The following is a 57,671-nucleotide window of genomic DNA, read 5'->3' on the forward strand; positions in this document are numbered from 1 at the left end:
TCTGCTTTGCCGTCAAATCTAATTCTAATCTTTCTGTTTTAAAACATATGGCAAGTCTGGGTGCAGGGTGTGATTGTGTTTCGATCGGTGAAGTCAAACGCGCTTTGGTTGCAGGAATTCCAAAATACAAAATTATTTTTAGTGGCGTTGGTAAAAGAGACGATGAGATCGAAGAGGCACTAAAAAATGATATTTTGATGATTAATCTTGAGAGCGAAGAAGAGATGAATCGCGTAGAGATGATCGCTCAAAAATTAAGCGTGGTTGCTCGAATTAGCATTCGCGTTAATCCAAACATTGATCCTAAAACACATCCGTATATCTCAACAGGACTTCATGAAAATAAGTTTGGTGTTGATTTGGAGAGTGCAAAACGCATGTATATTCACGCTAAAAATGCACCTTCACTTGATCCAGTGGGCATTCATTTTCACATTGGAAGCCAGATTACCGAAGTCGAGCCCTTTAAAGAAGCGGCACTCGTACTTTCTAACCTACTTCGCAATCTTAAAGCACTCAATATCGAAATTAAGTTTTTTGACGTGGGTGGCGGCATTGGTATTCAGTACAAAGATGAAACGACAGTTGCTCTGTATGAGTATGCGCAGTCTATTTTTGCAGCGCTGAGCGGTCTTGATGTTACGCTTGTGTGTGAGCCAGGACGCTATTTGGTAGGAGACTCTGGTTTCTTTTTAACACGTGTATTGTATGAAAAACACAATGGCTTTAAACGCTTTGTTATTGTGGATGGTGCTATGAACGATCTTATTCGCCCAAGCCTTTATCAGGCGTATCACGCCATTGAGGTTGAAGGTAAAGAGCATGAAGAGACAAGCGTGTGCGATGTAGTTGGTCCTATTTGCGAAAGCGGTGATTTTTTTGCGAAAAATATTGAATTACCAGCATGTGAGCATGATGATCTTTTGGTTGTTAAAAGTGCTGGAGCCTATGGATTTACCATGAGTAGCAACTACAATACACGCAGTAGGGTGGCAGAAATTGCTTTACAAAATAGTGAAGATCGTCTGATTCGCAGACGCGAGAGCTTTGAAGATGTGATTGCTTTGGAGAAAGAGTACGTATGAGTTATGCAATTGTGCCAACCATTGGGCATATTAAAGGCGAATAATGCAAGATAATATAGAACACTATCGAAAAAAGATTGATCAGATTGATGATCAGATTTTAAAACTACTCAATGAACGTATGGAATTGGTCAAAGAGATTGGTCGAACAAAGCAAACCACTGGAACGGCCATTTACCGACCTGAGCGTGAAAAAGAGATTTTGGATCGTCTAAAAGGACTTAATAAAGGTGCTTTAAATAATCAAGCTATCGATGCAATCTTTTTAGAAGTCTTTGCGGTCAGTCGCAATTTAGAGTTTCCAGAGAAAATTGCCTTTATGGGACCAGAGGGAAGCTATACCCACCAAGCAGCGGAGAGTCGTTTTGGTGCAATGGGAAGTTATATTGAAGTGAGTTCCATTGAAGCTGTTTTTCACGTGCTTGAAAATGGTGAAGCTAAATACGGTGTGGTTCCTGTCGAAAACAATACCGCAGGAGCTGTGGGGACAACGCTTGATTGTCTTGGTAAGTTTAGCTCAAAGATTGTGGCAGAACTTTATATGGACATTCATCACTCTTTTGCAAGCGTATGTGAGGATATTAAAAAGATCAAACGTATCTATTCTCATCCTCAGGGCTACAATCAGTGTCGAAGATTTTTAGAGGAGCATATGCTTTTAGGCGTAGAGTTTATCCCAACGAAATCAACGGCGGAAGCCGCGAAAAAAGCAAGTGAAGACCATGATGCTGCAGCTATTTGTTCCCATATTGCTGCTAAATTGTCGAATTTACCCATTTTATTTGGAAAAATTGAAGACAATATGGCAAATCAAACGCGCTTTTTGATTTTAAGTGATTTTAAAAACAAAAAAGGGGTTCATAATAAAACCTCTATTTTGGCAAAAACGGATGATAAACCAGGGGGTCTTGTGGAGTTTCTACAGACTTTCCAAGATCAAAAAGTGAATCTTACGAAGATTGAGTCACGCCCAACCAAAGAGAAAGGGTTCCAATCAATCTTTTATATGGATTTTGAGGGACATATCGATGATGAAAATGTCCAAAAAGTAATTGAAGAGAATAAAGACAGATATGATATTAAATGGCTTGGAAGCTATATTTGTGGAGGATGAGAAATGCAATTTAACGGTGTTTTAGATCAATTAAAAATTTATGAAGCGGGTAAGCCAATCGAGCTTGTTGTTCGCGAATACGGCATTGAGTCAAAAGATGTCATCAAATTAGCAAGCAATGAAAATCCAAGAGGTTGTAGCCCTAAAGTCATTGAAGCGGTACGCAATGAAGCCGCAAAAATGAACCTTTACCCTGATGATAGTATGTATGAGCTCAAAGAAGCATTGGCAAAAAAATATGCTGTAAAAGAGGAAAATATTATTATTGGTGCAGGAAGTGACCAAGTGATCTCTTTTGCTGTACATGCTAAAGCAAACGCAAACACTAAAGTTTTGATGGCAGGAATTACGTTTGCTATGTACGAGATTTATGCACTACAAACAGGTGCAACCATTCTTAAAACACCAACAGCGGGACATAATCTAAAAGAGATGCTAGAGATTTATAAAGCAAACAAAGATATCTCCGTTATTTTCCTTTGTCTTCCCAATAATCCATTGGGTGAATGTTTGGATACAAAAGATGTTTATGCTTTTTTAGATCAAATCAGCCCTGAAACATTGGTTGTAATTGATGGTGCATACCAAGAGTATGCAAGTTTTAAAGATCCAGCCAAGAAAATTGTTCCAAGTGAAATCATTGCAAAATATCCTAATACTCTTTATTCAGGAACCTTCTCAAAAGCATATGGCTTAGGCGGTATGCGTTGTGGTTATGGCATAGCACAACCAGAAGTTATTAAAGCGCTTTTAAAACTTCGAGCGCCATTTAACATTACAAACCTTACGCTTAAAGCAGCGATTGTAGCGCTGAGCGATCAAGCTTTTGTGGATGCTTCTGTCAAAGAAAATTTTGAAGAGATGAAAGCTTATGAAGCATTTGCTAAAGAACTTGGATTTAAAGTGATTGAGAGTTATACTAACTTCATTGTTTTAGAATTTGATGCAAATAAAAACTCTGGCGCAATTGCACAAAAGTTGATGGAAAAGGGTATAATCGTTAGAAATTTAGGATCGTATGGTATGAATGCTATTCGTGTCACGATAGGTACACCTGAGCAAAACGCACGCTTTTTTGAACTCTTTAAAATAATTTACATGTAAGAGAAAGACATATGGAGCTTAGAACACTTTTAAATCAAATAGCAACACTTATACAAAATCTGACCTTGCGTCAAAAGATAGTGGCAGCAGTATCCATTGTTGTCCTTATCGGATTTTTAGTGTTTCTGACGCTCTACAAAAATGCAAACTCAAAAGGTAATGGCTACAGTGTTTTATTTGAAAACACAACGGCTGGTGATTCTGCGCTGATTATTCAGCAACTTGAAAAAGAGAAAGTTCCTTATAAAATACTCAATGAAGGTACGATTGCAGTGCCGAGTGATGTGGTGCATAAACAACGTATTTCTATTGCAGCGCTTGGAATTCCAAAAAATAGCAAAGTTGGTTTTGAAATTTTTGATAAGACCGAGTTTGGTGCTACCGATTTTGAACAAAAAATTAAATATATTAGAGCCTTAGAGGGCGAATTAGCCCGTACTGTTGAGAGTTTAGGACCGATCGCTAATGCGAGTGTGCATATTGCCATTCCAAAAGAGACTGTATTTGCGCAAAAACAAGTAGCTCCAACAGCTTCAATCGTTCTTAATATTCGCCCAAGTATGAATCTCTCTGTAAAGCAAATCATAGGTATCAAAAATCTTGTCGCCGCTTCTGTTTCCAACTTGACGGTTGAGAATGTCTCCGTTGTTAATCAAGATGGTGAACCTTTAGGTGATGAGCAGAGCAATATTTTTCAAGGTGAACTGGTTAAAAGCCAGATGCGTTATAAGAAAGAGTTTGAGCACAATGTTGAACAAAAGATTATCAATGTACTAGCACCTGTTATTGGTGGTGTCGACAAAGTCAATGCGAAAGTCACGATTGATTTTGATTTTTCTCAACAAGATTATGTCAGTGAAACGTATGATCCAAATTCCGTTCCTCGAAGTGAGCAGAGTGTTGAAGAGAAACGTGAAGGCAAAGAGCCTCAAGATGTTGGTGGCGTACCGGGTGCCATTAGCAATATAGGTCCTGTACAAGGTTTAGAGAGTAATAAAAAAGGTGAAACATACCAAAAAAGCTCAACGACAACAAATTATGAAATTTCTAAAAAAGTAGTTAACTCTAAAGATGAGTTTGCAAAAATTAAGCGTCTCACTGCAGCGGTTGTTGTTGATGGTGTTTACAAATATGGTGTAGACAGCGATGGTAAGAAAAAAAGCGAATTAGAGTATTTTTCGTTGAGCAAAGAGCAGATGGATGGCATTCGTGATGTCGTACGCCAAACGGTAGGCTATAATCAGACCAGAGGGGATGAAGTTACCGTCAGCAATTTTGAGTTCAAGCCACTTTCAAGTGACGGTACACGCGCCCCGACGAAAGATTTGATGGAAAAAGCTTCTAACTACCTTGGACCATTGGTTCCACTTTTGAAATATGTGATTGTGGGTATTTTACTCTTTATCTTTTATAAAAAAGTTATTATTCCTTTCAGCCAAAAAATGGTGGAAACCAAATTGGATGATTTTGAAGATGAAGTTGAGCCTATTCTTACAAATGAAGAAGATGGTGCTGAAGATACGTTAGAGAAGTTTAGACAAGCCCGTAAAAAAGTGGAAGACCAGTTGGGCATTGGTCAAGACTTTAATGAGGAAGCACTTAAATACGATGTATTGCTTGAGAAGCTCAAACATATAGCAGATCAAAAAAGTGAAGAATTTGCAGGACTTTTACAGTCTATGATTCGTAATGAAGGTGATTACGATAAAAATAGTCCTAAGGACCTTGGATAATGAAATTAACAGAAGATCAAAAAACCCTTTACAATGAACTTACTATGGCTGAAAAAGCTGCAATATTACTTATTCAGTTAGGTGAAGATGCAACAGCCAATCTTTTTTCTCATATGGAGATAGACGTTGTAACGGATATTTCCAAATTTATTGCGACGGCAAAAAATATTGATAAAGCTGTCGCCAACGCTGTTTTAGAAGAATTTTATGTCATTTTACAATCAAACCAGTACATCCGAAGCGGTGGTATGGAGTATGCCAAAGAGATCTTATACCGTACTTTTGGAGCAGAGGGTGCACAAAAGATCCTTGATAAACTCTCAAAATCGATGGAAAACTCGCAAAGTTTTGGTTATTTGTCCCAGATCAAGCCACAACAATTGGGCGACTTTATTATGAATGAACACCCACAAACAGTTGCTTTGATTTTAGCGCATATGGATCCAACCAGTGCTGCTGAAACGCTCTCTTTTTTCCCAGATCAGCTTAGAAGTGAAGTGACCATCAGAATGGCAAATCTTGGTGAGATTTCGCCTTCCGTTGTTAAGAGAGTCTCTGCTGTTTTAGAAAATAAACTTGAATCATTGACATCGTATAAAGTTGAGGTTGGTGGACCAAGAGCCGTTGCTGAAATTCTCAATCGTTTAGGTCAAAAAGCTTCTAAAACAACGATTGCCTATATTGAACAAGCCGATGAAAAACTCGCTTCTGTTATAAAAGATATGATGTTTACATTTGAAGATATTATGAAACTCGATGGTAATGCTGTACGTGAAATTCTCAAAGTGGCTGATAAAAGAGATCTCATGGTCGCCCTTAAAGGTTCAGCAGAAGATCTAAGACGAAAGTTCTTTGATAACATGTCTCAGCGTGCGCAAGAAGCATTTGTCGAAGAGATGAACTTCTTAGGTGCAGTACGTGTGAAAGATGTGGAAGAGTCTCAACGAAAGATTGTTGAAGAGGTTCAAAAACTTTCAGAACAAGGCATTCTCCAAATTGGCGAAGCGGAAGAGATGATAGGTTAACATGTCAGATAATATTATTGATAAAGATAGAGTGGAAGATCACTCCGTACAGAGCTATCGGTTTAAAGTATTGGGCTCCAATTTAGCAGAGATGCCTACAGCTTTACATGTAAATGATGCTTATGCATCTGAGAGCATGTATGAGACTGAAACAAAGCCTGTCAATGATGAAATTATCAATATCGCACGCATTGAAGAAGGCACACAAAATCAATTTATTGAAGAGTTGCTCAAAAAGACGGATGAACTTACTTCTAATGTGGTCAAGCTTCAAATTCAGATTGAAAAACAAGAACAAGATTTTAATAATAGACTCACTGAAGAGTTGACACGTGAGAGAGAAAATGCCTATTCTCAAGGGTATCAAAAAGCTAAAGAAGAATCTGAATCAGCTGTTACCGAGATGAAGTCGCGCTACTTAAAATCTATCGGGCATGTCGATACACTTTACAAAAGTATTGAAGAGCGCTTAGCCAAACTAGAGACAGATATGAGCGTAACAGCTTTTGAGATTGCCAAAGAGGTGATTAAGAAAGAAGTGAGCTTGTCAAGTTCAAAAATTGCAGGATCTCTTTCAAAAGCCTTATTGCAGGAAGTGAAAGATGCACTTAAAATTGAGCTAAAGGTTAATCCCAAAGATTTAGATGCACTCAAAGAGCTTTATGCCGAAGACGAAAAGATCAAAGTGACCTCAGATGATGCTATTACGCTAGGGGGTGTTGTCATTCTAAGTGATGTTGGGAATTTGGATGGCAATTTAGCAATGCGTTTAGAAAAAGTCAAATATCTATTACAAGAAAACTAAGAAGTACTGGAAGACATGAAAAAATTACGAGAATGTTCTATTGAAGAATTAAATGAATATTGTGATCAGATTAGGCAAAAAATCATTCAGACAGTTAGTCATAATGGAGGCCATCTAAGTAGCAATGTAGGCGCAGTAGAGCTTATCGTTGCAATGCATTATGTCTTTGATGTCCAAAATGATCCTTTTATCTTTGATGTGAGCCATCAAGCATATACGCATAAACTCATTACGGATCGTTGGGAAAAATTTGATACTTTACGTGAACTCGATGGTATCAGTGGATACACAAGACCTGATGAATCACCGTATGACTACTTTGTGGCAGGTCACAGCTCAACATCTATTTCTCTAGCCGTAGGTGCTGCAAAAGCTATAGCACTTAAAAATGAGCAGTCGAAACGCGTTCCTGTAGCGCTTATTGGTGATGGTTCTTTAAGTGCAGGTATGGTTTATGAGGCGCTAAATGAATTGGGCGACCGTAGATACCCTGTTGTTATTATCCTGAACGACAATAAAATGAGTATATCAAAACCTATTGGTGCAATCAGTAAATTTCTTTCCAGTGCCATGGCAGGTACCTTTTATCAAAAAATAAAAAAAATAACCGAGCAAATTTTGCAGTATTTGCCAGAGAGTGCCACGTATATGGCAAAGAAATTTGAAGAAAGTATCAAACTTATTACGCCAGGTATGCTATTTGAAGAGTTAGGCATTGATTATATTGGACCGATTGATGGACATGATTTAGAAAGCCTTATTCGGGCACTCCAATCAGCACGCAGTCTTAAAAAACCTGTCATTGTACACGCACAAACCCTTAAGGGTAAAGGGTATGAGATGGCAGAGGGATACTATGAAAAATGGCATGGCGTGGGCCCTTTTGACGTTGCTAGCGGCGAGGCAATTAAAAAAGGTGTTAGCAAAAATGCGACAACGATGTACTCAGAAGCTTTGATGACATTAGCCAAAACACATGATAATGTTGTGGGCGTCACTGCTGCCATGCCAAGCGGTACAGGACTTAGTCCACTCATTCAGGCGTATCCTAACCGTTTTTGGGATGTTGCGATTGCTGAGCAACACGCTGTTACATCTATGTGTGCAATGGCAAAAGAGGGCTTTAAACCTTATATAACCATCTATTCCACTTTTTTACAGAGAGCCTATGATCAAGTGATTCATGATGCTTGTATTATGAATCTGGATGTTGTTTTTGCAATTGATCGCGCAGGTATTGTGGGTGAAGATGGAGAAACACACCAAGGAGTTTTTGATATTTCGTATCTTAGTGCTGTTCCACACATGACACTCATGGCTCCTCGTGATGAAAGAGGGATGCATGCAGCGATTCACTATTCTTATACGCACAAAGGACCTTTAGCAATCCGTTATCCAAGAGGCGCTTTTTTAGAGTGTGAGCGTTTTGAATCGACACCTTTTGAATACGGAAAAGCCCAACTGCTCCAAGAAGGGCAAAGTAGTGTTTTACTCTTAGGTTATGGTAGTGGTGTGGGTAAAGCTATTGAAACAGCAAAATTATTGGCAGAACAAGGCATTGATGTTGCGATTGTAGATCTACGTTTTGTGAAGCCTTTGGATGAGCCTTTATTGATTTCGCTAGCACAAGAGTATGAACAATGGTATGTCTTTAGTGATAGCGCAAAAATAGGCGGTGTGGGTTCATTACTGATGACATTTAAAGAGAAATATACTTTACATGTAAAGATTAAAACGTTTGAATACGATGATGCGTTTATAACGCATGGAGCGACACATTTAATTGAAAAAAGACTGGGAATTAGTACTGAGCAATTAGCCGAAATCATTTTAAAAGAAGTCTATTAATTAGTAAAAAATATTAGTTAATTTATTTTCAGACAAATTGATGTGAAATATGGAATCATTCAGAAAATATTATATGAAAAGGGTTTATGATGAATGATTTTATTACTCTTCTTAAAACCAAAGAGCTTAAGGCCACACCTCAAAGAATTTCAGTTCTCAAAGAATTAGGTAAAAAGATGCATCCTACCATTGATGATCTTTACGAAGCACTCAGAAAAGAAAATCCATCGATGTCTTTGGCAACAGTTTATAAAAATTTGGCAACATTGAAAGAAAAGGGTGTGGTTATAGAAGTTAATACAACTGAAGGAAAGATGCGTTATGACATCTACTCAAAACCACATATCCATCTAATTTGTCGAAAATGTGGTACTCTTGAGGATGTTGATTATGATCAAAGTTTATTTGACTATCAAACAACATTAGAGCATGCAAAGAGCGTTAAAATTGATCGTATGGATATTATTGCAAGTGTTGAATCATGTGCAGTATGTCAAAAAAATAGCTAGTCTTTAGGAGGGAGGATAAGAGAGGTAACCTCTCTTATCTTACGCGTAGTGTATATTAAAGTTTATCTGAGTTATGCGCTAGATAGTCAGCAACACCCTCGGTGCTTGCCGTCATACCTTTATCGCCTTTTTGCCAGCCAGCTGGGCAGACTTCACCGTATTCATTGGTAAAGAGCATTGTATCAATCATTCTTAGCATTTCATCAATGTTTCTTCCAAGTGGTAAATCATTGATAACTGCATGTCTTACCGTACCATCTTGATCAATCAAGAATGAGCCACGGAGTGCTACACCTTCTTTGAAAAGTACATCATAATCACGAGAGATTTGTTTAGTAATATCGGCAACTAATGGGAATCTTACTTGACCAATTCCACCTTGATTAACGGGAGTGTTCTTCCATGCAAAGTGTGAAAATTGTGAATCTATAGATACACCAATAACATTGATGCCACGATTTTTAAACTCTTCTAATCTTTTATCAAAAGCAATGATCTCAGATGGACATACAAATGTGAAATCTAATGGATAGAAGAATAAAACTGTGCCCTTCGTCCCGAAATTTTCGTATAGATTGAAATTATCGACAATTTGATTGTCACCGAGTACTGCAGTCGCTGTAAAATTTGGAGCCTTATTGGTTACTAACATAATTATCCTTTAATTGAGAATTTTTATTGATACGGAAATTATACAATTAAATATAAAAAACTCTTTTAATCAATAAGACTAGTTTAGTCCAATAAGGTTAAATCTAAGTTAAGTTCTAAATTCACCAAGCTTGTGGTTAAGGTTCTCAGTCATGCGGCTTAGATGCTCAGCAGCCCCTGCAATTTCTTCAACACTACGACTATTTTCAACTGATATTTTGTTGATTTCACTGATTTTTGTAATAATAATTTCAATTTCATCACCTGTTTGAAGATAACTATTAACAGTGCTTTCTGTGATTTTAGTCACTTCATTGATGATCCTAAAACTTTCTTGAAGGCTGTTCTCAACTTTTTGGGCAGTGTTTGCTAATTCTTCGACTTTTTGTGAATTATGGCTCATTTGTTCACTAGAATTAACAATCGACTGAACAATAACATTAATGGTAGCATTGATTTCAATAAGGCTTTTTTGGGTACGCTCAGCAAGTTTACGTACTTCATCTGCCACAACAGCAAATCCACGTCCATGTTCTCCTGCGCGTGCTGCTTCAATAGCGGCATTAAGGGCTAAAAGATTGGTTTGATCGGCGATATCACTAATGACCGTAAGAACACTTCTGACTTGTTCTGCATCCGTACTGAGCTGATTCAGTTTTTGTGCAAGTTCAATTTCTGTTGCAGAACTTTTTTGAATTTCTTCAGTCAACGAACCTACAGCATTGCTGGCTGATTGAAGTGCATTGTTAGCATTAATCATATCATTTTTACTATTTTTTGCTTGATCGATAGAGATACTCATATCTCCGCGTACACGGTTGGCTTGGTTAGTTGTATCCAGAACAATGGCAGATGATTTCTCAACCAGCTTACCAACTTGCAATGAAGTTGTAGAGAGCTCATGTGAAATAGAAGAGTTCTCACTTGAAAGTGATTTTGCATTACAGATTAAAATACGTACTTTTTCAATAAAGTTATTGATCTGCTCACTTGCCTGTGCAATTTCGTCATTTCCCTTGATTTCTAAATGGCGAGTAAGATCGCCATCACCACTGGAAAGATCTTTTGCTTTTTCGATAAGATTATTAAGTGGTTTTGTGATGATTTGATTAATGATAATCCAAATAATGACGACAATAATAAGCGTCATGATTAAAGAGGTAATGATCAGATTGTTTCTTAGTTTATCATTAGCCGCTTGAAAATCTTTCTCATTTGCTTTTGCAACCAATATCCAATTCCATTTATCAAAGGCTTTAAAACTTAAAATTTTAGCTTCACCTTCTTCGTTAACATGAAGCATGCCATTTTTTTGAGTGAGAATTTTTTTATCAAGTTCAGAAGAAATTTTAGCGCCATCTGTTTTAGGATGTACGTCATAGGATTCGCTTTTACTATTCATGGCATAAAAATAACCATTATCACCAAGCTTCATACTGTTAATTTGTGTTTCTAATGCTTGAAGACCTTGTGTAAAGTTGTAACCAATAAATAAAATACCTATTACTTTATTATCTTGAAGAATAGGTGAGTAAACCGTAATATAATCTTCACCAAAAAGTCTTGCATTGCCAATGTATTTTTGTTTTTTCATAATAGATTCATAGGCAGGGCTGTTCTTTCCTAAAAAAGTTCCCATCGCACGTGATTTGTCTTCTTTTTTAAGAGAAGTTGAAACGCGAATAAAATCATCACCACTTAGCACAAAAATGGTAGCGACGGCATTTGTTAGATTCGTAAAAGCATCCACTTTAAGGAAGTTATTATTAAGCGTATAATCATCTGTTGTAAGTAAAGGTGTATCCACACCGTTTACTTTGATTTTTTCATTAGAATTAATATGAAACTTACTAAATTCTGATTCAAAAACAGTAAAAAGTTTAATAGCGGTATCTTCGAGTGCACTGTTGTAAACTTTGACAGTTTGCTCTAACCCTGTTAGATTCCCCGTTATTTTTTGTTCTGTTTCTTCTTTGATATAGCCACTAAGATAAAAATTGATATAAAAAATAAAAGCAAAAATTGAAAAAGAAACAATTAAAACTTGTAAAATTGTTACTTTTTTCGCAATAGAATTCATGAAATGTCTCCAAACTAAAATATAATTTAATTATAACATGAAAATATACCTTTTAAGACGTTATACAAGAGAGATAAACGTCAAGAATTAAAGAGATGAAGAAAGATTAATATAACTGTTGGGTGGCGTATAGACATAAATAGCTCTTGTAAGCTACAGTCTTAATTTTAAGATATCTTGCTTCAAAAAGAAGGTTAGGGTTTGAATTAGCTAAATTAAACCATTTACTGCTTTTTAACTAGCAACTTGGGTTTAATATCAATTTTAATTTAGTTTCGATATAGTTTTTTGTTAGTAAAAAATACCGAGTAAGGAGAAATTATGGCAGTAAAAATTACTGATATTTGTATTGCATGTGGCGCCTGTATTGATGAGTGCCCAGTAGAAGCAATTGTAGATGATAGTGATAACCCAACAGGTGCAGATATTTATTATGTCTACGCTGACAAATGTGTTGAGTGTGTTGGTCATCATGATGCGCCTGCGTGTGCAGAAGCTTGCCCAACTGAGGGATGTATCGTATGGGATGCACCATATGCTGGACAACCAAGCCGTGATGAAATCAGTGCAGATATGAGAAAAGGCACAACGCCTTGTGCTGAATAGTTAATCATAAGAACAAAAGAGGGCTTGCTCTCTTTTGTTTCTAGAGTTTAAAACACAGTTTAATTGATATTAAAAAAAAATTCTGCTATACTCCCACGTTCTAATTCCCTACAAAGTTATGAAATTCAATTATATTATAGGAGAAGATTGTGGAAAGCACATTATCCATTATTAAACCAGATGCAGTAGCGAAAAATGTTATTGGTAAAATTGTTGACAGATTTGAATCAAATGGGTTAAAAATTGCGGCGATGAAGAAAGTACAACTCAGCCAAGCTGATGCTGAAGCTTTTTATGCAGTTCATGCAAGTAGACCATTCTTTGGCGATCTTGTTAAATTTATGATTAGTGGACCAGTTGTGGTTATGGTTTTAGAAGGCGAAAATGCAGTTCTTAAAAATCGTGACCTTATGGGTGCTACCAATCCTAAAGAAGCAGCAAAAGGTACTATCAGAGCAGATTTTGCTGACAGTATTGATGCTAATGCAGTACATGGTAGCGATAGCTTAGAGAATGCAAAAATTGAGATTGATTTCTTTTTTGCAAGAAGAGAAATTCTCTAATTCCAATGAATATAGAATTCAAAAAAATTCCCGCTAATGGGATTCATTTTGAAACATCTTTAGGCGATATTAGATTTTTCGGTGAAGCTATAAAGACAAGTAAGACAATGGTAAAATGCACAGGTGTTATGGAAGGGAATCTTCCTCATCTATGTGACAGGTGTGCTGAAAGTTTTAAGTTAATGGTTAACGAGCGTGTTGAAGTTTTTGCTAGTGAAGGTCTTTATGAAGATAACGAAGGCGAAGAACTTTTAAATGTAATAGAATTTTTTGATGGTTCGATTGATATTGATACAATGCTTCAAAGTGAAATCGAAGCTTTCAAAAGTGATTACCACTATTGTGGACAATGTGAACAACTAAAAGGAGAATAAAATGGCTGTACCTAAGAGACGCGTGAGCAAAACCAGAGGCGCAAAAAGAAGAACACATTATAAAGTAACTCTTCCTATGCCTGTTAAAGATAGTGATGGAACATGGAAAATGCCTCATAGAGTGAACAAAACAACAGGCGAATATAAAAACTAAATGCTAACCATAGCAATTGATGCGATGGGAGGGGACTTTGGTCCCTCTCCAATTGTTGAAGGAACCCTTCATGCGCTTAAAGAGCGCCAATTTAAAGCACTTCTTGTAGGGGACGTTAGCGTTCTCAAACCTCTTATCCCTAATGAATATTTAAACAGAGTCTCATTTGTTGAAGCAACCGATGTTTTAGACATGCACGAAGCAGCAACTAACGCTCTTAAACGCAAAGAGACATCAATCTATAAAGCGGTTGATCTTGTTAAAGATAAGACGGCAGATGCTGTAGTTTCTATGGGACATAGTGGTGCTACAATGAGTTTAGCAACACTACGTATTGGAAGACTTAAGGGTGTTTTACGCCCTGCAATTGCCACTATTATGCCAACTGCTGTGCAAGGTAAACTGAGTCTTGTATTAGATGTAGGTGCCAATGTGGACTGCAAAGCAGAACATTTAGCACAATTTGCTATTATGGGCGAAGCGTATGCGAAAGATGTTTTGAAGATTGCCAAGCCTAAAGTTGGATTACTTTCAAATGGCGAAGAAGAGAGTAAAGGTAACGAGACAACCAAAGAGGCATTTGAAACACTTAAAAAACTTGAGAGTTTTGTGGGAAATGTTGAAGGCAACAATGTGTTTGATGGTTCCGTCGATGTTATTGTGTGTGATGGTTTTGTAGGAAATATTTTACTCAAAGCCAGTGAAGGCGTTGCAGATTCTATTACGAAAATTATCAAACAAAACGTACGACGCTCACCTTTAGCTATTGCTGGAGCGGTTTTGATGCGTAAAGTATTTACGGTGCTTAAAAAACAAGTTGACTATGCAGAATACGGTGGTGCACCGTTGATTGGTATTAATGGCTGTGCGATTATAGGCCATGGTAAAAGTAATGCAAAAGCAGTTAAAAATGCTATTTTTCAAGCAATTAATTTTTCAAGTTCTAGTATCAATGCTGATATTGAGCAAAAATTAGTGCTCTTAGAGCAATAAAGGACGAACGTGTACGCATCTTTAAAATCTATTGGAGGTTATGCTCCTTCTCGTATTCTCAGCAATACTGATCTTGAAAAAATGGTTGAGACTACGGATGAGTGGATTGAAAAGCGTACAGGTATTAAAGAGCGACGTATTGCATCTGATGAAGAAGCAACAAGTGATCTAGGTGTGAAAGCAGCGCTTCTGGCAATTGAGCGAGCAGGCATTGATAAAGAAGAAGTTGATTTAATCATCTGTGCAACACTCTCTCCAGATTATCTTTGTATGCCCTCTACCGCGTGTGTTATTGCTGGGAAACTAGGTATTAGTGATGTGATGGCCTTTGATATTAGTGCAGCATGTAGTGGATTTGTTTATATGCTCTCTATAGCAAAAGCATTTATTGAATCAGGTGCTAAAAAAAATATCCTTTTAATTGGTGCTGAAAAAATTAGTAGTCTCGTCGATTATACCGATAGAGGTACATGTATTCTTTTTGGTGATGGTGCAGGTGCCGCGATTATTGGTGCAACAGAAGATAAAAATGAAGCTATTATAGATATTCATGCATCTGCCGATGGTCGTTATGGCGATCTTCTCATTACCCCAGGCTGTGGCTCAAAATACCCATGTTCACAAGAAACGCTTGATAATAAACTCAATTACATTAAAATGCAAGGCAATGAAGTTTATAAAGTGGCTGTTAAAACTTTAACAAACGATGTAATTGATATTTTAGAAAACAATAACATAACAGCTGCACAGATTGATCATTTTATACCGCATCAAGCAAACCTTAGAATTATTGAAGCAGTACGCGCAAAGCTTGATTTTCCTATTGAAAAGACCATTTTAACGGTTGCAAAATATGGCAATACATCAGCAGCTTCAATCCCAATGGCTATCAATGATGCTTATGAAGAAGGTCGCATTAAAAAAGGTGATCTAATGCTCTTAGATGCTTTTGGTGGTGGTTTTACTTGGGCAAGTGGGCTTGTCAGATTTGGCGGCAATTAATCTTTACATGTAAACTTAGAAAAGCTTACATGTAAATTACTTTTAGAGAATTTTGTGTAAGGTTGTGGCTTTACTCATCCACGCTTCAAGGCCTTTCCAGTCTTCTTCTTCAATCATCCTCTTTGATTTTGCTAGCTCTTGTTCAAAAACATCAATGGAACTTAAAAGATTGTTTTTATTTTGTCTGAAAATATCTGACCACATTTGAGGCGAGCTTTTAGCAACGCGGCTCATATCTTTAAAACCACCTGCTGCAAGGGCTAAAATACTTTTTGGATCTTCTTGTCCCATAACGCTGTTTGCGAGTGCATAACTAATCACATGGGGAAGGTGTGAGATAAATGAAGCATGAGCATCATGCGAAATGGGATCCATAAAGACGATTTTCATACCAATGTGAGAGAACATCTGAATCGCTCGGTTTTTATGTAGGTCATTACTGTTATCGGTATCGCATAAAACAACCACTTTGTCATGATAGAGATTTTGAATAGCCGCACTTGGTCCAAATTTTTCAGTACCAGTCATAGGGTGGGCGGCAATAAAATTAGAACGAATCGATTCAGGTACGGAAGCCACAATTTCTGCTTTGGTACTTCCTAAATCAATGATTGTTGTTGTGTCACGTACATCTTTAAGATCTTGGAGTGCTTTGATAATGCCTCCAACAGGAATGGCAAGGAAAATAACATCACAGGTTTTAATTTCAGCAAAAGAGACAATATCATGGACAAGATTGAGCTTTAATGCTTCTTCGCAGTGACTTAAGTTGTGGTCAAAGCCAACAATTTTAGAGACCAATTTTGTATTTTGAAGCGCTAATCCTAATGAGCCTCCCATCAAACCTAAGCCAACAATACCAATAACCATTAAAACTCCTTTAATTACGCATCTTTAGAGTACCAAACAATAGCCATTTTATGGGTTTAATAGGCACTTAATTCTAGAGATGGTATTATATTCAAAATATCTAAAAAAATAAATTTTAGGGCTGATCAGTATGAAAAAAATAACTGCGTTGTCTCTTGTTGTCGCAACTACATTGTATGCGGCTCCGTTAAAAAGCCTTCAGTTTGATGGTTTAATCCATCTTTCACCAGAGATGGCTTCGGAGATGATCGATATGAGAGCTGGTGACTCTGTCGATATGGAAAAAATCGATAAAGCGGTTAAAACGCTTTACAAACAGAACTATTTTGAAGACGTTTGGATCGAAGAAGTCGGCGAGGGTGCTTTAGTAGTTCATGTAAAAGAGAAGCCTGTTATTGCTAAAGTTGATTTTTTAGGCATTAGCGACAATGATAAAGATGAAATGAATAAACTTGCAGGTGTAAAAAAAGGCGAAGTTTATGATGCTGAGAAAGCAGAACTCTCTAAGCTAAAAATCATCAAATTTTATGAAGATAAAGGTTATTTTGACACTATAGTAGAGATTAAAACTACACCTTTAAACGAAAAACTTTCCATGTCACTAGATTTTGTGATCAATCGTGGTGAGAACGTTGTTATTAAAAAGGTCACTTTGTGTGGCTCTAAAGCGCTTGACTATGATGATGTTGAGCCAAATATCGCTAATAAGTCTGAAGAGTGGTTGCCATGGATGTTTGGTTTTAATGATGGAAAGCTTAAAACAACTGATTTAGAGCATGACTCTGCACGTATTAAAGATACTTATATGCAAAAAGGTTATCTTGACTGTGAAGTCAGTCAGCCGTTTTTAAAAACCTACTTAGATAGTTATACTGCAGATCTTGTTTACAGCATTAGTGAAGGCGAACAGTATAAAGTGGGAACTGTTGCTATAGAAATTCCAGAGGGTTTTTTTGATACGAATGAAGTTATCAAAGAGATGAATCTTCAAAATGGGAAAGTCTTTAACGTAGCAAAATTACGTAAAGATATGACACTGATTGAGACAAAAGTTGCGGATCAAGGGTATGCATTTGTTAAGATTGTTCCTGATGTCAAAAATGATAAAAAAACGCATATTGCAAATATCACCTATCGTGTAATGCCTGGTGAAAAAGTTTATATTAACAATGTTCGAATTGCTGGAAATAGCCGAACAATTGATAGAGTTGTCAGACGTGAAATTTATCTAGCAAATAATGATCTTTACAGCAGAACAGATGTTACCGATACGAAAAGTGCACTCAAACGAACAGGTTATTTTGAAGATGTTGAAATTAAAGAAGAGCGTTTAAGTAAAAACTCAATGGATATTGTTGTCAATGTCAAAGAGGCTTCTACAGGTTCAATTGGTGGAGGTATTGGTTATGGTTCGTCCGATGGAGTTCTTTTAAGTGCTAGCGTTTCGGATGGTAATATCTTTGGTTCTGGACTAAGAGCTGGTATTGATATTGAGAGATCTGATAGTGAGCTTAATGGTGCAATTTCCTTAACTAATCCTCGTCTTTTTGACTCTGTGTATAGTTTAAGTGGTAGAATCTATGGTGCGGATAATAATTATTACTATTACGATGAAAAAAAATATGGTATCAATGTTGCATTAGGACGTAAAATTGCTCGAAATTGGAGTACTTCTTTAGGGTATATTATTCAACAATCCAAACTTTCAAATCTTACCAGTGAACTTCAGCCTTATAAAGGTACATTATGGACAGATGAAACAACGATAAAAAGCTCTATTGTTCCAGGACTTTCTTTTAACAATACAGATGATTACTATCTTCCACGAAGTGGCATTTCAGCTAGCACTAGCTTAGAGATTGCAGGATTGGGTGGTGATGAGAAATTTGTGAGCAGTGTCAATAAATTCGCAACATACTATGGCATGCAAGATCTTATTGATTATGATCTTATTTTACGTTATAAAGCACAATTTAAATATCTTTCCATGAATTCAGCCGATGAAAAATACTCTTATGGCGAAAAATATTATATGGGTGGTGTTAGAACAGTTCGTGGTTATGAATCAAACTCACTTTCTCCAAAACTCAATGGTACGAATATCTTAATCGGTGGTAATACTATGCTTGTTAACTCGGTAGAGGCAAGTTTTCCACTGGTCGAACGTATGAAGATGCGTGGAGCATTCTTCTTTGACTATGGTATGATTGGCGATGATAATCTTGATATTAAACGTGGTGGCACGGGTGTTGCACTCGAATGGATCTCACCACTGGGACCTATTGGATTAATTTTTTCTCAGCCAGTAATGACAGAAACAGGCGACAAAAAAGCTTCATTTGAATTTACCATCGGACAAAAATTCTAATATTCAAGAAGAGGAGTTTAACTCCTCTTCAATCTTCATTTCTCTTTAAGAATCTTCTCTATTTAATAATAATCGCAAAAGAAGCTGGTTTGATCAGCTGTTTAATTTGATCACGAGCTAAGAAGAGTTTCTTCTCTGCTTGAATGGTAAGTGTATGATTTTGATAGCTAAAAATTATTGGACTTCGACTCATATCACTATTAATCGCTTTTGCCAATGAGAGGATAAAGCTCAACCATTGCAAGGTTTGTATATCAGGCAAGAGTGCTTTGTAAAGGGTCATATCTTCTTCGCTAGGAAGTTTATTGACATGATATTTAATTAACATTGCAATGAGTATTTTTTGCTCGTGCGAAAAACCATAGTTAAGGTTATTGAGTATAAAGTAAAAACTATGCAAATGATTTTGATAAAAGCCTAGTTTGGTGCCAATATTATAAAGCTCAGCAGCAACACCAAGTTCGCACTTATATTTCTCGGGAATAGTATGTAAAGGAGAAAGCGTATCAAAAAGAAGAGATGCAACTCTTTTAATATAAAGATTGTCCTCTTCCATCATTGAAAAACGATCTTTAAAGCTTCTAAGACTCAATTTAAAATTAGGATTGAATTTATGGTGGTTTGAGCGCAAGAGATCACATAAATAAGCACCTTCTCTCACCCCTGCACCACTGGTAATGATCTTTTTCGTCAAGAGTTTTTGAAAGATAGATTGAAAGATAATACATCCTTCACGCATGGTATCATAACGATCTTTACGCACGCCTAGATTTTTAAGTCCAAGGACATCAGAGCTTACAATTGAATCAACAAAAGAGGAATGGAATGCTATCTCATATTCAAAGCCATGCACAGTTTTAAGGGGGTAGTTTGTACGCTCCATAATGATTTTAGAAAGTGATCGGAGTGTTCCACCAATGCCAATCATATCATTACATGTAAAACGCTCAGGGATTTTCTCTATCTCATGATTGATAAAAGAACGAATCTGCTCTAGTGGTATTTTTTTATCAAAAAAGAGCTCTTTGAGCCTCACTGTTCCAATATTGAGTGAGATGGTTTCTACTATCATACCATTCTCAATTTTAGCAAGCTCTGTTGAGCCTCCACCAATGTCAATGGTTACTGCTTCTTGAATCTCTTTGAGATAATTAAGAGCTCCTACAGCACCATAATAGGCTTCTTTCGTTCCTTCAATAATTTTGATGTTAATATTGAGATCATTATGAATTTTATTAATGAAAGTATTTGCATTGGGGGCATCTCTCAGTGCAGATGTTGCAATACAGAGCACTTTATTGCATTTCAGACCTTTAATAATATGTCCAAACTCTTCAAGTGTTGTAAATGCACGTTTCAGTGCAGGCTCTTGTAAAACACCACCAAAGTTATAGGCACCTTCACCAATTCGTACGCGACTTTTTGTTTCATTGATAAGATGAAATGCGAACCGACTACTCTTTTCAAAGATCGCCATTCTCGCAGAATTAGATCCTATATCAATAATGGCTGTTCGTTTTGACATTAATTTTCGTTGTTAAGTTGTTCGTATTTAAGCTTTAACTCTTCAACGCTTTCAATGTTGTCAGGATCTGGAACGATGCACTCTACTGGGCACACAGAGATACAAGCAGGCTCATCGTAGTGACCTACACATTCTGTACAGACATCAGGATCAATAATATAAATAGGATCGGATTCCTCAATTGCTCCATTTGGACACTCATCGCGACACGCATCACACGCAATACACTCATCCGTAATCATTAAAGACATGCTTGTTTTCCTTATTTAAAGTCGAATTTATTGACGAGTTTATACACTAAAAATACTTTAACGAAATTTAAAGAGAGCGTTTGCGAAGAGGAAGTAATAAAGTTGCTCTTGTTCCTTGTGCATCTTCTCTGTTTTTGAGTGTGATTTTAGCTCCAATAGCATCAGCTGCATTTTTAGCAAGAAAGAGGCCTAGTCCAGCACCTGTTTGATTGCCATAGCGCTTAAAAGGAGCAAAGAGGTCTTTACTTTCATCAATACCAATACCTTCATCAATGACGTGCACAAAAAAACCCTCTTTTGTAAGGTTTGCTTGAATAGTGATATTTCCTTCTTTGGGGGTAAACTTGATCGCATTTTGAACAAAGTTTTGTAAAATATGCATCAAAAGTGTAGGTTGAATCATTATTTTATAGCTTAAAGGTGCAATGTCTTCAATAATATTTTTTTCTTCCATCTTGGCTAAGATAGTATAGTTATTGACTTGTTCTTTTAAAAAAGCGACGAGATCAATTTCGACAGGTTTTTCAAATTGAGCTCCTTCTTGTCGCCCGATTTCTAAAATATTACTAATCATTTTATTCATATCGTTGATAGTTTGATTGTTGCTTTTGATGGTATCAATGTATTTTTCATTCTCTCTTGGTTTTAAAAGAGTTACTTCATTTTTGGTTTTCATGACAGCAAGTGGCGTTTTAAGTTCATGTGCAGCACCAATAAAAAGCTCTTTTTGAGAATTAACAAAGATTTGAATACGCTCAACCAATTTGTTGATACTCGCACCTAAAGGTTGGAATTCGCTTGGAAGCTTTTGAATATCAATAATCTGCAAAAAGTTTTCATTCATGTTGGCAAGTTTGTTTGTAAGAGAACGAACCGGGAGAACAAGCATACGAGAAAGGAAAAGTGCATAAAAAAGAATTAAAAAGATTGCAGTTAGATTAATCAATAAAATATTTTTGAGAATTTTAGTGAGCAATATATCAGTATTGGAAATATCTTTAGTAATAGAGACAAAGTGGTGTTTTCGTTTTTCCAAAGGATAATAGATGGTAAGAAATTTTTGGTCATCTTTTTCGCTGTGTTCAAAGGAAGGAGTATTGCCTTGATTGACACGAATAGCGATCGTTACTTGCACATCAGCAGGGTTATTGATAGAGCTTAGAGAAGGTTCAAAGATATTAATACCCATACGTTCAATAGAGCTGGTACGCGATGTGGCAATGATCTGGGCTTGTCTGGTAAGTTCTTGGGTAATATCTTCAAAAATAGAGATTTTAATGTAGTTGTAAAGAATGACGGAAAAAATTACAATCAGTGTCGCCGAAGCGGACACCAATTGTAATATAAAACTTTCTCTTATACTTTTTTGGGAAAGCAAAATCTATAACCTCTTCGTCTTACTGTCTCAATGGTTGAGATTTCTAATGGTTTGTCCATTTTTTGACGAATTTGGTTAATAGCAACTTCAATAACGTTTGGTGTAACAAGCTCTGGCTCTTCCCAAATTGCATCAAGAAGTTGCTCTTTAGAGACGATTTGATCGCTGTGGCGAGCAAGATGCGTTAGAACTTCGAATGGTTTACCTTTAAGCTCAATTTCTTGACCTTTATAGGTGATTTTTTCTTCATCTGGATCAATGGTAAGGTCATCAATTTTGATAACATTTGTGCCACCAAAACGAAGTCTTGCTTCAATACGAGCGACTAAAATATCAAAATCAAATGGTTTACGAATATAATCATCAGCACCCGCTTTAAGGGCTTTAATTTCGCTCTCTTTGTCATCTTTTGCAGAGATAATCACTGCAGCGGTACGAGGAGATTTTTGTTTAATGAGGTTGATAAGATCAACACCATCGCCATCAGGGAGCATCCAATCTGTTAAAACGAGGTCATAATTACGAATACCAATGTAGTATTCTGCATCTTTATAGTTTTCAGAGCTGTCGGTTTGATAACCAAACTCTTGTAAGCCTTCTGCAATTGTCTTATTGAGGGTTACTTCATCTTCAACGATTAAAATTCGCATTATAAATTCCTTAGTTGCTAAAATTTAAACGGGATTATAGCATAATTTTAGCTAGATTTAAAGTTTTTTTAATTAAATTTTAATTTTTGGAGTAGCAAATGCTATGAGAAACCCCAACCATCGCATTTGGTAAAATATTAGGTTTAAAGATTTTTAATTTCATTTTACGAATTTGAGGATAGGAAACTTTAAGTTTTTGACTTAAATCATCCAATGCATCTTCCAGTAAAAAGTAGCTCATTTGATTCATTTCTGCTTCAAGAAAAGTAGACACTTTTGCATAATCAATAAATTTTTCTGCTTCGTAGGTGTAATCAAGCTTTACATGTAAAATAACTTTTTGAGGCGTGTGGCGCTCTTCTTCAAGAATGCCAACAATCGTCTCAAAGGTTAAATCTTTAATGAGAATTTGCATCAAATAACTTTAGATTCTTTACCCTGAAAGAGCCGAATAATATTAGGAATGTGTTTGTAAACAATCACAAAAGCGATGATGAAAATCGGTGCATGTGTTTTGATGCCCTCAAGATCAGGGTGAACGATAAATGAAGAGACAATCAAAGCACAAAGCGCAAGGAGCGAGGATAGGGAAGAAATTTTAAGAACTTTTCCTGCGACAAACCACGTAACAAAAGCGATCAATGTTTCAAGAGGCAACATGACAAAAAGTACACCAGCACCTGTTGCAACGCCTTTTCCACCTTCAAATTTCAGGTAAGGACTATAGCAATGACCAATAACTGCAAAAATAGCAATTGCCCAAAGCGTTTCGATACCTAGATCAATCATGTGACCAATCAATAATAAAATGATGCCCTTCAGTGCATCCAAAACAACCGTTGCAATTGCTAATTTTTTCGCCAGTTTGGGGTTTGTTTCTTTAAGAACTCTCAGAACATTTGTTGCTCCAATACTCCCACTTCCTCCTTCACGGATATCTGTTCCTGTAAAGAGTTTTGCTAGCAGTAAACCAAAGGGAATACCACCAATTAAGTAGCTTAAAATGTAAAATTGAACGTTAATGCTAAAGAGAAAATCCACACGTAATCCTTCGTTAAAGTTGTCACAGTATAGCAATAATTTTGTTATTATTTCTTTAACGCTATAATGGCTTTTTTCGATAGATACGGAAGGAATTTAAATTGGATAATCAAACATTAAAGAAAGAAATTTTAAAACTCAAGCAAGAGTTACATGTAAGTATCGTGGCACATTTTTATCAAAAAGACGAAGTTTTTGAACTTGCAGATTATGCTGGAGATTCACTGCAATTAGCGCAGTGGGCAGCAAAAGATGTCAATCCTTATTTGGTTTTTTGTGGCGTTGGCTTTATGGGGCAAAGTGTCAAAATTTTAGCGCCCGAAAAACGTGTTCTAATGCCTAAAATTGCCTGTTGTGCAATGGCTCGAATGATCGATGTGGACTATTTTGATCAAAACGTTGCCATTTTAGAAAAAGCAGGTATTGCAAAAGAAGACATTTTGCCTGTGACGTACATCAACTCTTCTGCGGATGTCAAAGCGCGTGTTGGTATGATGGGGGGATATGTTTGCACCAGTTCTAACGCCAAAAAAATCATCACAAAAGCACATGAGAGCAACAAGAAAATTTTGTTTGTACCCGATCGTTGCTTGGGACAAAATATAGCCAAAGAGATGGGGCTTACATCGTGTGTGGTGGGGGATGGAAGTGATCCTAAAGTAGCAGATATTTTATGTTATAACGGATTTTGCTCTGTTCATCAGCTTTTTGATGTGGATGACATTGCTTTTTACCGTGCGAAGTATCCTGGTATTTTAATCGTCACGCATCCAGAGTGTAAGCCTGAAGTGTGTGATCTCTCTGATTTTGTGGGTTCTACCAGTCAGATTATTGAGTATGTGAAAAAACTTCCATTGGATCAAAAGGTAGCGATTGGTACAGAGTACAATATGATTAAGCGATTACGTGCAGAAAATACGTATGTACTCTCTTCATCTAAACCCGAATGTCCAACCATGAATGAAACCACACTGCAAGATGTTTACAACGTACTTTTAAGTATTAAAGAGGGACGTTTTGAAAATGAAATTACCATTTCTGAAGAGACTCGAAAATGGGCATATACGGCACTGAATAGGATGTTTGAGCTATGATTAAAAAATTTGTCAAGAAAGCGCTCGAAGAGGATGTTGGAAGAGGCGATCTTTTTTCATTAGTGGGAAAAGACAGTTTTGCAAGTGCCAATATCATCTGTAAAGATACAGGTGTTTTTGCAGGACGACCTTATGTTAAAGCGCTGTGTAAGATGAACAAGCTCGATGTTAAGTTCTATTTTGATGATGGTGATGCTCTTCAAAAAGGTGATATTGTCGCTTTAATTGAAGGAAAGTCTAAAAATATTTTGCGTTGTGAGCGAACTATTCTTAATTTGATGCAGCATGCCAGCGGTATTGCAACGAATGTTGCACGTTATAAAAAAGCCTTGGAAGGTTATGCCCTCAAACTTTTAGATACACGAAAAACCAGACCGCATTTGCGTATTTTTGAGAAGTATGCGATTCGTTGCGGTGGTGGAAGTAACCACCGTATGGGATTGGATGATTGTTTGATGATTAAGGATACCCATCTTAAAACCATCGATGATTTGAAAGTTTTTATTGTCGAAGCCAGAGAAAAACTCCCCTTTACATGTAAAATTGAAATTGAGTCTGAAGATGTGGAGTTTGCGAAGTTTGCGATGCAATGCGGGGCGGATATTGTCATGTGTGACAATATGTCGCATGCCGATATTCAAGCCGTCGTTGCCTACAAAAATAGTCATTTTCCTCATGTGCTTTTAGAAGCCAGTGGCAATATTACCAAAGAAAACATTGTGGAATATGCCAAAACAGGTGTCGATGCAATTAGCAGTGGAAGTTTGATTCATCAAGCAGTCTGGCTTGATTTTTCGATGAAAATCACTCATAAAACCGTGATCTAAGTAGGAATATTGCACTGTGGCGGATGATCAAGAAAAGACGGAAGAACCCAGTTCCAAGAAGATTGATGATGCCAGAGCAGATGGCAATGTCCCCAAAAGCCAAGATACCAGTGCTTTTATCACATTGGTGGTGGCGCTCGTTGCTTTTTTAGCACTTTTATCGTGGATTGAATCTCGCGTTGTCTATCTCTACTATTATTACCAATCACTTATTGGAACCGAAATAACCAAAGAGGCGACACTGCAAATCTCGATGATTACATTTCGGGAAATTATTTTTATGGTGATCCCTCTATCTTTAGCCGTTGCTATTGCCGGTATCTTAGCGAATGTCATGCAAACAGGATTTATTTTTACCACCAAACCACTCATGCCTGATTTCTCAAAATTAGATCCAATGAAAGGGCTAGCCAATCTTTTTTCGATGAAAAAAGCGGTTGAAGCGATTAAAATTATTTTAAAAGTGGGTGTTATTTTATGGGTGTGCTACTATTTTTTACTCTCGTTTACAAAAGAGCTTCCAACGGTGATCTATTTTCCTCTTTTTGATCAACTTTCATGGTTAAAGCATAAGATGCTTATTTTAGTAGCGGTTATTCTTATTTTATTTTTAGTGTTGGCCCTAGCAGACCTGTTATTTGTTCGCTTTACCTACTTTAAAAGTTTGCGAATGAGCAAGCAAGAACTGAAAGATGAATACAAGCAGATGGAAGGTGATCCTAAGATCAAAGCCAAAATCAGGCAAATTCAGATGCAAATGACCAAAAAACGCATGATGCAGGAGATTCCTCAAGCGGATGTGGTCATCACCAATCCAACGCACTATGCTGTCGCTATTCGTTACAATCAAGATAAAGAATCTGCACCAAAAGTCATCGCAAAAGGGACAGATTTTGTAGCCCTTCGGATTAAAGAACTTGCAATGAACTATAACATTCAAATTGTTGAAAATCCACCATTGGCGAGAGAGCTCTATAAAAAATGCAATCTAGGTGATATTATCCCTGAAAATCTCTATAAAGCGGTTGCAGAAGTTCTTGCATTCGTTTACAAAAGTTCTAAAAAACCGCACTAAAAGACATCAATAACTTTTCAGTCAAAATTAAGTATAATCTCCCTTTTATCACTAAGTGGAGTTATGATGTATCAACAAGCGTGGAAGCGTATGCTTGAAGCCAATCACATTGTTATTGTCTCACACGTACATCCCGATGGCGATACATTAGGTAGTGCATTAGCACTGTATGACGTACTCATTCGTGCTGGTAAAAAAGTAACGCATTACAATAAAAATAGTGAACTTCCATTGGTATATGACTTTTTGCCAGGCTATTCGAAGATTAAAAATAGTTTGCCAAAAAGCTTTGATTTAGTGGTAAGTTGTGACTGTTCAACACGCGATAGACTCAAAATTCCTGAAGGTGATTATGAGATTATCAACATTGATCATCACCTCACGAACCACTATTTTGGGGATATGAATCTTGTAGTCGATCATTTTTCAAGTGCTGGCATGGTTGTGTATGAGCTTTTGAAAGCGAATGCTATTGAGATGAGTAAAGAGTGTGCAATATGTCTTTATACCGCCATGGCAGATGATACAGGGTTTTTTCTCTACGGTGATATGGATGAGTTAACCTTTACGATTATTGCGCAGTTGGTTAAATGCGGTGCAAACCCGAAAGAGATTGCGTCTAAAGTTAAGCGAAGAGAGCCACTTTCAAAAATAAGACTCTATGGCTATATGTTGAACCATTTTGATCTTTATGAAAATGGACGAATTGCCACGATTATTTTTGATAAGGCAACGCTTGAAGCAACAGGAGCAAGGCGACACGATACTAAAAATATCGTCAATATGCTCAGAAGTATCGTTAATGTAACCATTGCGATAATGATTTTAGAGGAAAAAGAGGGAGGCTATAAAGTCTCATTGCGGAGTAAAGATATTAACGTTTCAAAGATTGCTTTGGAGTATCAAGGAGGTGGTCATAAGACTGCCGCAGGTTTTGAAGTGCCAGCATGTGATCCCAAAATACTTCGAGATGCAATTGTTGAAAAAATAAAAAGGATAGACAAAGAATGAAACAACAAAGAAAATCATCCATAGCAGGCATGGTGCTAGGGTTTATTTTTTTAGTCTTAGTAGGTGGAGTTGCATTTGTATTTAACTCTAGTTTGTTTGAAAGAGAAGCTCCTCAAATCGTTCTTTCTAAAGAGATAGATTGGAATTTAAAAGATCCTATTAAAGTTCAAGTAGCAGATGCAAGTGGGATTCGTTTTGCACGTGCGACGCTCTTTGATGGCGAAAAAAGTGTTGTCTTAGAGACGAAAGAGTTTAAAACAGCTGAAAAAACTGTTGAGTTAAATCTCTTATTTCCCAAAACAGGTTTCGGTGCCAATAAAAAAGTATTTGAATTAACCATTGAAGCTGTTGATAGTAGTAAGTGGAATTTTTTTGCAGGCAATAGTGTTAGTGCAAAATCGGTGATTAAAGTCGATACCAAAAGACCTGAAGTAAATATTATTGGAAGTTCGTATAAGATTATGAAGGGTGGCGTTGCAACCGTTATTTTTAAAGCACAAGATGAAGCGATGAAGTCACTTTATGTCGAAACAAATTTTGGCAAGAAATTTTACCCAACACCATTTTACAAGGAAGGGTATTATATTACTTTAGTTGCTTGGCCTACACATATTGAAAGTTTTACGGCTTCTGTTGTAGCCATAGATCGAGCAGGAAACTTAACAAAATCGCATGTCCCTTATTTTTTACAAGATAAAAAGTATAAAACATCGACGATTGCACTAGAAGATCGTTTTTTAGATGGTAAGATTTCTGATTTGATCGCTGAGGTAGCTCCTGAACGCTCTTCCCTCACAAAATTAGAAAAATTTAAATTTGTTAATGAAGATATGCGAAAAGGCAATGAAGCAAATATTTTAAAGGTAACTTCGAATGTTCCAACTGAGCAGATGAATGGTTTTTACCTAAAACCTTTTTATCCATTGCGTAATGGTAAAGTTGTCGCAAGTTTTGGAGATCATCGTTTTTATGAGTATGATAAAAAACCTACCAGTGAATCCTACCATTTAGGGCTTGATCTTGCGAGTAATGCGCAAGCAGCAATGCAATCTTCTAATGATGGCGTTGTTGTATTTGCACGAGAAAATGGTATTTATGGTAATAACATCATTATCTCTCATGGTTTGGGCGTCTATTCACTTTATGGACACTGCTCAAGTTATATGGTGAAAGAGGGCGATGTGGTAAAAGCAGGAGAGTCTATTGCCAAAACAGGTTTAACCGGTTTAGCCCTTGGAGATCACCTTCACTTTGGTATGTACGTTCAAGGCGTTGATGTCAGACCTGAAGAATGGATGGATGAAGTATGGCTTAAAGAAAGCGTCTTTAATGTAATAGAATCAGCAAAGAAGATTATGGATCGATGAAAGTAACGCAAAAAAATGTGAGAGTGTTTCACATCGAAATTGATGATGAAGCCTCTTTTTTAGACTATTTTAGAAAGAATAGCCTTCTTTTGAAGGAATTCTTTTTGCTTATTGAAGGTAATATAACCAAAAACATTGCTTTCGTTTTAGAGCAAAGTGGCGTCTGTTATAAAGAGATCAATCACTGTGCTATTCGCTTTGGTGGCATTAAAAAAGAAACACCTCTTCTTGAAGACGAACCCAAAAAAGAGGTTATTTCAGAAATAATTTCTGAAGAACCAAAACAGTTGCCAAAACTTAAACTGTATGATCGTCCAATTCGTTCAGGAGAAGAGATTGTTGAGAGTTTGCCAATTGTTATTTTTGGTCGTGTTAACAGTGGTGCCAAGGTCTTTTGTGAAGAGAGTATGAGTATTTATGGTATTATTGACGGATTAGTGCAGTGCGATGGGGAATATGTCGTACTCAGTGGCATCAGTCCAAGAGGACATCTCATTTTTAATGGTGAGATTGTAGATAGAGAAATGCTCAAACTTAATGTACTTCAAAAAATCGTTATGCGCGATAACGTTATTGAAATAAAGGAAGTTGTGTGAAACAGACCACATTAGCCAAAGCGGTTAGCGGTGTAGGAATTGGGCTTCACAAAGGAGAACCAATTCAAATACGCCTTGAACCTCTTGAAGCAAATAGCGGTATTCTTTTTTACCGAAGCGATGTAGGATTATTAGTTCAAGCATTGCCTCAAAATGTTGTTAATACTCAAATGGCTACAGTTATTGGGAACTCAAGTGCTTATATCTCTACGATTGAGCATCTTCTTTCTGCCGTTTATGCTTATGGCATTGATAATATTAGAGTGGTACTAGATGGGGCTGAAGTCCCTGTTATGGATGGAAGTAGTGCCAGCTTTTGCATGATGCTTGATGAAGCAGGAACACGTAAACTTGATGCAACAAAACAAGTGTTGATCATCAAAAAAGAGGTAGAAGTGCAAGATGGTAAAAAATTTGCACGTGTAACACCTAGTTTGAAACCTACTTATAGTTTTATGATTGATTTTGCGCATCCTTCCATTGGTAAACAGGAGTTTAGTTTTGAATTTAGCAAGAAAAATTTTATTGAAGAGATAGCAAGAGCTCGTACATTTGGTTTTTTAAAAGATGTTCAGATGCTACGTTCACGTGGACTTGCCCTTGGTGGATCGCTTGATAATGCAGTTGTTATGGATGATAATAAGATTTTAAATCCAGAAGGATTACGCTTCTCTAATGAGTTTGTGAGGCATAAAATCTTAGATGCAATTGGTGATCTATCGCTCTTAGGGGCACCTTTTTTAGGTGATTATACATCCTATGCAGGCAGTCACAATTTGAATCATGAACTCACCAAAGCAATTTTACGAGATCCAAGTAATTATGAGATTAGAACGCTCAGTGTGGAAAAAGCACAAGAGTTTGAAAAGGTTTACGCATAAAAACTGCTGTTGATATTGTTGTTATCACGCTTACTTCACCTTTACATGTAGGCATTTATGAAAATAACCAATTAATAAGAACCTTTGAAACAATGGATCAAACCAGTGAGGCATTGCCGTTGCTATTTGAATCAATTTTAAACGAGTATGATCCAAAACGACTTTTCTTTGCCCGAGGTCCTGGAAGTTTTATGGCGATTAAAATTACCTATATTTTTTTAAAAACGCTCAGTATTACACTTGGAATTCCACTTTTGGCGTGCGATGGATTTGTTTTTAATGAGAGACGACCTATTCGAGCAATGCGCAATCTTTATTTTATAAAAGAAAAAGAAGAAATTACAACCATACGTTTAGAAGATTCCGTAGAACAGCATTTTACATTACCACAGAGATTAAATGAAGATCTGTTTAACGATGAAATTGAACCACTTTATATGTTACCAGCAGTTTAGGAGCGATGTGTGAAGATAAAAATACCAGCGACCAGTGCTAATTTAGGGCCCGGATTTGATTGTCTAGGTCTTGCCATTGCACTTTATAATGAAGTGAGCATTAAGCCTTCAAGTTATCACAGTATCTCTGTGAAAGGCGAAGGCGAAGAGAATGCAAAGCTTAAAAAGAACAATATTTTTGTCTCTATTTTTTACGATATTTATCAAGAGTTAGTCGGTAAAAAAGATCCTTTCAGGTTTGAGTTTTATAACAATATTCCTTTCTCTCGCGGGTTGGGAAGTAGTTCTGCCGTTATTGTGGGTGCCATTGCAAGTGCCTATGAAATGGCTGGTGTGAAGGCAAGTAGAGAGAGTATTTTAAATAAAGCTATATTATATGAAACCCATCCAGACAATATCGCTCCTGCCGTTTATGGAGGATTTACAAGCTCTGTGGTTGAAAATGGTAAAGTAAGAACATTAAAAAAAGTCTTGAGTGAAAAGCTTAAAGTGGTGATGGTTATTCCTGATCGTCCCATGTCCACAGCACATTCAAGGACACTGCTTCCTAAAACGTACTTGATGAAAAATGTGGTCTATAATCTCTCTCGTGCTTCTTTACTGACGGCGGCTTTCTTTAGTGAGAATTGGGAGTTTTTGAGGGCTGCATCGAGGGATTGTATGCATGAACACCGTCGTATGAGGCAACTGAAGGAACTTTTTGAAGTGCGTGAGATTGCTTTAAAAAGTGGAGCACTCATGAGTACACTCTCGGGCAGTGGCTCATCGTTTTTTAATCTCGTTAAGGCGGAAGACGCTCCAAAGGTTGCAATAGCGCTTAAAAATGCGTTTGAAATGTTTAGAGTAGAAATCTTTGAATTAGATAATAACGGTTTTGAAATCGTAAAAAGCTGAAAGACAGCTAAAATTTGATATAATCAGGCGCAAAAATGAGTCAACCCATACGAATGTGCATTGTTTGTAGAGAAAGATCTTTACAACAAAGTTTACAAAGATTGCAGATTGTAGATGGAGAGCTCGTGCTCTTTTCCAAAGTAGGAAGAAGCTTTTATATCTGCAAGGCATGTATGACAAACAATGAAAAGAAAGTTGTAAAAATACTCAACAATAAATGCAAAACAAATCACAAAGCAATGATGGAATTTGGTAAAATATTTAAGGAGACAGGGTCGAATGGATAAAGTTCGTATAACCGAAATAGCAAAAGAACTAGGCATGAAGAACAAAGAAATCGTTGATAAGGCGATAGATCTTGGACTTGATGTCAAAGGGCATTCCAGTTCAATTAGTACAGAAGATGCCGAAAAACTCATGAACTATGTATTGAGTGGAGAGAATACGCAAGCAAGTAAGCCATCCCCTCAGCCTAAAGCTCCGGAAACTAAAAAAGCCGAAATTGTAGAAGCACCGCCTGTCGTTGAAAAACCAAAAGTACCTGAAGTTGCTGCTCCTAAAACGAAGACATTGAAAGAAAAAGAGCTTGAATCGGGTCATATCGCTCAAGCTGTCCCTCAAAAAGAGATTTCTGAGAACGTAGTATCAGATACAGTAGGCGAAGATAAAGTAGAAACAACAGATAAAGTTGATCCAACCAATGTACAAAAGCGTAGAGGTTTAGTGATCGTTAAAAAGAAAAGACCTGATGTTAAAGAGGTCGAAGTTGAAGAGAGACAAAGTAGTCCATCATCTTTCTATGGTTCTCGTGAGCATACTCCTTCTCGTAGTATGGAGTCTATGTTCTCTGCATCAAATAGTGCAAGCGAACTTCAAAAAAAGAAAAAGAAACTTAAAAAATTACCTGCTGAGAAAAAAACCACTACTGAGAAATTGGATATTGCTTTAAACATTGAAATGGCAGATACGAACATCGACACAGAAGAAGATGGAATGATCGTTCTCCCAGATCTTAATGTGGGTATTACGGTCACAGAAGAAGCGAAAAAGAAAAAACAGATCGATCCAAGCCAAATTAGAACGACTAAAAAAACCAATTTTGTTATGCAAGGAATTCAAAGAGTGGGACGTAAACGTAGACGTCGTCCTGCACAAGTTCAAGAAGCTGAAGCGATTAACGCGATTGAAATTCCTGAAGAGATTAGGGTTTATGAGTTTGCAGAGAAGATCAATAAACCTGTAAGTGAAGTGATTAAAGAACTTTTCTCACTCGGCGTTATGTTTACTAAAAATGACTTTTTAGATAAAGATTCTATCGAGATTTTAGCAGATACTTTTGACATTAACGTTACAACCGTTAATGATCAAGATGCATTTGACTATGTGAAAGCCTATGATGAAGAGGGTGAAGCAAGTGATCAAGTGCTTGTTGAACGCGCTCCTGTTATTACGATTATGGGTCACGTAGATCATGGTAAAACTTCATTACTGGATTATATTAGAAGTGCTAAAGTAGCTGCTGGCGAGGCGGGTGGAATTACCCAACACGTTGGCGCTTATATGGTTGAGAAAAATGGTAGAAACATTACCTTTATCGATACCCCAGGTCACGAAGCTTTTACAGAAATGCGTTCACGTGGTGCTAAAGTAACAGATATTGTTATCGTTGTTGTAGCAGCCGACGATGGTGTTAAACCTCAAACCAAAGAGGCTGTTGAGCATGCAAAAGCAGCGGGTGTGCCTATTATTATTGCTGTCAATAAAATGGATAAAGAAGCAGCGAATCCTGATCTTGTCAAAGCACAACTCGCAGAACTTGGCATTACACCTGTTGATTGGGGTGGAGAGCATGAATTTGTGCCAGTATCTGCAAAAACAGGTATGGGTATTGAAGACTTACTTGAAACCATTTTATTACAAGCAGACCTTTTAGAGCTCAAAGCAGATCCAAGTAGAGATGTTAAAGCAACCGTTATCGAAAGTTCTTTGGAAAAAGGACGTGGTCCTGTTGCAACTGTCGTCATTGAAGATGGTACGATGCGTGTAGGCGATATTGTCGTTGCGGGTGTTGCTTTTGGTAAAGTGAAAGCATTGCTTGATGATCTTGGTCGTTCGGTTAAAGAAGCCCTTCCTGGTGAGCCTGTCGTTGTTCTTGGCCTTAGTGAAGTTCCAGGTGCGGGTGATACGTTGATTAGCGTTAAGACGGATAAAATAGCACGTGAATACGCGAAGAAAAAAGCAGAATACCTCCGCCAAAAAGAGCTCTCTAAAACAACTAAAGTAAGTCTTGATGATCTAAGTGCGATGATTGCAGAGGGTGCTTTAAAAACATTGCCTGTTATTATTAAAGCAGACGTTCAAGGAAGTCTTGAAGCAATCAAAGGCAGCCTTGAGAAAATTAGAAACTCAGAAACCAAAGTTAACATTGTTAGTGCAGGTATCGGTGGAATTACCGAGAGCGATGTTGCACTTGCAAGTGCGAGCTCAGACTGTATTATTTTAGGTTTCCATGTACGCCCAACAGGTGTGGTCAAAGAAAAAGCAAAAAGTGCTGGCGTTGAGATTAAAACATACAATATCATTTATGATTTGATTGATGATGTAACCAACATTGTGACAGGTCTTATGGCACCAGTTATTCGTGAAGAGAATATCGGACAAGCAATGGTTAGAGAAGTCTTCCCAGTACCAAAATTGGGACATATTGCTGGCTGTATCGTAACAGATGGAACTATTAACCGTGGTGTTAAAATCAGGGTTATTCGTGATGGTGTTATCATTTATGAAGGCAGTGTTTCATCTCTTAAACGTTTCAAAGAGGACGTTAAAGAGGTGGGTAAAGGTTACGAGTGTGGTGTGGGCATTACAGGATACACTGATATTAAAGTAGGCGATTATATCGAGAGCTTTAAAGAGGTTGAAGAAAAAGCAAAACTATGATAAATAAAAGTATTAAGATTCAAAGAACACAGAGCGTTTTGAGGGAATTGATCCCTGAAGCACTTTCAACTTTAGAGGATGAAATGCTACGTGGTGTTTGTGTTATCGACGTTGAATGTAGCCGTGGAAAATATGATGCGATTGTTTATTTGGATGGTTCGGTTTATGATGAGGCTGAAAAGCGTTATATTCTCTCACACTTAGACCGAGTACAGCGTCACATTCAAACGCATTGTATGCAAGCAGAAGGTTGGTTTCGCTGTCCACGTTTCACGTTTCATTTCGATGATAGCCTAGAGCGTCAAAATAAAATGGATGCTCTGTTTGCAAAAGTCCAAGAAGAGCTCGAAAAAGGTAAAAAAAGCGATGATTGATCAAGAAAAAATTGTAAAAATTGTAGAAAGCTGTGGTGTCTCTTTATACGATACCGAAGTAGCAAACGAATTTGATAAAAAGATCTTTCGCCTTTACATTACATCAAAAGAGGGCATTAGTCTTGATAAATGTGCAGAAATCAGTCGTATTTTATCGCCTATTTTTGATTTAGAACCACCACTGGATGGTGAATATCTCTTTGAAGTGAGCTCTCCTGGAATTGAGCGAAAACTTACAAAGCCAGAACATTATAGTGCTTCTCTTGGCGAAAAAGTCAAAGTAAAATTAAATACTAAAGAGAAATTTATTGGTATTCTCGAAGCCTTTACTGGTAACGTAGCTTCTGTGCGCGTTGAAAATGAACTCAAACAGATTTCACTGGATGAGATTGAAAGTGCTCGAACTTATTTTGAATGGTAAGCGCATTTGACGCAGTCTTAATGCAAAAAGCACTTGATGCCGCTTGGGCGCATCAAGTGTTAACCTTTCCAAATCCTGCTGTAGGTGCGGTAGTCAGCAATGATCAAGGCAATATTTTAGGTGTTGGCGCACACCGAAAAGCAGGAACTGCTCATGCTGAAGTCCTTGCACTTAAAGCTGCATATGAAACACTCACTGAAGATACACGCATCCGTAACATTGAAGATGCAACCGCGTTACACACTTTTTTAAAAGAACATCACAATCATATTTTTCATAATCTCACGTTACATGTAACACTCGAGCCATGTCACCACTTTGGTAAAACGCCTCCTTGCTCATCACTCATTGATGCTTTAGGATTGAAGCGCGTGGTGATTGGCTCTTTCGATGAGAGTTCGCAAGCCAAAGGTGGTGGAGCTTTTTTGCGAGAAAGAGGTGTTGAGGTTGCATTTGGATGTCTGAAAGAGGCGTGTGATTTGCTGTTGACTCCTTTTACATGTAAAGAAAAAAAGCGACCTTTTGTCTTTTTCAAACTGGCAGTAAGTAGCAATGGTGTGGCAACGGGAGGGATTATAACTTCTTCGGATTCCCGTGCAATGGTACATCGTCTTCGCGATCGTTGTGATCTTTTGGTCATTGGTGGCAATACCGTACGAATAGATCGCCCCATTCTTGATGCACGATTGTGTAATGGCAAAGCCCCTGATGTGTTGATTTTTTCCAAACAAAATGATTTTGACCGAACAATTCCTCTTTTTGGGATTGTAGATCGTAACGTTTTTATTGAAGAGACAATGCAAAAAGTAAATGAGTATTCTATGGTGATGGTTGAAGGCGGACAAGGACTTCTTGATGCACTCTCAAGCGAGATTGAATGGTATTTGATTTTTGAATCGCCTCATGAAAAAGAGGGTAAAGCGATTATTTTACCAGCAGGACTGCAAAAGATTTTTTCTCAAAAAGTGGGTGAAGATACCATGAGCTGGTATTATAAACATGTTCGGTGAATTTTTTCTCTTTGAAGTCTTGATTGTTTTAGTTGCAGGATTTTTCCATGGTATTGTTGGATTTGGCTTTCCCATGATCGCAACACCGCTCTTTGTCCTTTTTTTAGATCTTAAACTGGCTGTTCTATACACACTATTTCCCACGCTTGTTACGAACATCATCAGCCTCAAAAAAGAAAACTCGTTTGGCGATATTTGGAAAGAGTTTTGGCCGCTCATTGTTTCAGTGATGGTAGGTAGCATCATTGGAACACATTTGCTCGTGGTCTATTACAATCATTATTATAAATTGATTGTAGCTGGCGTGATGCTTTTATACCTTAACAAAGAGAGATTGCGTTTTTCATTAACCCACGCTGTAGCTAAGCAAAAAAAAAGTGTTACCGTTATCATGGGTCTTATCAGTGGATTGGTTGGTGGTATGGCAAACATTATGTCACCAGTACTGATCATGCTGATTTTAGAGCTAAAGCTTGATAAAAAGCATGCGATTGGGGTTATGAGTTTTTGTTTTATTGCTAACAAAACGTTACAAATTCTGATCTTTGGGTATCACGGAAGTTTTACTGTAGAAAATAGTACATTGATTACGCTATTTGTGGCGATTTCTCTCATAGGTTTTTGGATCGGCAATAAAATTCATGAGCGAATTGATGAGAAACTTTATACGATGATTTTAAATCGTCTGCTTTGGGTGATTTCGTTTTATCTGATCTTCTCAACCTTTTACATGTAAAGTACGTATTTGCGTAGCAAAAGCGTTTGTGCTTCTTTGTACTTCGCTGTGTGGGAAGATGGTGTACACTCTATCAATGGAGCATATTTTTCATAGGTTTGCCATACACGTGCTGCTCCTTCTCTTTTTCCCTTACATGCCAATGCTAAAGCAGTGGATGCATTAATAAGACCTTTAAGGATTTTTGCTTCATCACTCTGTTCAGGAAGTTTTTTGAGGCGATGCCAATCTTCTTCTAGAACCTCATGACCTTCGACAAATTCATTGTTTTCAACAACTTTTAAAAACTGTTCAATTGCTAGCATGGGAACTCTTTATTTTAGGTTTAGGGGAAGGCTCATGCAAGTAGAAACCTTGTGCATAATCGATGCCAAGTTCTTGCACTTTTTCTAAAATTTCTTTTTTGTGAACAAATTCAGCAACAACTAAAATACCCAGATTTTTCGCAAAATGGGTAATGGTTTTAACGGTTGCATATGCATTGACATCGGTATCGAGATGCTTAATGAGCGAGCCATCTATCTTAATGAAGTCAACCTTTAAACGTAAAAGGTACTCAAAATTAGAGTAGCCTGTTCCAAAATCATCAATAGCCAGCAGACAACCATGCGCCCTTGCTTTTTGGATAAAGGTTTGCACATCCACTGAATCTTCAATACCTTCGGATTCTACGAGCTCTAAAGTGATGCGCCCTTTAAGTGTAGGGGACTGTTCCAGTAGATTCATAAGATAGGCTGTTGTTTCTTGATTTAAAATATCTTCTTTCGTAATATTGATTGAAATGTCACAATGAAGTTCTACAGCTGCTCGAAAACCTTCTTGAAGTACAAAGCGTGTAAGTTGGTCGTACAGATGCATGCGTTTAGCAAGGTCAATAAAATGAAAGGGAGAGATAATATGCCCATCGGTGTCGATCAAGCGAATTAAGACTTCATATTTTTTACGCTCTTCACCTTTTACATGTAAAGGAACAATCTCTTGTAAGAAAATGGTAAAACGGTTCTCTTTAAGAGCATTACGTATGGTTTCATTCCATTGAATATCTTTTTGAAGGCGTTCTTCAAAGCCTTTGTCATCGTCATAAATAACAAAAGCTTTATGCGCAATGCGCGCCTCTTTCATCGCAATTTCAGCACGATTGTAAAGATACTCTCTACCATTGGCAATACCAAAACGAAGAGAGAGCGGGTAGAATGCTTGTTGGATAAAGAGTCCTTCATGGCTTAAGACAGCAAGGAGATGTTGACATTCATCGTTGAAGGCTTGATCGGGAAGTGACGAGTCGCAAAAGAGGGCAAATTCATCACTTTGAAGGTGAAAGAGTTGCCAAGATTTTGACATAAGCTGTTTGATTTTGATGGCGAGATGGCGTAAGTAAAGATCGCCAAAGGCTTGCCCATGCAGCGTATTGATATCACGAAAACCACAAATATTTAAGATAGCCAGATGCGGCATAGTAGCATGTTCAATAACTTCAAAGAGTACCTTACGGCTTGGCAGTTCGATGAGTTTCTCTTTACGAAGGTGTTCGACTTGCTCAAAAAGCTCACTGACATCGTAGCGGATCGCAATATACTCTTGAATGTTTCCTTGTTCATCCAAAAGAGGCATAATAACCGATTTAACATAGTAACTGCTACCATCTTTACGTCTGTTTTTAACGACACCTTTCCATGTCTTTCCCTCTTTAAGGGTTACCCACATCTCTTTGAAAAAGCTTTGGAGGTTGTCAGGATGGCGAACGATATTATGTGGTTTTCCAACAAGTTCTTCTCTGGAATATCCCGAAATAGCAACAAATTGATCATTGGCATAGGTAATAATGCCTTTAGTATCTGTTTTCGAGACAATTGTATTTTCGTCAATGGCTTCTTTATAGTGCTCCAAAAGCTGTGTTTGTTTTTCATGTTCACAAATAAGATGCGCAATTTCTCCCAATTCATGCTCTTGACGTGAAAGCCCTACAATATAGCCTAATTGATGGGTTTTAAGTGCCATTGAAATACGCTTGATGGGGGTAAAAATAACAGTGTGCGTAAGTGCGTAAAAAAGCACAATGACACACAGGATAATGATAATGCCTGCAAAGGCAATAGAGTTTTGTAACTCTGTGATAAAAAGAAGAACTGAAGGCGTATGATAAAAATCAATGTAACCAATCACATCATCTGAGAGAGAGGAGAGTGGAAGATGGAAATGTTCTCCTAAAGAGGGATGATCTGTATTTCGAGAAAGAGAGGAATGACCAAGTGTAATCTGTTCCATTTTTTCCAAGAAAGCATCGTCAAAAATACGTCCTAAAACTAAAAATCCTTTCGTTTCGCCCGTGCGCTCTAAATCTGCTGAGTACTGAATAGGTGCTAGAAAAAATTGAATAAATTTTCCATTTTCAAAGTAGAAAAATTCTTTGAAGGAAGAAGAATGAGGGACAAATGTTGATAAATCAAGATTTATGCTATCGGCTTCTTTGTTTTTATGGCTATAAACTTGCTTTTTTGAAGTATCAAATACAAAAATATAAGAAAGATGAAATGTTGGAATCATTGGTTCTAAATTATCTTTGCTCCAGCTCAAATCTTGCTTGTGTACAAAGTCTACCATTTCATCCCAGCGAGAGTAGTCATGGGTTATTTGTCGTATGGCGGTACTTTCAAGATTTAAGACCGCTTTGTAGCGTTCAAATACACTAATTTGCTCTTGTTTTATTTGATACTGCTCTTGCGTTTTTTTACTAAACCATACACTCGCCGTTAGAATGAGTGCCAAGGAAAGAATGAGTGCGCTGTAAAGTGCGTATGTTTTTGCTATTTTCATGCATTCAGTATAGTTAAAAGCGATTTAAATTTGCTTTATTTTAAAAAATAAGATACACTATTTTCCTAGAAAGATGAGGTTCGAGTTCATCTTTGGTAGTTTTTTGATACGTGACCTTTAGTTAGCATCCTAAAATACTCCAAAAATACTCAATTTTCTACTTTTCGATCTTATAACAGGAGCATACGATGGCTTTATTAGAGGGAACCGTTAAATGGTTTAACAATGAAAAAGGTTTTGGTTTTATCCAACCAAATGATGGCGGAAAAGATGTATTCGTACACTTTCGTCAAGTAAACAGATCAGGTTATGGTCGTGTATCTTTGGCAGAAGGCCAAAAAGTTACTTATGAACTAGGCGAAGGTCCAAAAGGCCCACAAGCTGAGAACGTAACAGCACTATAATTTTTAGGAGGAGATTTTCTCCTCCTTTTCTTCTTTTTTAAACCAATAGTTAAATTCACTTCCTTTTTTCTCTTCAGACCTTACTTCAACCACAATACCATACTTATCACAAATACTTTTAACAATACTAAGACCTATTCCAAAACCACCTTTATAGATATCCCCTCTGTAGTGACGCTCAAAAATTTTATCGACCTCTTTAATTCCCACTCCTTGATCTTTAACACCAAAACAGAGTCCAGTCTCTTTTTCACTTAAATGCACTTCAATTGTGGTTTGAGGTGGAGAATACTTAATTGCATTGGTGAGATTGTTGTCAATAATACGCTGAAGCTCAATGCGGTTGATGCGAACAGAGTGTTCAGGCTCAATGTCTGAAAGGATGGTAATCTCCTTCGAAGAGCTAAGTGCTTCAAAATAAGCAATTCGATCTTCCAAAAATGTAGAAAAATCGAGTACTTCGACCGTGTATGTAATGGTTTTGTTTTTGATGAGGTATTCTAAATCATCATAGAGTGTTGAAAGTGTTGAGAGCGCTGCAAGGGTGCGACTGAGGCGTTTATCTTTGTATTTCTTTACTAACCCTTCAATGTTGAGTTGCATAATGCCCAGAGGCGTTTTAAGCTCATGCATGACATCGGTAAAAAAAAGGTTCATACGCGTGGAAGTCTCGATGTAAGGTTTGAGTAACAGTTTTAACAGTAGATATGAAAAGATCAGCATACCTATCAAAACGACGCCGATGATAACCAAAATATCGAAAATAACTTGGGAATGTGAAATCTCTTTTTGGACAACTAAAAACTTTACATGTAAAGCATTGGATGGCAGAGGGTATTTATAAAAAAGAGAAGTATCATTTTTGACAAATTCATCGCTGAACGTGGGAATGGGTTCTTCAATCAGGGAAAAAACAATGTGATTGTTCGCGTCTAAGAGGGCACTTTTAAAAATGATGGAGCGAGGAAATAAAAAGGTTTTTTGAAGTGGTGAAATTCCTTGAATTGCTGTTTCGATCTCTTTCGCATACGATCTTATCTGCACCTCTTGGTTCACTTGGCTAAGGCGCAATGAGACAGAGAGATAGTTGAGAATGGGAAATGAGACGAGTAAAAGGGTTAAGAGCGTGAGAATGATGGCGAAAATAAACGCATTTTTAGTCTCACTTTTCAATTTTGTATCCTATCCCTTTGGCGGTGATGATAAACTCTTTATCGGTCTTATCACGCAACTTTTTAATGAGCATGCGTATGTCGTTATCCCCAACCTCTTTGTCTTCCCAAACGTACTCATGGATAAGTTCCGTGGAGATAAAATTACCTCTATTTTTGACCAGTACAAAAAGCAGTTTGCGCTCAAAATTGCTTAGATTGACCTGCATGTTTTCAAACCAAAGGCTTTGGTCATCACTATGGTACGAAAATCCGCATGAGAGGGGAATAACATCTAGCGTTGAGTGCAAATGGTAACTTTTGAGTGTCTGCGAGACACGGTATTGAAGCTCTTTAAGCGAAAAAGGTTTACGTAAATAGTCGTTGCATCCTAACTCATACCCTAAGGAGAGATTGTTAATGTCTGTCAGTGAGGTAATAAAAATAATGGGAAGATCCAACTTAGCTTTGCGAATCTCTTTGAGGATTTCATAACCATCCATATGGGGTACACGAATGTCCAAAAGAGCCAGATGGTAGTGTTTTTCAAAAAGTGCATCCAGGGCTTGGAGTCCATCATCAAAGGCATCGACTTCGTAGCCCATCTCTTCAAGAGATTCTTTGATACTCTCATTATAAGTATAGTCATCTTCAAGGAGTAAAATCTTCATCGAATGAGTACCTCGCGTGTCGTGGAGCTTTCTCTTGCAGGCTCTAGCGTTTTTACATGTAAAGGTGCTGCGCGAGGAGCCAATGAAGCTCGAAGGAGCAAAGACTCTTTAAGCAATGACTCGCCAAACCAAATACCAATGTACCCAACCTGTTTTGCTTCAATATCAAAAAGTGGTGTAAAGCCAAAAAGAGCCCCATTGGAGCGTGCAAAGCCTTGTTGCATGATCGGTGTCGAGACAATCGAGATAAACGAATTAACACACCCTGTAGGACAACTGTTGCTTACGATGACGTAACCATCAACTTGTTCTAACTCTTTCATCCATTCCCCAATTTCCAATAACGCTTTGTCCATTAAAATAACAAAATTGATTTTCTTGGCGCTGAGTTTTTGTGCTACTTCATCAAAACTGATGATAATCTCTAAAGAGCCAATAAACTCATTTTTGTCAAAAATAGGGCAGAGCGCTTTGATGTTGAGGCGTTTTCCAAGCTCTATCGCGACTAAAGGTGTTTTGGTTTGCTGAAGAAGCGTAATGCCTTTGCGAAATGTGGAGAGATCGTCGCCGAAATCATCAAAATCCCAACTGCGAACGTATGCCTTAGCATCTTTGGTGTGAAGTTGGACTTCAAGGTTTTCGATTTGAAGATACTGTTTGATTTTAGGAATTTCACTTTGAAGGGTTGTGTAGAGCTGCTTTCGGTCATTTTTGAGGTAACCCTCTTTGAGGGCTTCATTTTGAGAAAGCATCAAAGCAATGCTAAGAGCCAGTTGTTTTTCATGGGAAATAAGCTCTTGGGTGAGTCCTAACACGCTCTCCACGCTATTTTTGGCATCTTCAATATAAAGGTTGTGATTAGCGCGATAAATCAAAAAGCTCAGAGTGAGTATCGCAATACCAAAGAGTCCAATAAAAAAAGCAAACGCGCGAAAATTTTTGATGAGAACTCCTTTGTGTGAGGAAACATTGGAAAATTATACCTTAAAAGTAAAAAGGAAAAATTGACGATAAATTGACGTAAAGAGCGTATGATGTTGTTAAGAATCATTTTAAGGAGGCATTATGAAGAGAGTTTCAATAGTACGATTTTTGCTCATCGTATCCTGTGCAAGCGGGCTTTTTGCATTGGATACAGCAGAACTCAGCAAGCGTTCAGACAAAGGCTTTAAACCCGTTGTGGTGAAGGATTGGAAAGCACCCGATGAGAGTACTATTCCTAAAAACCTTTTTGGCGATACGGTGCGTTATGGTAAAGCACTTGTCAATGAAACCTATAAATACATTGGCCCTGAAGTGGCTGACCCTAAAATGCGTTATGCGGGTAATAATCTTGCCTGTTCATCATGCCACCAAGATGCAGGTACTAAAAAATGGTCGGGTCCTTTTATGGGAACATTCCCTAACTTTCCACAATACCGTAATCGTGATGAGAGTATCGGGAGCATTGAAGGACGTGTGAACGGTTGTATGGAACGCAGTATGAACGGTCGTTCTTTACCCGAGGATGGCAAAGAAATGCGAGCTATTGTCACTTATATGTACTGGTTAGCGCAAGGTATTCCTGTTGGAGCCAAAGTGGAAGGGGCTGAGTTTCCTCAAGTCAATCGTAAAATGATTATGACGCAAGCCGCTGATCCGATCAAAGGTGAGAAGGTTTACAAAGAGTTCTGTGCTTCATGTCATGGTGAAAATGGCGAAGGTGTCAAACGTGAAGGCAAAGCCAATGGTTACGAGTTCCCGCCACTGTGGGGAAAAGACAGCTACAACACGGGAGCTGGTATGTACAGAGTTATTCGTGCAGCTGACTGGGTCGTTGCCAATATGCCTTTAGGTGCAGACAATAAAAATCGTATTTTAACCGATGAACAAGCCTATAATGTCGCAGCGTATATCAATAACTACGATAAACCACGTGATGTGAAAGCCAATCGTGAAAAAGATTTCCCTGATCTTAGTATGAAAGTGCCTGATAGCGACATTGGACCGTACGATGATGGTAAAAACCGTCACCAACATAAATTTGGTCCTTATCAAGGTATTATTATTCCTGCAAAATAGTTTTACATGTAAAGTGGCAAACCCCGATTTTGCCACTTTTTTACGGTACGATTTAAAAAAAATAGAGGTAGCATTTAGTGGCATTTAGTAAAACAAACCGTTCTCATACACTCAAAGGTCTTTTCATTGTAGCCTTATTTGCGTATGGTGCATACTTTCTTTCGGAGCTTTCATTTTTCAAACATCTTGCTATCTCTCCCTTGGTTATTGGCATTGCATTGGGGATGGTTTATGCCAATACGTTTCGTGCAACGTTTCCTAAAGAGTGGGAAGGTGGCATTTTATTTTCTGCGAAAACATTGCTTCGCCTAGGCATCGTGCTTTATGGATTTCGCATTACATTTATGCAGATTCAAAGTGTGGGACTTTCAGGTTTTGTATCGAGTCTGATGATTGTTGTTTTAACCTTTTTGATAGGGTATGCCATTGGGGTGAAAGTGTTGAAGCTTGATCCTGAAATTGCATTGCTTACGAGTGCGGGAAGTGCTATTTGTGGCGCGGCTGCGGTTTTAGCAACCGAGGGCGTGCTTAAAAATGAGTCGTATAAAAGTGCGGTAGCGGTGGGAACCGTCGTACTTTTTGGCACGCTTTCCATGTTTTTATACCCCATTGTTTATCAACTTGGCTGGATTCCGCTTGGACTTGGGGATGAAGGACTTTATGTCGGTGCAACGCTTCATGAAGTGGCGCAAGTCGTGGGTGCGGGAAGTGCTATAAGTGAGGAAGTAGCAAATAATGCGGTGATTGTTAAAATGATCCGTGTGATGTTGTTAGTGCCTTTTTTAGTGATTTTAGGCTATATCGTTACACGTTTTAAAAGTGGTAATGCGCATGAAAAACAGATGGTTATTCCATGGTTTGCGATCTTTTTTATTGGTGTTGCAGGTTTTAATTCGTTCCATTTTTTACCTTCTTCTGCGATTGATGGCATTAATATTGTTGATACTTTCATTCTTACAATGGCAATGACCGCACTGGGGATGGAGACTTCCTTCTCCAAATTTAAAGGTGTGGGCGGTAAAGCGATGCTCTTAGCACTCATTTTATTTGTTTGGTTAATCGTGGGTGGTTTTTTCATTGTGAAAGGATGTAGCTTTTACATGTAAAGGCACATTGTTTAAAAAAATTCTCTATAATAGAGGAAATTTTTTAAAGAGTTTACATGAACAAAGAAAAACTGATCTCCGATACCCAAACCTTGCACCGTTTCATTCAGCTTCATTGCGATAAAAAGCATCAGGATGTTCCTAAAAAAAAGGGAACTTTAGAGGTAAGCTTTCAGGAGGAGTCGTTATGCTCACTTCCTTACCATGTGTGTGAAGAGTGTGAGACACTTTTTCTTTATGCGTATGGTAAGCTAAAAAATTGTCCGCATGAGGATAAACCCAGTTGTCGTAAGTGTCCAAATCCTTGTTATGAAAAGTCAATGTGGAAAAAAATGGCACATGTGATGATGTTCAGCGGCATGCATTTTGGACTGACTAAAATACGTAAACTCTTCTTTAAATAATGCTCCCATACCTTAGCCACAAAGCCTACATGCAAAGCAGGTATGGCGAAGCACTTTTTAGCATTCCCGTCAATCTTGAATTTGGCTGTCCAAATCGTGACAAAGATGGCAGTGGAGGCTGCTCTTTTTGCCCCGAACACGGAGCCAGGGCTGCTCAAATAGCGGATGCGAAAAGCGTGGAAGAGCAGATTCAAAAAGGGATCGACTTTGCAAAAAGGCGTTATAAAGCCAAACGGTTTGCACTTTACATTCAAGCCTACACGGGAACGTTTGCATCGTTAGTCAAGCAAAAAGAGGCTTATGCGAAACTTCTGAGTCTTTATCCTTTTGATGCACTTCATATAGGCACCAGACCTGATTGCTTGAGTGAATCAACACTGGAATATTTGGCAGAATTAAGCCAAAAAATCGATGTTGTGGTAGAACTAGGTGTACAAAGTCTGCACGATGCGAGTTTACAGCACATGAACCGAGGGCATAATGCGGCATGTTCTTTAGAGGCGATTGAGCGTTTACATGGTAAAGGTTTGAAAGTGTACGGGCATCTCATCATCGGGTTGCCCCATGAAACACCTGATATGTGGAAACAAAGTGTGCAAGGCTTGGTGGATGCAGGCATTGATGGCATCAAATTTCACAACTTACATATCATCGAAAAGACGGATTTAGCACGTGAATATGAGGCAAACCCCTTTGCGCTTTTAAGCGAGTATGAATACGCTGAAGCGTTGATAGAACTGTTGCGTTATGTGCCCTCTCGTATTCCTATTTTACGTCTTGCTACCGACACTCCTGAACGTGAATTGATCGCTCCAAAATGGCACATGGCCAAAGGGCAGTTTGGGGAGTATGTGACACAAACCATGTGCTATCGAGGCATCACACAAGGGGATCAAGTAGAAGAACACCTGCTCATGCCATCAAAAATTTTGAAAACGTTCTTACTCGAAGATGGAAGTGTTAGTGCATGGAGTGAAACGTACCGTGACTATTACCACCCAAAAGCAGGAGCGTACCGCCAAGCCCAAGAGCAATTCATCGAAAAATCAGATCTCAGAGCACGTCTTGAAAAAAGCGATGTCTCTGTTTTGGAGATCGGGTTTGGGATGGGATACAATACGTTTTGCGCGGTTTCGTTAGCCCAAAAACTCGCTAAAAACAGGTTACATGTAAAGGCGATTGACCAAGATCGTATGCTTTTAAAAAGTGCTTCGGCAGTCGTTCCCAATGCTTTACATGTAAAGCTGTTGGAGACTCTTTTTACATGTAAACGATACGAAGATACTTTTGCCAAAGTAGAGTTTCTAAACGCCGAAGCACGCTACGCAATCACTCTTTTGCACGAACAGTTTGATGTGATTTTCTTAGACCCGTTTATCGAGAGTAACAACGCTTCGTTGGTGAGCTTTGAGTTTTTTCAACACTTACGAAAACTCTTAAAACCAGATGGCATTTTGGTTGCTTCGACTGCTTTACATGTAAGCCAAATAGGGCTTAGTTTAGCGGGGTTTGAAGTGCATGTCTCGAATGATGAAAACAGCGATATTAAGGGTGTCACCGCAATACTTTCTTCGTCACCCTCTTTACATGTAAAAATGCCTTACCAAGATCCTTATGGAATCTACAGCGATAAACAAATCGAAACACTGCACCAAAAATCGTCTATTTAAATCTAAAATAAACTTCATAATTTACATAAAATTTACATAGGAGGACTAAGATAGTCATACTTAAATCTTAGATAAAGGATAAAAGATGACTCAAATGCTTAGCCGAAGAAGTTTTCTAAAGCTCTCTTCTACCGCCGCAGCAGTTGCAGGACTCTCAAGTATCCCCGGGACTCTGGGGGCACTGGAAGAGAGCCAAAAGCAACTCAAAGGCAATGCCAAATACACACCAAGTATTTGCGAGATGTGTACGAGCGCTTGTACCATTGAAGCAAAAGTGGAAGACGGCAAAGGTGTGTTTATAAAAGGAAATCCAGCCGATAAAAGCAGAGGTGGTAAAATCTGTGCACGTGGAAGTGCTGGGTTCAATCAACTCTATGATCCACAACGTTTAGTAAAACCCATTATGCGTGTGGGTGAGCGAGGTGAAGGAAAGTGGAAAGAGGTCAGTTGGGACGAAGCATACACTTTCATTGCTACCAAGCTTGAAGAGATCAAACAAAAACATGGCGCGCATACCGTAGCGTTTACGGCACGTAGTGGTTGGACTAAAACATGGTTTCACCATCTAGCACAAGCGTATGGCTCCCATAATCTTTTTGGACATGAAGCGACCTGTCCACTCGCGTATGGTATGGCGGGTAAAGATGTGTTTGGTGAAGGGGCTAACCGTGATTTTGCGAAAGCGAAATACATCATCAATATGGGACACAATGTCTTTGAAGGTATTGTTATCTCTTACGCTCGCCAATACATGGAAGCGCTTGCAAATGGTGCAAAACTGGTTACGTTAGAGCCAAGACTCTCTGCAATGGCGGCAAAGTCAACCGAATGGCATGCGATCAAACCGGGGCACGATCTTCCGTTTGTTTTAGCATTTATGCACACACTCATTCATGAAAACCTTTACGATAAAAAGTTCGTTGAAAAATATTGTGAAGGTTTTGAAGAACTTAAAGCGAGTATTGCTGAATATACTCCTGAAAAAATGGCAACCGAATGTGATATACCAGCCGATACCATCAAGCGCTTAGCGCGTGAGTTTGCAAAAGCTGCACCTAAAGCCATTTTTGACTTTGGACATCGTGTTACCTTTACACCACAAGAGTTGGAACTTCGCCGAGCGATGATGATGATTAACGTTCTTGTGGGTGCGGTTGAGAGAGATGGTGGTTATTATCTCTCAAAAGGACCAGATTATTACAACCAATTTATTGGCGAGGGTGATCCTAAAGCCTTTAAACTCAAAAAACCAAAAACGCCTGCGTATCCAAAAGTTGAAGTACCACGTATTGACCGTATTGGTGAGAAAGACAGTGAATTTTTCCTTGCAAGTAAAGGTGAGGGTATTGTCACATTGATTCCTCATGCAACACTTACAGAACTTCCAGGTGTGGGTTATAAACTACACGGATGGTTTATCGCACGTAACAATCCTGTTATGACACAGTCCAATATGGAAAATGTCATTAAAGCGATTAAAGCGATGGATTTGGTGGTGGTTGTGGATATTCAAGTCTCTGATACCGCATGGTTTGCTGACATCGTCCTTCCTGATACCACGTATTTAGAAAGAGATGAAGAGTTTACCGCGAGTGGTGGCAAAAATCCAAGTTACGGTGTCGGTCGCCAAAAAGTGGTTGAACCTATTGGAGACAGTAGAGCACCATGGCGTATTGCTAAAGAGTTAGGTGAAAAAATGGGCTTAGGCGCATTCTTCCCATACAAAGATATCGAAGATTACCGCTTGCAACAAGTGGGTGATAATGTCGATCTCCTTGCCAAACTCAAAGCGACAGGAAGTGCTGGCTTTGGCGTGCCTTTGATGCTTCAAGAGAAAAAAAGTGTCGCTGAGTTTGTCAAAAAATTCCCAAGTGCGGCAAGCAGAGTCAATGAAGAGGGAACGATTGATTTCCCTAAAAAAATTCAGCTCTTTAGTAAAAAGCTTGAAGAGGTCTCTCAAAAAGGAGGTCTTAGCTATACACCTTACAAATACAAAGAATCGGATGAGCTTTACCTCATCAATGGCAAATCAGCCGTTCGCAGTAACGCTCACAATGGAAACAATCTCTGGCTGAACAATCTTTTAGATGATGCTGCGGTTTGGATTCACCCTAAAACGGCTGAACGCCTTGGTATTAACAATGGTGATAAAGTTGAAGTGTATAACAAATACAGCACCCAAAAAGGCAAAGCGCTGGTAAGCAAAGGTGTGAGAGAAGATACTATCTTTGCTTACTTTGGATTTGGTCACATCAGTAAAGAGCTTAAACGAGCTTATGGCAAAGGTGTTAACAGCAATGCACTTTATTCTTCTTTGGTCTCGCCAAACTCAGGTATGAACCTGCATGTTGTTGGCGTCAAAGTCAGAAAAGCGTAAGGGGAGGAGAAAACAATGGCAAAAAAATATGGAATGATCCACGACAATAATTTGTGTATTGGCTGTCAAGCGTGCAATGTTGCGTGTAGATCAGAAAACAAAATACCAGAATCCGTTTATCGTTTACAAGTTTGGGTAAAACCAGAAGAGTACCCTAATGGCACTTTAGGCTATGAGTACCATCGCCAATCGTGTGTCCAGTGTGAAAACACCCCCTGTGTGAGTGTTTGCCCAACCAAAGCTTCTCATGTGAATGAAGAGGGCATTGTGTTGGTCGATGTTGATTTGTGTGTGGGGTGTCTGTACTGTGTTGCAGCGTGTCCTTACCAAGCACGTTATGTACATCCAATTACCAAAGCACCTGATAAATGTACCTTCTGCCATGAATCACGTTTGGCAAGAGGTGAAGAGCCAGCGTGTGTCACAGTGTGCCCAACCGATGCGCTTATTTTTGGTGATCTTAATGATCCAAAAAGCAAGATCAATCAAGCACTCTCTACACGTGTAACGTATCGTCAAAAAGAAAAATTGGGAACAAACCCAAAAATGTTTATCGTACCGAATCATAAAGGAGGGATCAACTCATGAATCCAATATCAGGTTCACTAGCACAATATAATACAGTCGTATGGCATTGGCCAATTGCTGTTTATCTTTTCCTCGCAGGTTTGTCTGCAGGTGCGATTATCTCAGCGATTGTGATCAAATGGATGAAAGGCAATGACGTCTCTCCTTGGGATGGCATTATTAAAGCAGGTGCAATTCTTGCTCCTGTAACGATTGGTGCAGGTCTTATGCTTTTGATTTTCGACCTTACAAGACCGCTTCATTTTTGGAAATTGTTGATTCATTATAATTTTGGTTCCGTCATGACACTGGGTGTTTTAGCACTTTTTGCCTATTTCCCAGTCGTTATTCTCTTTTTCTTAGGGGTCTTTAAAAAAGAGCTTTTTGAAAATGGAGCGTTAAAAATTTTAGCGCCGGTTGCTGAATTTGCACTAACCTATGCCAAAGTAATTGAGGGTGTGACACTGGTTTTAGCAGTCGGTGTTGGAGCGTATACAGGTTTCTTGCTCTCAGCAATGAACAGTTATCCGCTTCTAAATACACCGATTTTACCAGTACTTTTCCTAGCTTCTGGTGTATCTGCAGGTATTTCAGCAAACCTAGTGGTAGGGCTTCTTTTCTTCAAAAGCTCAACGGGGGCGAGCAACGTCAGTTACTTGCACGGATTGGATATTAAAGTGATCTTTGCAGAGCTTTTCTTCCTTTTCATCCTCTTTGTCGGCATGATGTACCAAGGAGGCGTTACAGCGCATGTTGCAAGTGCGGCTATGAGTACAGGTGGCCTTTCTGCTCTTCTTTGGATTGGCGTTATCGGCTTAGGCTTAATGTTACCGATTGGTTTGAATTTTGCACTACCACATGGTGTTAAACACTCACATGGTTTTGTCATTTTCAACGCACTGATTGTTTTAGTAGGCGTGTTAGCACTTCGTTATTATATTCTCTATGCGGGTCAGACATTCGTCGGCTAAACCTTCGTTATAAAAGCTCCCTCTTTTGAGGGAGCGCCTTCTTTTTTTGTTACAATATGTAAAATATGAATATTGTGATAAGATAATCATCTTATAAAAATTAGTACTATTAGGTAAATATTAGATACGGTTACATGTAATATTTAAAAAATAAGGCAACACAGTGAAGTTGATTAACTATAGCTACGAAACTCTTGAAGCATTAGAACACTTTGCCAAAACCTATTTTAGACCTAATGATCATCTGCTAATTCAAATCTTTTGTGGCAGTTTTGATAAACTAAAAATTACAGAAATTCTTCATTTTCTCAAACAAACTTTTCCTAAAAGCATAATCATTGGTGCAAGTACAGCAGGTGAAATTAAATCGGGGCGCATTAAAACAGGTACGATTCAAATTAGCTTTTGCCGTCTTGAAAAAAGTGTTGCAAAAGTTTATTATTTTCAAGATGTAAACTTTGAAAGTGGACAAAAAGCAGCTGAGAGCATTTTAGAAAAAGAGACAAAAGTCTGCATCGCTTTAGCACATCCTTTCGCAAAAGACGATAGTGAAAACTTCATTGAAGGGTTCAATAGCATAAGAGCCGACATGCCTCTTGCAGGGGGTAATGCTGCCGATGAATTTTTATTTGAGAGTGCCTTTATTATTTGTGAAAATAAGATTTTGGATCAAGGTATTGTGATCGCAACACTCAGTGGAAAAACGTTACATGTAAACAATGGTTATTCGCTGGGATGGACTCAAATTGGTAAAGAACTGAGCGTTACAAAGGTCAATAAAGGAACCATTTACGAGATCGATCATCAACCGATTCAAGAGGTTTATCAACACTATTTAGGAAAAGATGTGGTTCAAAATCTTCCTAGCAGTGCGGTGGAATTTCCTTTTGTTAAAGTATGTGATGAAATTGAGGTGTGCCGCTCCCTCATTGGCGTCAATGAAGATGGTTCGCTCATCTTCTCAGGCTATCTGAATGAAGGAGAAAAAGTACGTTTTGCTATTGGTAATGTCGAAGAGATTATGGACAGAGCGGTTGCTATACAAGAACAGATCAATGAAAAACCCGTTGAAGCTATTTTTATCTATTCGTGCAGTGTTCGTAAACGCTTTTTACAAAAACAGCTGAACTATGAATTTGGGTTGTTACAACAAATTGCCCCAACAGCAGGCTTTTTTACCTACGGTGAGTTTTTTCACTCAGAACATAAAAATCAACTGCTCAATGTGACAACTACGGTGCTAGCTTTGAGTGAATCTGACTATATTATCTCTCATACACTGGGCGAAAAACCCGAAGTGAACTGCTCGACACTGAAGTCTTTAACCCATTTAGTAAACACGACCCAATATGAACTTGATGTCAATATAAACTTTTTAAATCAGTATAAAATGATATTAGATCAAAGTGCTATTGTGTCCAAAATGGATATAAAAGGCAACATAATTTATGTTAATGATGCTTTTTGCAGGGTGACGGGGTTAAGCAAAGAAGAGATTATAGGAAGTAAGCACAGTAGATTTCGCCACCCAAATTCGGAAGTATCTCTTTATCGAGATTTATGGAATAGCTTGCAAAGAAAAGAGATTTGGAGTGGAGTGCTTCACTGTATAAATCCTAAAGAGGAAATTTATTACATTAAAAGTACAGTCATGCCTTTTTTAGACGAGAAAGGCAATATCGTTGAGTATATTACCAGTAGCATCGATATTACCGATTTGGTTTTAAAAGAGCAACTCATCGAACAGCATTTTAAAGATGAACTGACAGGTTTTGGAAATCGTGAAGCGCTCTTTCATAGACTTCGCACGGATACAGGTCAAAAACTTTTAGTACTGCTCAATCTGGTAGGATTCTCGGAGATCAATGACTATTTGGGTTATGATGTTGGGGATGATCTTTTAAAACAGATCGCTGATTTTTTAATGCAAACCTTTGATAACCATTCGGATGTCATTTTTCGTATTAACGGTGATGAGTTTGCAGTCTTATTGGCTGAACGCGATCAAAAAATGTTTCACAATTTACGTGACAAGATTAAACGTATGATCCGTAGTCTAGAAAACAAAGTCTTTACCATCAAAGGCTATGAAGTGGTTGTGAGACTTAATGTGGGTGTTGCAGAAGGGATGACGGATGAGATTTATATGCAGTCCCATGTCGCTCTTAAGGAGGCAAAAACACATAATCAAGCCTTCATGTTTTATGACAGTAACGAAGCCCTCAAAGTCAAAACGAAACAAAATATTCAAGTCATTCAAAAAATTAGATCTGCGATTGAAAATGACCGTATTGTGCCGTTTTTTCAAGGTATTTATGACAATAAACTGCATAAAATTACCAAGTATGAAGTCCTGATGCGTTTGCAAGAAGAGGATGGAAATTACCTAACGCCGTATCACTTTTTAGATCAAGCGAAAAAGACACGGTTGTATGAAAAACTCACGAAGATTATGATTCATAAGTCGTTTGAATATCTCAAAGATTTTAGTGTGGACTTTTCGATTAACCTTACCAAAGGCGATATTCTCTCCTCGTCAGTCAAAGAGTGTTTGTATGAAAATATGAAAAAATATAAATGTGCCCATCGCGTTATTTTTGAGATTGTTGAGTCTGAGGGTATTGAAAATTTTAGTGAGATTACGTCGTTTATTCATGAGGTAAAACAGTTAGGGTGTCGTATTGCCATTGATGACTTTGGCACAGGTTATTCCAACTTTGCGTATTTGGTGAAATTAGAGGTAGATATTATCAAAATTGATGGTTCACTGATTAAAGACATTGATACCAATGAAACGAGTGCTATGACAGTCGAAACTATCATCTCCTTTGCGAAAAAAATGGGCTATAGTATTGTGGCTGAATTTGTGGATCGCATGAGTGTTCAAGAAAAACTCCAGAGTTTACATGTAGACTTTTCACAAGGGTATCTCTTTAGTAAACCAAGTCCTATCATTTCACTTTAAAGCCAAATTATCATACAATAGTACTAAACTAGACAAGGCTAAGGCATGGCATATTTCCAAGCGCGAAGAGACTTTTTAAAGGTAGTAACAACCGGTGCATCCGCCACTGTTTTGATACCTGGAAGTTTAGGTGCATTAGGAAATGTGGCGCTTAAGGGAGAAGATAAATTTATCCGTTCCATCTGTGAAATGTGCAGTAGCCGTTGTCCTATGGAAGCACGTGTCATCAATGGCAAAACAGTCCTGCTTCAAGGAAACGCCTTTGCAAAAGAGATGGGAACCTCTTTATGCGCTAGAGGTGTTGCAGGAGCTTCTCAACTTTACGATACGCAAAGACTCGTTGTTCCACTCATTCGTGCGGGAAAGCGCGGTGAAAACAAGTGGCGTGAAGCGAGCTGGGATGAAGCACTGAGTTTGATTTCCACAAAACTTTCTGCACTGAAAGAGCGTTATGGCGCTCGCAGTGTCCTTTTTTCCGCTAAAACAGGCGAACAGTACGATCTGTTGCGCTCATTTGCTTCGGCATTTGGCTCGCCGAATGTCTTTTCGCACTGGAGCTCCTGTCCCATAGCCATTGAGAGTGCTTTTGAACATACGTTTGGCGAGAAACTGCACCGTGATTTTGAAAATGCCACTTACATTCTTAACTTTGGTCATAACCTCTTTGAAGGCTTAGACATTCCTCTTACCAAAGCCATGGCACATTTTTCAGCCAATCCCTCCAAAAAATTGGTGGTACTTGACCCTCGTTTTTCAGTGATTGCTTCCAAAGCCAATGAATGGCATCCGATTAAAGCGGGTTCTGATTTGGCGTTTGTGCTTGCTCTTTTACATGTATGGATTAGAGATGGCAAATACGATAAAAAATTTATAGAACAGTACACCATTGGTTTTGATAAATTGGTAGATTCGGTGAAGGAGACAACCCCACAGTGGCAACAGTCTCTTACAGGAATTGATGCTAAAGTGGTTGAGCGCATCGCTGCAGAAATTTACGAAGCTGCTCCTAGGTGTATTATTGACTGGGGGCATAAAGCAACCACGACCAAAGCAGAGTATCAACGAACGCGCGCTATTTTGATGGCCAATATTTTGATGGGCAATGTGGAAAAAGAGGGTGGCATCTATTTTGCTAAAACAGCCGAGCGCATCAACACACTTGCAAAAGAGATGATTGTGCCAGAACTGAATGATCCTTATCCTAGACCGCGCATTCATGAGCCTCGAATGGATGGTGCAGGGGAAGGGGGAAAACATCGTTTTGTTTCTCGTTCACACGGTGTTTTGACAGCAATTCCAGAAGCGATTCTTTCACAAACCCCTTATGAAATAAAAGGATGGTTTTTAACCCGTCACAATCCGCTCATTACGGTTGCTCATCCGCAAAAGATGAAAGAGGCGATGGATCAGTTAGAGTTTATCGTGGTCAATGATATTTATCTCTCTGATACCGCCATGATGGCTGATGTCGTTTTGCCAGAATCCACGTATCTGGAGCGCGATGAGGGCATTAGTAAAAGTGCGTTTAAAACACCTAGTTATGCGATGCGTAACCGTATCGTAGAACCAATGCATCAAAACAGAAGCCTTATAGAAATCATCCGCGATCTTGCAGAACGAATGGGATTTGGAAGTCATTATGCGTGGAAAAATATCCCTGAACTACGCGCTTATCAAGCCAAAGGCAATGCGGAGCTTTTACAAACACTGCTGATGCGTGGTGTTGCTTCGTTTGATGTGCCCCCTCTGTTAGCATTGCAATCCTCTTCAGTGGAGAGCTTTTGTGAGCGCTACCCCAAAAGCAGTGGTTGGAGAGATTCACAAGGGCTCTTTAGTCATTTTTTAAATCATCTTAAAACGCCCTCAGGCAAGATCGAAATGTATTGTGATGAGGTTGAGCGGGCTTTTAGTGGGTATGGTGTGCCAAGAGCGGTGGATATGGATGTGACACAAGGGTTTGCTTATGTCCTCACCAGTGGCAAGAGTGCCGTGCATACCAATGGACACACTCAGAATGTGCCTTATCTTCATATGCTCCTATCTGATAATCCGATCTGGATGAACCCACTGACTGCTAAAGCGCATGGGCTTAAGCAGGGGGATACTTTTTACCTTCAAAACGATATTTCTAAAGAGAAGGCAACGGTATTTATTACAGAGGGCATTCGCCCTGACACGCTTTTTGCTTATATGGGATTTGGACGCGATACCCCACAGCTCAAGCGAACACACGGTAAAGGAACAAATGCTTCAAAACTTCTTTCTTTAGAAAGTGCCACACTTTGTGGGGCGATGATCACCAATGTTGGTGTCAATATCATCAAGGCATAGGACGAAAAGATGGAAAAACAGTACCGACTGCTTTACGATGAAAACCTCTGCATTGGATGCCAAGCCTGCAATGTTGCGTGTCGTGTTGAAAACAGTGTGCCAGATGATGTCTATAGGTTGCAAGTACATCTTCAAACCAAAGGCGAATTCCCCAATCTTGGAATGAATTTCGAGCGACTCTCGTGTATGATGTGCGAAAATCCTCCGTGTGTGAGTGTTTGCCCTACCAATGCTTCGTTTCAGAGTAAAGATGGTTTGGTGCATATTGATGAGCGCGCTTGCATTACATGTAAATACTGCATCCTCGCCTGTCCCTACCATGCACGCTTTATTAATCCCCTTAAAAACGTGGTGGAGAAGTGTGATTTTTGCTATGAAACACGTGTTTCCAAAGAGCTAAGCCCAGCGTGTGTCAGCATCTGTCCGACCGATGCGCTGAGTTTTGGCGATATGCGGCAAAAAAATTCTTTCGTGCATCAAAAATCGAACAAAGAGGTTTTAGTCTTTCCTAAAGCGCATCTTGGAACGAAGCCCAAAGTGGCGTTTATTCCCAACCGAAAAGGGGCTAAGTCATGAGTCCTATGTGGGGAAGTGTGGAGCAGTACAGTACGATTCACTGGTCATGGGCGATTGCGATCTATCTTTTTTTAGCAGGACTGAGTTCAGGGTCTATCATCGTTGCGTTACTTGTAAAATGGAATCGCCATGAGCGCAGTAACTCGTCCATCTGGGATGCAATGATTAAAGCAGGATCCGTTGTCGCTCCTAG

At 38.3% G+C, this 57,671-nt stretch carries 55 protein-coding genes (2 of these 55 running past the window's edge); 41 read left to right on the forward strand and 14 right to left on the reverse strand.

What is annotated here, in order from left to right:
- The 8 genes from lysA to SAR02S_RS01210 form a co-directional block, all read left to right on the forward strand.
- Positions 1-1,085: the 3' portion of a diaminopimelate decarboxylase gene (gene lysA, locus SAR02S_RS01175; protein ID WP_041956153.1), read on the forward strand. It extends 121 nt beyond the left edge of the window; only the last 1,085 of its 1,206 coding nucleotides appear in the window; its start codon lies off the left edge, out of view; the stop codon is at positions 1,083-1,085.
- Positions 1,086-1,128: 43 nt separating this feature from the next.
- On the forward strand, positions 1,129-2,199 hold the full coding sequence (gene pheA, locus SAR02S_RS01180) for a prephenate dehydratase (protein ID WP_041956154.1): 1,071 nt from the start codon (positions 1,129-1,131) through the stop codon (positions 2,197-2,199).
- 3 nt (positions 2,200-2,202) lie between these two features.
- A complete protein-coding gene (hisC, locus tag SAR02S_RS01185) occupies positions 2,203-3,303 on the forward strand; it encodes a histidinol-phosphate transaminase (RefSeq protein WP_041956155.1) in 1,101 nt (366 codons plus the stop codon).
- An 11-nt stretch (positions 3,304-3,314) separates the two neighbouring features.
- The gene (gene fliF / locus SAR02S_RS01190) at positions 3,315-5,036 is read left to right on the forward strand and encodes a flagellar basal-body MS-ring/collar protein FliF (protein ID WP_041956156.1); all 1,722 of its coding nucleotides are present in this window, start codon (positions 3,315-3,317) and stop codon (positions 5,034-5,036) included.
- Entirely contained in the window at positions 5,033-6,061 is a 1,029-nt protein-coding gene (gene fliG, locus SAR02S_RS01195) for a flagellar motor switch protein FliG (protein ID WP_041956157.1), read from the forward strand. The genes fliF and fliG overlap by 4 nt, the downstream gene beginning before the upstream one ends.
- Before the next feature lies 1 nt (position 6,062).
- Positions 6,063-6,866, forward strand: coding sequence for a flagellar assembly protein FliH (fliH, locus tag SAR02S_RS01200; protein WP_041956158.1), 804 nt, complete (start codon positions 6,063-6,065; stop codon positions 6,864-6,866).
- Between the two features lie 15 nt (positions 6,867-6,881).
- Complete coding sequence (gene dxs / locus SAR02S_RS01205; protein WP_041956159.1) at positions 6,882-8,714, forward strand: 1-deoxy-D-xylulose-5-phosphate synthase; 1,833 nt, start codon at positions 6,882-6,884, stop codon at positions 8,712-8,714.
- An 89-nt stretch (positions 8,715-8,803) separates the two neighbouring features.
- Positions 8,804-9,223, forward strand: coding sequence for a Fur family transcriptional regulator (locus tag SAR02S_RS01210; RefSeq protein ID WP_041956160.1), 420 nt, complete (start codon positions 8,804-8,806; stop codon positions 9,221-9,223).
- A gap of 55 nt (positions 9,224-9,278) precedes the next feature.
- Here SAR02S_RS01210 and SAR02S_RS01215 read toward each other — a convergent pair whose 3' ends face one another.
- Together SAR02S_RS01215 and SAR02S_RS01220 are read right to left on the reverse strand one after the other, a co-directional pair.
- Positions 9,279-9,875: a peroxiredoxin gene (locus SAR02S_RS01215; protein WP_041956161.1), complete on the reverse strand. Its 597-nt coding sequence runs from the start codon at positions 9,873-9,875 to the stop codon at positions 9,279-9,281.
- Between the two features lie 108 nt (positions 9,876-9,983).
- Entirely contained in the window at positions 9,984-11,954 is a 1,971-nt protein-coding gene (locus SAR02S_RS01220) for a methyl-accepting chemotaxis protein (protein ID WP_041956162.1), read from the reverse strand.
- A 321-nt stretch (positions 11,955-12,275) separates the two neighbouring features.
- Between SAR02S_RS01220 and SAR02S_RS01225 the strand changes: the two genes are divergently transcribed.
- The 6 genes from SAR02S_RS01225 (at position 12,276) to SAR02S_RS01250 (ending at position 15,646) form a co-directional block, all read left to right on the forward strand.
- The gene (locus SAR02S_RS01225; RefSeq protein WP_041956163.1) at positions 12,276-12,560 is read left to right on the forward strand and encodes a DUF362 domain-containing protein; all 285 of its coding nucleotides are present in this window, start codon (positions 12,276-12,278) and stop codon (positions 12,558-12,560) included.
- Between the two features lie 149 nt (positions 12,561-12,709).
- The gene (gene ndk / locus SAR02S_RS01230) at positions 12,710-13,123 is read left to right on the forward strand and encodes a nucleoside-diphosphate kinase (protein WP_041956164.1); all 414 of its coding nucleotides are present in this window, start codon (positions 12,710-12,712) and stop codon (positions 13,121-13,123) included.
- A gap of 5 nt (positions 13,124-13,128) precedes the next feature.
- Positions 13,129-13,497, forward strand: coding sequence for a DNA-binding protein (locus tag SAR02S_RS01235; protein WP_041956165.1), 369 nt, complete (start codon positions 13,129-13,131; stop codon positions 13,495-13,497).
- A gap of 1 nt (position 13,498) precedes the next feature.
- Positions 13,499-13,651 (forward strand): 50S ribosomal protein L32, encoded by a 153-nt coding sequence (rpmF, locus tag SAR02S_RS01240; protein ID WP_041956166.1) that lies wholly within the window; start codon positions 13,499-13,501, stop codon positions 13,649-13,651.
- Complete coding sequence (plsX, locus tag SAR02S_RS01245) at positions 13,652-14,644, forward strand: phosphate acyltransferase PlsX (protein WP_041956168.1); 993 nt, start codon at positions 13,652-13,654, stop codon at positions 14,642-14,644. It abuts the gene before it with no gap.
- A gap of 9 nt (positions 14,645-14,653) precedes the next feature.
- Positions 14,654-15,646 carry a beta-ketoacyl-ACP synthase III gene (locus SAR02S_RS01250; protein WP_041956169.1) on the forward strand — a complete coding sequence of 331 codons (993 nt, stop codon included), beginning with the start codon at positions 14,654-14,656 and terminating at the stop codon, positions 15,644-15,646.
- 42 nt (positions 15,647-15,688) lie between these two features.
- On the opposite strand, the gene SAR02S_RS01255 is transcribed toward SAR02S_RS01250, so the two are convergent.
- The gene (locus tag SAR02S_RS01255; RefSeq protein WP_041956170.1) at positions 15,689-16,516 is read right to left on the reverse strand and encodes a prephenate dehydrogenase; all 828 of its coding nucleotides are present in this window, start codon (positions 16,514-16,516) and stop codon (positions 15,689-15,691) included.
- A 130-nt stretch (positions 16,517-16,646) separates the two neighbouring features.
- Between SAR02S_RS01255 and bamA the strand changes: the two genes are divergently transcribed.
- Complete coding sequence (bamA, locus tag SAR02S_RS01260) at positions 16,647-18,884, forward strand: outer membrane protein assembly factor BamA (protein ID WP_041956172.1); 2,238 nt, start codon at positions 16,647-16,649, stop codon at positions 18,882-18,884.
- Between the two features lie 58 nt (positions 18,885-18,942).
- On the opposite strand, the gene SAR02S_RS01265 is transcribed toward bamA, so the two are convergent.
- The 6 genes from SAR02S_RS01265 to plsY all read right to left on the reverse strand — a co-directional run bounded on the left by SAR02S_RS01265 (position 18,943) and on the right by plsY (position 23,729).
- Positions 18,943-20,409, reverse strand: coding sequence for a Ppx/GppA phosphatase family protein (locus tag SAR02S_RS01265; RefSeq protein ID WP_041956173.1), 1,467 nt, complete (start codon positions 20,407-20,409; stop codon positions 18,943-18,945).
- A complete protein-coding gene (locus SAR02S_RS01270) occupies positions 20,409-20,660 on the reverse strand; it encodes a YfhL family 4Fe-4S dicluster ferredoxin (protein ID WP_041956174.1) in 252 nt (83 codons plus the stop codon). The genes SAR02S_RS01265 and SAR02S_RS01270 overlap by 1 nt, the downstream gene beginning before the upstream one ends.
- A gap of 67 nt (positions 20,661-20,727) precedes the next feature.
- On the reverse strand, positions 20,728-21,993 hold the full coding sequence (locus SAR02S_RS01275; protein WP_232293965.1) for a sensor histidine kinase: 1,266 nt from the start codon (positions 21,991-21,993) through the stop codon (positions 20,728-20,730).
- A 23-nt stretch (positions 21,994-22,016) separates the two neighbouring features.
- Complete coding sequence (gene hsrA / locus SAR02S_RS01280) at positions 22,017-22,688, reverse strand: homeostatic response regulator transcription factor HsrA (protein ID WP_012856039.1); 672 nt, start codon at positions 22,686-22,688, stop codon at positions 22,017-22,019.
- Between the two features lie 79 nt (positions 22,689-22,767).
- On the reverse strand, positions 22,768-23,103 hold the full coding sequence (locus tag SAR02S_RS01285) for a dihydroneopterin aldolase (RefSeq protein WP_041956175.1): 336 nt from the start codon (positions 23,101-23,103) through the stop codon (positions 22,768-22,770).
- The gene (gene plsY, locus SAR02S_RS01290; protein ID WP_041956176.1) at positions 23,103-23,729 is read right to left on the reverse strand and encodes a glycerol-3-phosphate 1-O-acyltransferase PlsY; all 627 of its coding nucleotides are present in this window, start codon (positions 23,727-23,729) and stop codon (positions 23,103-23,105) included. Before plsY ends, SAR02S_RS01285 begins: the two co-directional genes overlap by 1 nt.
- Before the next feature lie 101 nt (positions 23,730-23,830).
- Between plsY and nadA the strand changes: the two genes are divergently transcribed.
- The 14 genes from nadA (at position 23,831) to SAR02S_RS01365 (ending at position 37,410) form a co-directional block, all read left to right on the forward strand.
- A complete protein-coding gene (nadA, locus tag SAR02S_RS01295) occupies positions 23,831-24,823 on the forward strand; it encodes a quinolinate synthase NadA (RefSeq protein WP_041956177.1) in 993 nt (330 codons plus the stop codon).
- Positions 24,820-25,650 (forward strand): carboxylating nicotinate-nucleotide diphosphorylase, encoded by an 831-nt coding sequence (nadC, locus tag SAR02S_RS01300; protein ID WP_041956178.1) that lies wholly within the window; start codon positions 24,820-24,822, stop codon positions 25,648-25,650. Before nadA ends, nadC begins: the two co-directional genes overlap by 4 nt.
- Positions 25,651-25,666: 16 nt before the next feature.
- The gene (gene flhB / locus SAR02S_RS01305) at positions 25,667-26,725 is read left to right on the forward strand and encodes a flagellar biosynthesis protein FlhB (RefSeq protein ID WP_041956179.1); all 1,059 of its coding nucleotides are present in this window, start codon (positions 25,667-25,669) and stop codon (positions 26,723-26,725) included.
- A 63-nt stretch (positions 26,726-26,788) separates the two neighbouring features.
- Positions 26,789-27,736 (forward strand): DHH family phosphoesterase, encoded by a 948-nt coding sequence (locus tag SAR02S_RS01310; RefSeq protein ID WP_232293966.1) that lies wholly within the window; start codon positions 26,789-26,791, stop codon positions 27,734-27,736.
- Positions 27,733-29,103: a peptidoglycan metallopeptidase Pgp6 gene (gene pgp6, locus SAR02S_RS01315; protein ID WP_041956181.1), complete on the forward strand. Its 1,371-nt coding sequence runs from the start codon at positions 27,733-27,735 to the stop codon at positions 29,101-29,103. Before SAR02S_RS01310 ends, pgp6 begins: the two co-directional genes overlap by 4 nt.
- Positions 29,100-29,699 (forward strand): septum site-determining protein MinC, encoded by a 600-nt coding sequence (gene minC / locus SAR02S_RS01320; protein ID WP_041956182.1) that lies wholly within the window; start codon positions 29,100-29,102, stop codon positions 29,697-29,699. The genes pgp6 and minC overlap by 4 nt, the downstream gene beginning before the upstream one ends.
- The gene (gene lpxC / locus SAR02S_RS01325; RefSeq protein WP_041956184.1) at positions 29,696-30,580 is read left to right on the forward strand and encodes a UDP-3-O-acyl-N-acetylglucosamine deacetylase; all 885 of its coding nucleotides are present in this window, start codon (positions 29,696-29,698) and stop codon (positions 30,578-30,580) included. The genes minC and lpxC overlap by 4 nt, the downstream gene beginning before the upstream one ends.
- Positions 30,581-30,672: 92 nt before the next feature.
- Positions 30,673-31,035 (forward strand): hypothetical protein, encoded by a 363-nt coding sequence (locus SAR02S_RS01330; protein ID WP_232293967.1) that lies wholly within the window; start codon positions 30,673-30,675, stop codon positions 31,033-31,035.
- Positions 31,036-31,044: 9 nt separating this feature from the next.
- On the forward strand, positions 31,045-31,929 hold the full coding sequence (thrB, locus tag SAR02S_RS01335) for a homoserine kinase (protein WP_041956187.1): 885 nt from the start codon (positions 31,045-31,047) through the stop codon (positions 31,927-31,929).
- Between the two features lie 279 nt (positions 31,930-32,208).
- Positions 32,209-34,869, forward strand: a complete 2,661-nt coding sequence (gene infB / locus SAR02S_RS01345; protein ID WP_041956190.1) for a translation initiation factor IF-2 — start codon at positions 32,209-32,211, stop codon at positions 34,867-34,869.
- Positions 34,866-35,243 (forward strand): 30S ribosome-binding factor RbfA, encoded by a 378-nt coding sequence (gene rbfA, locus SAR02S_RS01350; RefSeq protein ID WP_041956193.1) that lies wholly within the window; start codon positions 34,866-34,868, stop codon positions 35,241-35,243. The genes infB and rbfA overlap by 4 nt, the downstream gene beginning before the upstream one ends.
- Positions 35,236-35,664: an LSm family protein gene (locus SAR02S_RS01355; protein ID WP_041956195.1), complete on the forward strand. Its 429-nt coding sequence runs from the start codon at positions 35,236-35,238 to the stop codon at positions 35,662-35,664. The genes rbfA and SAR02S_RS01355 overlap by 8 nt, the downstream gene beginning before the upstream one ends.
- Positions 35,665-35,684: 20 nt before the next feature.
- Positions 35,685-36,674, forward strand: coding sequence for a bifunctional diaminohydroxyphosphoribosylaminopyrimidine deaminase/5-amino-6-(5-phosphoribosylamino)uracil reductase RibD (ribD, locus tag SAR02S_RS01360; RefSeq protein WP_232293968.1), 990 nt, complete (start codon positions 35,685-35,687; stop codon positions 36,672-36,674).
- Complete coding sequence (locus SAR02S_RS01365; RefSeq protein ID WP_041956200.1) at positions 36,664-37,410, forward strand: sulfite exporter TauE/SafE family protein; 747 nt, start codon at positions 36,664-36,666, stop codon at positions 37,408-37,410. The genes ribD and SAR02S_RS01365 overlap by 11 nt, the downstream gene beginning before the upstream one ends.
- Here the strand turns inward: SAR02S_RS01365 and SAR02S_RS01370 are convergent.
- Together SAR02S_RS01370 and SAR02S_RS13135 are read right to left on the reverse strand one after the other, a co-directional pair.
- Positions 37,401-37,715 carry a DUF309 domain-containing protein gene (locus tag SAR02S_RS01370; protein WP_041956203.1) on the reverse strand — a complete coding sequence of 105 codons (315 nt, stop codon included), beginning with the start codon at positions 37,713-37,715 and terminating at the stop codon, positions 37,401-37,403. The two genes, SAR02S_RS01365 and SAR02S_RS01370, sit on opposite strands and share 10 nt — an antisense overlap.
- Positions 37,702-40,224: an EAL domain-containing protein gene (locus SAR02S_RS13135; protein WP_052433493.1), complete on the reverse strand. Its 2,523-nt coding sequence runs from the start codon at positions 40,222-40,224 to the stop codon at positions 37,702-37,704. The genes SAR02S_RS01370 and SAR02S_RS13135 overlap by 14 nt, the downstream gene beginning before the upstream one ends.
- A gap of 188 nt (positions 40,225-40,412) precedes the next feature.
- On the opposite strand from SAR02S_RS13135, the gene SAR02S_RS01380 reads away from it, so the two are divergent.
- Positions 40,413-40,628, forward strand: a complete 216-nt coding sequence (locus SAR02S_RS01380) for a cold-shock protein (protein ID WP_025343528.1) — start codon at positions 40,413-40,415, stop codon at positions 40,626-40,628.
- A 3-nt stretch (positions 40,629-40,631) separates the two neighbouring features.
- Here SAR02S_RS01380 and SAR02S_RS01385 read toward each other — a convergent pair whose 3' ends face one another.
- Genes SAR02S_RS01385 through SAR02S_RS01395 form a run of 3 tightly spaced genes read right to left on the reverse strand, consistent with a single transcriptional unit; the run spans position 40,632 to position 43,274 of the window.
- Positions 40,632-41,801, reverse strand: a complete 1,170-nt coding sequence (locus tag SAR02S_RS01385) for a sensor histidine kinase (RefSeq protein ID WP_041956207.1) — start codon at positions 41,799-41,801, stop codon at positions 40,632-40,634.
- Positions 41,791-42,450 carry a response regulator transcription factor gene (locus SAR02S_RS01390; RefSeq protein ID WP_041956208.1) on the reverse strand — a complete coding sequence of 220 codons (660 nt, stop codon included), beginning with the start codon at positions 42,448-42,450 and terminating at the stop codon, positions 41,791-41,793. The genes SAR02S_RS01385 and SAR02S_RS01390 overlap by 11 nt, the downstream gene beginning before the upstream one ends.
- Entirely contained in the window at positions 42,447-43,274 is an 828-nt protein-coding gene (locus SAR02S_RS01395) for a cache domain-containing protein (protein WP_369384934.1), read from the reverse strand. The genes SAR02S_RS01390 and SAR02S_RS01395 overlap by 4 nt, the downstream gene beginning before the upstream one ends.
- 241 nt (positions 43,275-43,515) lie before the next feature.
- Between SAR02S_RS01395 and SAR02S_RS01400 the strand changes: the two genes are divergently transcribed.
- The 11 genes from SAR02S_RS01400 to nrfD (SAR02S_RS01450) all read left to right on the forward strand — a co-directional run.
- Complete coding sequence (locus SAR02S_RS01400) at positions 43,516-44,511, forward strand: c-type cytochrome (RefSeq protein WP_041956212.1); 996 nt, start codon at positions 43,516-43,518, stop codon at positions 44,509-44,511.
- 77 nt (positions 44,512-44,588) lie between these two features.
- Complete coding sequence (locus SAR02S_RS01405) at positions 44,589-45,617, forward strand: YeiH family protein (RefSeq protein WP_041956214.1); 1,029 nt, start codon at positions 44,589-44,591, stop codon at positions 45,615-45,617.
- A gap of 56 nt (positions 45,618-45,673) precedes the next feature.
- Entirely contained in the window at positions 45,674-46,021 is a 348-nt protein-coding gene (locus SAR02S_RS01410; protein WP_041956216.1) for a nitrous oxide-stimulated promoter family protein, read from the forward strand.
- On the forward strand, positions 46,021-47,691 hold the full coding sequence (mnmL, locus tag SAR02S_RS01415; protein WP_041956218.1) for a tRNA modification radical SAM protein MnmL/YtqA: 1,671 nt from the start codon (positions 46,021-46,023) through the stop codon (positions 47,689-47,691). The genes SAR02S_RS01410 and mnmL overlap by 1 nt, the downstream gene beginning before the upstream one ends.
- Before the next feature lie 85 nt (positions 47,692-47,776).
- The gene (gene phsA, locus SAR02S_RS01420) at positions 47,777-50,068 is read left to right on the forward strand and encodes a thiosulfate reductase PhsA (protein ID WP_041956219.1); all 2,292 of its coding nucleotides are present in this window, start codon (positions 47,777-47,779) and stop codon (positions 50,066-50,068) included.
- 15 nt (positions 50,069-50,083) lie between these two features.
- Positions 50,084-50,656, forward strand: a complete 573-nt coding sequence (locus SAR02S_RS01425) for a 4Fe-4S dicluster domain-containing protein (protein WP_041956222.1) — start codon at positions 50,084-50,086, stop codon at positions 50,654-50,656.
- Complete coding sequence (gene nrfD / locus SAR02S_RS01430; protein ID WP_041956224.1) at positions 50,653-51,606, forward strand: NrfD/PsrC family molybdoenzyme membrane anchor subunit; 954 nt, start codon at positions 50,653-50,655, stop codon at positions 51,604-51,606. The genes SAR02S_RS01425 and nrfD (SAR02S_RS01430) overlap by 4 nt, the downstream gene beginning before the upstream one ends.
- A 163-nt stretch (positions 51,607-51,769) precedes the next feature.
- Positions 51,770-54,571, forward strand: coding sequence for an EAL domain-containing protein (locus SAR02S_RS01435; RefSeq protein WP_041956227.1), 2,802 nt, complete (start codon positions 51,770-51,772; stop codon positions 54,569-54,571).
- Between the two features lie 45 nt (positions 54,572-54,616).
- Complete coding sequence (phsA, locus tag SAR02S_RS01440; RefSeq protein WP_041956228.1) at positions 54,617-56,902, forward strand: thiosulfate reductase PhsA; 2,286 nt, start codon at positions 54,617-54,619, stop codon at positions 56,900-56,902.
- A 9-nt stretch (positions 56,903-56,911) separates the two neighbouring features.
- Positions 56,912-57,478 carry a 4Fe-4S dicluster domain-containing protein gene (locus tag SAR02S_RS01445; protein ID WP_041956230.1) on the forward strand — a complete coding sequence of 189 codons (567 nt, stop codon included), beginning with the start codon at positions 56,912-56,914 and terminating at the stop codon, positions 57,476-57,478.
- Positions 57,475-57,671, forward strand: the beginning of a protein-coding gene (gene nrfD, locus SAR02S_RS01450; protein ID WP_041956232.1) for an NrfD/PsrC family molybdoenzyme membrane anchor subunit. The gene runs 772 nt beyond the window's last position; only the first 197 of its 969 coding nucleotides appear in the window; the start codon lies at positions 57,475-57,477; its stop codon lies off the right edge, out of view. Before SAR02S_RS01445 ends, nrfD (SAR02S_RS01450) begins: the two co-directional genes overlap by 4 nt.

The sequence above is a fragment of the Sulfurospirillum arsenophilum NBRC 109478 genome (assembly GCF_000813345.1).
Classification (GTDB): Bacteria; Campylobacterota; Campylobacteria; order Campylobacterales; family Sulfurospirillaceae; genus Sulfurospirillum; species Sulfurospirillum arsenophilum.

Excerpts from the sequence above, each read along its gene's own strand:
- pheA (WP_041956154.1), top strand. The coding sequence starts at position 1,129 with ATGCAAGATAATATAGAACACTATCGAAAAAAGATTGATCAGATTGAT.
- hisC (WP_041956155.1), top strand. The coding sequence starts at position 2,203 with ATGCAATTTAACGGTGTTTTAGATCAATTAAAAATTTATGAAGCGGGT.
- fliF (WP_041956156.1), top strand. The coding sequence starts at position 3,315 with ATGGAGCTTAGAACACTTTTAAATCAAATAGCAACACTTATACAAAAT.
- fliH (WP_041956158.1), top strand. The coding sequence starts at position 6,063 with ATGTCAGATAATATTATTGATAAAGATAGAGTGGAAGATCACTCCGTA.
- dxs (WP_041956159.1), top strand. The coding sequence starts at position 6,882 with ATGAAAAAATTACGAGAATGTTCTATTGAAGAATTAAATGAATATTGT.
- SAR02S_RS01210 (WP_041956160.1), top strand. The coding sequence starts at position 8,804 with ATGAATGATTTTATTACTCTTCTTAAAACCAAAGAGCTTAAGGCCACA.
- SAR02S_RS01215 (WP_041956161.1), bottom strand. The coding sequence starts at position 9,875 with ATGTTAGTAACCAATAAGGCTCCAAATTTTACAGCGACTGCAGTACTC.
- SAR02S_RS01220 (WP_041956162.1), bottom strand. The coding sequence starts at position 11,954 with ATGAATTCTATTGCGAAAAAAGTAACAATTTTACAAGTTTTAATTGTT.
- SAR02S_RS01225 (WP_041956163.1), top strand. The coding sequence starts at position 12,276 with ATGGCAGTAAAAATTACTGATATTTGTATTGCATGTGGCGCCTGTATT.
- SAR02S_RS01235 (WP_041956165.1), top strand. The coding sequence starts at position 13,129 with ATGAATATAGAATTCAAAAAAATTCCCGCTAATGGGATTCATTTTGAA.
- rpmF (WP_041956166.1), top strand. The coding sequence starts at position 13,499 with ATGGCTGTACCTAAGAGACGCGTGAGCAAAACCAGAGGCGCAAAAAGA.
- plsX (WP_041956168.1), top strand. The coding sequence starts at position 13,652 with ATGCTAACCATAGCAATTGATGCGATGGGAGGGGACTTTGGTCCCTCT.
- SAR02S_RS01255 (WP_041956170.1), bottom strand. The coding sequence starts at position 16,516 with ATGGTTATTGGTATTGTTGGCTTAGGTTTGATGGGAGGCTCATTAGGA.
- bamA (WP_041956172.1), top strand. The coding sequence starts at position 16,647 with ATGAAAAAAATAACTGCGTTGTCTCTTGTTGTCGCAACTACATTGTAT.
- SAR02S_RS01265 (WP_041956173.1), bottom strand. The coding sequence starts at position 20,409 with ATGTCAAAACGAACAGCCATTATTGATATAGGATCTAATTCTGCGAGA.
- SAR02S_RS01270 (WP_041956174.1), bottom strand. The coding sequence starts at position 20,660 with ATGTCTTTAATGATTACGGATGAGTGTATTGCGTGTGATGCGTGTCGC.
- hsrA (WP_012856039.1), bottom strand. The coding sequence starts at position 22,688 with ATGCGAATTTTAATCGTTGAAGATGAAGTAACCCTCAATAAGACAATT.
- SAR02S_RS01285 (WP_041956175.1), bottom strand. The coding sequence starts at position 23,103 with ATGCAAATTCTCATTAAAGATTTAACCTTTGAGACGATTGTTGGCATT.
- nadC (WP_041956178.1), top strand. The coding sequence starts at position 24,820 with ATGATTAAAAAATTTGTCAAGAAAGCGCTCGAAGAGGATGTTGGAAGA.
- SAR02S_RS01310 (WP_232293966.1), top strand. The coding sequence starts at position 26,789 with ATGATGTATCAACAAGCGTGGAAGCGTATGCTTGAAGCCAATCACATT.
- pgp6 (WP_041956181.1), top strand. The coding sequence starts at position 27,733 with ATGAAACAACAAAGAAAATCATCCATAGCAGGCATGGTGCTAGGGTTT.
- minC (WP_041956182.1), top strand. The coding sequence starts at position 29,100 with ATGAAAGTAACGCAAAAAAATGTGAGAGTGTTTCACATCGAAATTGAT.
- SAR02S_RS01330 (WP_232293967.1), top strand. The coding sequence starts at position 30,673 with ATGGATCAAACCAGTGAGGCATTGCCGTTGCTATTTGAATCAATTTTA.
- infB (WP_041956190.1), top strand. The coding sequence starts at position 32,209 with ATGGATAAAGTTCGTATAACCGAAATAGCAAAAGAACTAGGCATGAAG.
- rbfA (WP_041956193.1), top strand. The coding sequence starts at position 34,866 with ATGATAAATAAAAGTATTAAGATTCAAAGAACACAGAGCGTTTTGAGG.
- SAR02S_RS01355 (WP_041956195.1), top strand. The coding sequence starts at position 35,236 with ATGATTGATCAAGAAAAAATTGTAAAAATTGTAGAAAGCTGTGGTGTC.
- ribD (WP_232293968.1), top strand. The coding sequence starts at position 35,685 with ATGCAAAAAGCACTTGATGCCGCTTGGGCGCATCAAGTGTTAACCTTT.
- SAR02S_RS01365 (WP_041956200.1), top strand. The coding sequence starts at position 36,664 with ATGTTCGGTGAATTTTTTCTCTTTGAAGTCTTGATTGTTTTAGTTGCA.
- SAR02S_RS01370 (WP_041956203.1), bottom strand. The coding sequence starts at position 37,715 with ATGCTAGCAATTGAACAGTTTTTAAAAGTTGTTGAAAACAATGAATTT.
- SAR02S_RS13135 (WP_052433493.1), bottom strand. The coding sequence starts at position 40,224 with ATGAAAATAGCAAAAACATACGCACTTTACAGCGCACTCATTCTTTCC.
- SAR02S_RS01380 (WP_025343528.1), top strand. The coding sequence starts at position 40,413 with ATGGCTTTATTAGAGGGAACCGTTAAATGGTTTAACAATGAAAAAGGT.
- SAR02S_RS01390 (WP_041956208.1), bottom strand. The coding sequence starts at position 42,450 with ATGAAGATTTTACTCCTTGAAGATGACTATACTTATAATGAGAGTATC.
- SAR02S_RS01400 (WP_041956212.1), top strand. The coding sequence starts at position 43,516 with ATGAAGAGAGTTTCAATAGTACGATTTTTGCTCATCGTATCCTGTGCA.
- SAR02S_RS01410 (WP_041956216.1), top strand. The coding sequence starts at position 45,674 with ATGAACAAAGAAAAACTGATCTCCGATACCCAAACCTTGCACCGTTTC.
- mnmL (WP_041956218.1), top strand. The coding sequence starts at position 46,021 with ATGCTCCCATACCTTAGCCACAAAGCCTACATGCAAAGCAGGTATGGC.
- phsA (WP_041956219.1), top strand. The coding sequence starts at position 47,777 with ATGACTCAAATGCTTAGCCGAAGAAGTTTTCTAAAGCTCTCTTCTACC.
- SAR02S_RS01425 (WP_041956222.1), top strand. The coding sequence starts at position 50,084 with ATGGCAAAAAAATATGGAATGATCCACGACAATAATTTGTGTATTGGC.
- nrfD (WP_041956224.1), top strand. The coding sequence starts at position 50,653 with ATGAATCCAATATCAGGTTCACTAGCACAATATAATACAGTCGTATGG.
- phsA (WP_041956228.1), top strand. The coding sequence starts at position 54,617 with ATGGCATATTTCCAAGCGCGAAGAGACTTTTTAAAGGTAGTAACAACC.
- SAR02S_RS01445 (WP_041956230.1), top strand. The coding sequence starts at position 56,912 with ATGGAAAAACAGTACCGACTGCTTTACGATGAAAACCTCTGCATTGGA.